Here is a 55,058-nt window from a genome sequence, read left to right on the forward strand (position 1 = left end):
CTTCCCGCCTGCGCCGGGCCGTCCTGAGGAGGGTGGCTTCGGTGGTCAGCCGGGCTTCCCGCCTGCGCCGGGCCGTCCTGAGGAGGGTGGCTTCGGTGGTCAGCCGGGCTTCCCGCCTGCGCCGGGCCGTCCTGAGGAGGGTGGCTTCGCTGGCCAGCCGGGCTTCCCGGGTGCGCCGGGCGGTCGTGGTGACGAGACGAGCTTCGGTGGCCAGCCCGGCTTCCCGGGTGGTCGCGGTGACGAGACCAGCTTCGGTGGCCAACCGGGGTTCCCGGGCGCGCCCGGCGGTCGGGCTGACGAGGGTGGCTTCGGCTCTCCCTACGGCAGCCCGCCGAGTCGCGACGGCTTCGGTCCCGGCGACAGCCAGGGTCCGCCGACCGCGTTCGGTCCGCCGATCGAGGTGCCGCCTGCCCCGCCCGGTCCGCCCGGCAGCTTCCGCTCCAGCGCGCGGGTCACCCCGCCCGGCGTGGACGCGCCCGAAGGTCCGCAGGGCATCCGCCCGCCGGGTGGCTTCGCCGGCGTGCCCGGCATGCCGCCACCACCGGGTGCGCCGCAGGCCGGTCCGCAGGGCCGGATCAGCGGTCCGCTGAACTCGGGCCGCCCGATCGGTGGCGCCGGCCGGCCCGGTGGCCCGCCGACCGCGACCTGGCCGGCGACACCGGGCGAGATGGACCAGGGCCGGTTCGACGCGTTCCGGCCCGACGCCGAGGCGCCCGCCGGACCGTCCACCACCGACGACAAGCCGGACCCGCCGCCGAAGGAGCGCAACGGCCGGGTGCTCGCCATGGTCCTGACCGCGGCGGTGCTGTTGCTGGTGATCCCGCTGGCGGTGGTCTACCTGTTCACCCGCTCCAGCGGTGACGGCTTCAACCCGGCGGTCGGCGAGTGCGTCCGGCAGTCCGGTGACACCGCGATCTCGGCGGCGTGCACCGAGCCCGACGCGTTCGAGGTGGTCTCCCGGGTCGACGACGCGGCCCAGTGCCCCGACAAGGGCCAGCCGATCGTCGAGGTCTCGGGCGGGCGCTCCGACAACGTGCTCTGCCTGAGCCCGAAGGCGGCCGCCCCGCCGGCCGGTGGCGACAGCCCGTCGGCCACGCCGACCAACTGACCTTGGCAGCCGGGCGCGACCGAGCGCCCGGCTGCGTCACTCGCCGAGCCGGTCCCGGTTCTCGGCCAGCCACGCGTCCAGCGCCGCGGGGTCGTTGAGGTCGACGCCCTCGGCGATGAGCTGGGCCACGGCGGCGGTAGCCGGGCTGCGCCGCTCGCCGGTCGTGTAGAGCCGGACGAACTCCGGCACGGTGTCCTCGACGGCCTGGTCGGTCGCGGCCACGGCCTCGGCCGGGAGCCCACGGACCCGCGACGCGTACGCCGCCCAGGCCCGCACCACCCGCGGCAGCAACGCGGCGTCGTCCATGTCGAGCACCGCGCGCCGGTGCACCCAGTCGAGCAGGAACAGCTCGACCACTATCGGGCTCCACCGCATCGGGTCGGCGTCGGGCAGGCTCGCCGCGTGGTCGAGGAGCAGGCTCAGGCAGAAGTGCAGCGACCCCAGGTCGCCCTCGGGCAGCTTGTCGAGCTCGAACCGCGCCGCCTCGGGTGCGGCCAGGAAGGTCCTGATCAGCGCCGAGCGTTCGTCGTCGCCGAGCGGCTCGGGCAGGTCCGGCACGGGGCTGAGCGCCGGCATCGGCAGCAGCGCCAGGCGGGCGCCGACGAGCGCCCGGTCGGTGGCCAGCGACCCCTCGCCGGGCAGGTCACCCATCTCGTCGGTGATCCGCAGGTGGCGAGCCACCTCGCCGCGGAGGGTGCGCGGGTCCTCCTCGCGGAACCAGGTCAGCCCGTCGGCCGCGCACATGCGGCGGACCTGGCCGAGGATCCGCTCGGCTGGGCCGCCGACGAACACGTCCTTGGTGATGCCGATGTTGTGGTCGACCAGCGCGACGACGGCATGCTCGGGGCCACCCTCCGCGTCGTCCTCGTAGGCGAAGGTGGCCAGGTAGGACGTCTGGTCCCCGTACACGTCGCCATAGGCGTAGGTGCCGGTCGGCCGGACCCGCCCGAGCTGGCCGGACCACGACGGCGCCTGCGCGCCGGGCTTGACCGCGGCGGCGCCGGGCGCGTCGGGGACGAGGGTGGCGAAAACGGACCGGATGGTGGTCGCGGCCGCGGCCCGGCGGCGGGAGGTGGCGGTGAGGAAGCCTTCCACGAAGGTACGCACGGCGCCGGCGCGATCTTCTTCAGCGATCGCGTAGACGCTGCCGAGCAACGCGGTGCCGAGCATCTCGGCGTCCAGCGCGCAGTCGAGCTTGTCGACGTCACGCGCGGCCTTCAGCACGGCCTCATAGGGGGTCTGTGGCGTCGCCATGAAACGACCCTACGCTGGTCGCCCGGCGCGGGCACGAGCCAACTATCCGGGCGGTCCGGCCGCGGCGTAGGCGTCCCGGGCGGTCGTGTAGTCGCGCAGAACCGCCCTGACCGGCGCGATCACCTGGTCGCGACCGACCTCGGCGACCGATTCCCGCATCCGTGCCTCGGCCCGGCGCCGGGCGCGACGGGCACCCCAACGGATGAACGGTTTCACCAGCAGGGCCAGCAGGATGCCGGCGGCCAGCCCGCCCAGCAGTCCGAGGGTGGGCAGCGGCACCTCGCCCACCATCGGGTAGTCGAACCGCGGCAGCCCGAGGGCGCGGACGATGTAGCCGGCCACCAGCCAGCCCAGCCCGGCCACGGCTACCAGCGTGAGCAGCCATTGCAGCAGGCCGACCGCCCGCCACCACGCCCGCTTGCGCTCGACGCCGAGCTCGGTGCCGGCGACCGCCTTGTCGAGCGCGTCGGGCAGGTCGCCGAGCCGCGACCGGGCGGCGTCGCCGACCGCGACCCGCCAGGGCTCGGGCAGCTCGCCGGCCGTCTTGTCGGTGACCGTGCGCAGCGCGATGCCGAGCGAGGCCCGCTGTGCGGCGCTCGGGTCGGGCAGCGAGGTCGTCGCCGGCACGGGCGCGTCACCGTCGGCCGGAGCGAGCCCGGTGTCCACCACGGTCGGCGTGTGCAGGTGCAGCCGGCGCAGCGGGTCGGGGCGTAGCTTGCGCCAGAACTTGACCAGTGGCCAGCCCGTAGCGGCGCCGGCCCGGTGCCGGTAGGCACGCTCGGTCGCGTCGGCCACCGCCGGCACGCCCGCGACCCCGGCCAGCGCGTCGGCGAGGGCGCGGGAGGTGGCCTTGTCGACGTCGCTCGGTGCGGGGCCGCCGACCAGGTCGTCGAGCCGGGCCAGGGCGCTGTCGACATCGCCGCTGAGTCGGCGCAGCGCCGCCTGGCGTTCGGCAACCGTGCGCTCCAGGAGCCGGCGCAGCTCGACCATGGCGGCGTCCTGGACCGCCGCGGTCGCCACCACCGGCACGCCGCCGAGGCCGTCTTCCTCCAGCAGCCGGCGCAGGTCACCGAGCACCTTGGGCAGGTCGGTCGTGGACAGCCGGTCGGCCTGGTTGAGCACCACGACCGTGACGTCCTTGTGGCGGTGGAACTCGCGCAGGTAGGCCTCGTGCACCACGCGGTCGCCGTATTTCTGCGGGTCGACCACCCAGACGATCAGGTCGACCAGGCCGAGCAGCCGGTCGACCTCGACCCGGTGGGCCGCCTCGACCGAGTCGAAGTCGGGCAGATCGAGCAGGACCAGGCCGCGCAGGGGTGCCTCGTCGTCGCCGTCGAGCGGGCTCTCCCGGGCGAACCGGTTGCGGGGCAGCACGCCGACCCAGTCGAGCAGCCCGCCGGCGGCGTCCGCGGCGCCCCAGACGCAGGCGAACGCCTGGCCGGTGGTCGGCCGGCGGACCCCGACCGGCGAGAGGTGCATGTGCGCCAGCGCGTTGAACAGGCTGGACTTGCCGCTGCCGGTGGCGCCGGCGAGGGCCACGAGGGTGTGGTCGCGGGACAGCGCGAGCCGGCCGCCGGCCCGCTCGACCAGCGTGTGCGCCGGCACGAGCCGTTCGGACGGCAGGTGGCCGTCGGCGGCGTCGAGAAAGCTCCGCACCGCGTCGAGCCGGCCGATCAGCACGTCGGGGTCGACGCGCCGATTGCCCCGCAGGGCCTCTCGGACCCGACCCATGAACTGGGTCACCGCAGCTCCCCACGTTCGCGCTGGGGCAGGGCCAGCTTGCTGCCGACCGTGAGCGCCGCCGCCGACCTGGCCCGTTCGACCTCGGCCGCGGCCGCGCGCAGCTCACCGCCGGGGTCGGCGTCGACGCCGACCGCCTCGATCCGGTCGAAGTAGCGGGCGGCCTCGTCGGCGAGCAGGTCGTCGACCCGGTCGAGCAGATCCTGTCGGGCCTTGGCGGCCAGCCGGCGGATCGCCTGGTCGCCGAAGATCGCTTCGAGCACCTTCTGCGCGGCGAGGGTGGTGCCGGCCGCGGTGCCGATCTCCAGGCCGGTCGGGATGAACGCGGTCGAGGCGAACACGGCGATCATGACGGCCAGGCCGGTGGCGTTGACCGCGTACGCCGCCGTGCGGGCCACGAACCGCTTGTCGCCGCCCTCCTGGCGGACGAGCTCGAGCACGCCGCGCTGCCAGTCGCGGACCAGCCGGTCGGCGCGGTCGGGGAGGTCAGGCGTCGGCCGGGCCAGCGACGGCTCGAGCAGCGCGGCCCCGGCGGGGTGCGCCTGCCAGCCGGTGTACGCGTTCTCCGCGGCGTCGCCGGCCACGCCCCGCAGCAGCGTCGTGAGCTGCGACTCGATCGCTGACTTGAGCTGGTTGCCGGGCTGCGGGCGGCCGGTGACGGCGGCGGTGATCCGGTCGCGCAGCCGGCCGATCCGCGCCTCCAGGCCCCGGAAGAAGTCGCCGGTGCCGACGAACTCGTGCCAGCGGGAGAGCACCTCGCCGCGCAGCAGCCGGCCGTCCTTGAGGCTGCGCTCGACGGTCTCCGCGCCGCCGCGGTAGGCCGCGCGGACCCGCTCCCGCAACGCCCGGGCCGCCGCGGCCTGCTCGTCGGCGGCGGCCGCGAGCCCGTCGGCGGCCGGGCTCAGCGCGGCGACGGCGCCGTCGAGGGTCTGCCGGACCACCGCGGCGCGGGCGTTGGCGTCGCTGGCCAGCCGGTCGAACCAGGCGCGGAGCTCGGCGGTGTCGCGGTCGGGCAGCAGGCCTTGGCCGTCCACGTCGGTCTCAGGCAACACGAACAGAGGTGCCTCGGCGAGGTCGTTGGCCTCGAGCATCTCGGCCAGATGGGCGGGCACGTCGTCGCCCGCCTCGTCCGGGACCCGGTCGAGCACCAGGGCGATCACCGTGCCGCGCAGGCGGGCGGTGCGCAGGAGCCCCCACGGCACGGCATCGGCGTAGCGAGCGGCGGTGGTGACGAACAGCCAGAGATCGGCGGCGGCCAGGAGCTGAGCAGCTAACTGCCGGTTCTGGTCGACCACCGAGTCGATGTCGGGCGCGTCGAGGAACGCCAGCCCGGGCGTGAGCGCGGGCGCGGCGACCAGTTGCAGGGTGTGCGGGTCGACGCTGGGCTTGGTCGTCCGGGTCAGGCCGGGCAGCAGGTCACCGGCGCGGAACCACTGGCTGTCGGCCGGGTTGCAGACCAGGACCGGTGCCCGGGTGGTCGGGCGGAGCACCCCGGGCGCGCTCACCCGGGCCTGCACCAGGCTGTTGACCAGCGTGGACTTGCCGGCGCCCGTGGAGCCGCCGACGACCACCAGCAGCGGTGCGTCGAGGCGGGCCAGGCGGGGCAGAAGGTAGTCGTCGAGCTGCGCGACCAGGGCCGCGCCGACCTCGCGCGCCTCGGCGGCCGAGGTGAGGGCCAAGGGGAAGTCGGCGGCGGAGATCGCTGCCCGTAGTCGGGCGAGCGCGGCCGGCAACCCCTCGGGGACCACCGGTGCCACCTGCGTCGTCACGGGTAAAGCGTGCCCGATCTATTCCGCCTGTACAACAGGAACGCGGCGGTTGAAGTTGCGCGTACCACACTCAACCCGATTTGACGACTGGCGTGATCGTGGCATCATTGAGCCCGGTCCACTCAACTTGAAGATAAGGAAGCAGCCATGGCACGTGCGGTCGGCATCGACCTCGGCACGACGAACTCGGTCGTCAGCGTCCTCGAAGGCGGTGAGCCCACCGTCATCGCGAACGCGGAGGGTGCGCGCACGACCCCCTCGATCGTCGCGTTCGCCCGCAACGGCGAGGTGCTCGTCGGTGAGGTCGCCAAGCGCCAGGCGGTTACCAACCCAGACCGGACGATCCGTTCGGTCAAGCGGGAGATGGGCACCAACTGGTCGATTGACATCGACGGCAAGAAATACACCTCGCAGGAGATCTCGGCCCGCGTCCTGATGAAGCTCAAGCGGGACGCCGAGGCCTACCTGGGCGAGCAGATCACCGACGCGGTGATCACCGTCCCGGCGTACTTCAACGACGCGCAGCGCCAGGCCACCAAGGAGGCCGGCGAGATCGCGGGCTTCAACGTGCTCCGCATCGTCAACGAGCCGACCGCGGCCGCGCTGGCCTACGGCCTCGACAAGGGCTCCAAGGAGCAGACGATCCTGGTCTTCGACCTGGGTGGCGGCACGTTCGACGTCTCCGTGCTGGAGCTCGCCGACGGCGTCGTCGAGGTCAAGTCCACCTCGGGTGACAACCACCTCGGTGGCGACGACTGGGACGAGCGGGTCATCGAGCACCTGGTCAAGACGTTCCGCGGTCAGCACGGCATCGACCTCTCGCAGGACAAGATGGCGATGCAGCGGCTGCGTGAGGCCGCCGAGAAGGCCAAGATCGAGCTTTCCGCGGCGACCACCACCAACATCAACCTTCCCTACATCACCGCTGGTGAAGCCGGTCCGCTGCACCTGGACGTGAGCCTGTCCCGGTCCGAGTTCCAGCGCATGACGCAGGACCTGCTGGACCGCACCAAGAACCCGTTCGAGCAGGCGATCAAGGACGCCGGCGTCAAGGTCGCCGACGTCGACCACGTGATCCTGGTCGGCGGCTCGACCCGCATGCCCGCGGTGACCGACCTGGTCAAGCAGCTCACCGGCAAGGAGCCCAACAAGGGCGTCAACCCCGACGAGGTCGTCGCGGTCGGCGCGGCGCTGCAGGCCGGCGTGCTCAAGGGTGAGGTCAAGGACGTTCTGCTCCTCGACGTGACCCCGCTGAGCCTGGGCATCGAGACCAAGGGCGGCATCTTCACCAAGCTGATCGAGCGCAACACCACGATCCCGACGAAGCGCTCCGAGGTCTTCACGACGGCCGACGACAACCAGCCGTCCGTGCTGATCCAGGTCTTCCAGGGCGAGCGGGAGATCGCGGCCTACAACAAGAAGCTCGCGACGTTCGAGTTGACCGGCCTCCCGCCGGCGCCGCGCGGCGTGCCGCAGATCGAGGTCACCTTCGACATCGACGCCAACGGCATCGTCCACGTCAACGCCAAGGACCTGGGCACCGGCAAGGAGCAGTCGATGACGATCACCGGCGGCTCGGCGCTGCCGAAGGACGACATCGACCGCATGATGCGCGACGCCCAGGACCACGCGGACGACGACAAGCGTCGCCGCGAGGAGGCCGAGACCCGCAACGTGGCCGAGCAGCTTCAGTGGCAGACCGAGAAGTTCCTCGCGGAGAGCGGCGACAAGCTTCCGGCCGAGTCGCGTGACCAGCTCAACGAGGCGCTGGGCGACCTGCGCAGCGCGTTGGGCGGCACCGACCTGGAGAAGATCAAGTCGGCGCACGAGAAGCTGGCGCAGGTCTCGCAGCAGGCCGGCTCGCTGCTCTACGCGCAGCAGCAGCAGGGCGAGCAGCCCGGCCCCGACGGTGCTGGCCCCGGTGCCGGCTCCGAGGGCGCTGCCGGCCCGGGCACCGGTGCCCCGGGTGGCACCGGCAACGGTCCGGACGATGTCGTCGACGCCGAGATCGTCGAGGACGACAAGAAGTGACCCCGCGGCACGCGACGTCAGTGAGGATGTCGGCATGACGGAAAAGCCACGAGCCGCCGACCCGGCAGCCGCCGGGTCGGCGCCGGGTGGCACCGATCGCGACCAGGCCGATGGCAAGGGAGCGGAGCGGATCGTCATCCGGGACAAGCGACGGATCGATGCGACCGGAGGCAAGCTCAAACACGACAAGGGCGCGCCCGCGGAGCAGCCGGAGACGCAGAGCACCGAGGTGCCCGGCCCCTCCGGACCGGCCGAGCAGCAGCCGGTCGACACACCGGCGCCGGCCGCCGATGCCGGCACCGACGACAAGCCGGCGGAGCCGGCGGTGGAAGAGGCACCGACCGGCGGGCTGGGCGCTGAGCTCGAGTCACTCCGGGTCGACCTGGAGGAGCGCACGCGCGACCTCCAGCGGGTCTCGGCGGAATACGCCAACTACCGCAAGCGGGTCGACCGCGACCGGGGCCTGGCGGCCGAGCAGACCACCGGCCAGGTGATCAGCACGTTGCTGCCGGTGCTGGACGACCTCGACCGGGCCCGGGAACACGGCGACCTGGTCGGACCGTTCGGCAGTGTGGCCGAACAGCTCGTCACGGCTCTGGGCAAGTTCGGGCTGACCGCGTTCGGCGAGAAGGGCGACCCGTTCGACCCGACCCGCCACGACGCGGTGGCCCACCTGACGTCGGCCGAGGTGACGGAGCCGACGTGCATCGACGTGATGCGGCGCGGCTACCAGCTCGGCGACCGACTGCTGCGACCGGCGCTGGTCGCGGTGGCCGACCCGGAGTGACGGTCGACCTACGAACTCCTCGGAAGGAGGCGGACTGAGATGGGCTCCAAAGACTGGCTGGAGAAGGACTTCTACGCGGTCCTGGGCGTTCCGAAGTCCGCCTCCGCCGACGAGATCAAGCGCAGCTACCGCAAACTGGCGCGTGAGCTGCACCCCGACCACAACCCGGGCAACACCGAGGCCGAGGACCGGTTCAAGGCGGTCTCCGAGGCGTACGACGTGCTGTCCGACACCGGTCGGCGCAAGGAGTACGACGAGATGCGCTCGCTCTTCGGTGCGGGCGCGTTCCGTCGGGGTGCCCGCACCGGTGGCGGGTCCGGCCCGGGCGGGTTCGACCCTTCGGACCTGTTCGGCTTCGGCGGCGCCGGTGGCGGACCCACCACGGGCACGGGTCGCGACGGGCGCTTCGGCGGTGCCGGCTTCTCCGACCTGTTCGGCTCGATCTTCTCGGGCGGCGGGCGGAGCCAGCAGCAGCCGCGTGGCCCAGGCCGGGGCCGCGACGTGGAGGCCGAGGTCACGCTCGACTTCGGCGACGCGGTGCGCGGTGTCACTCTGCCCCTGACGTTGCGGGCGCCCGGCGTCTGCGACACCTGCCACGGCAACGGCGCCAAGCCCGGCACCCAGCCGCGCACGTGTCCGCAGTGCCAGGGGTCCGGGCTGATCACCCGCAACCAGGGCTCGTTCAGCTTCTCGGAGCCGTGCCGCGAGTGCCAGGGCGTAGGCACCATCGTCGACGAGAAGTGCCCGGAGTGCCGCGGCACCGGCGGGGTCACCAAGGCCCGCACCCTCAACGTGCGGTTCCCGGCCGGTGTCTCCGACGGGCAGCGCATCCGGCTGGCCGGCCGGGGTGAGGCGGGCGAGCGCGGCGGTCCGCCCGGCGACCTCTACGTGCTGGTCCGGGTCCGCGCCGACGACATGTTCGGCCGGTCCGGCAACGACCTCACGATCAACGCACCCATCACGTACGCGGAAGCGGTGTTCGGCACCGACCTGCGGGTCCCGACGATGGACGGCTACGTGACGCTGCGGGTGCCGCCGGGCACACCGAGCGGCCGGGTCCTACGAGCGCGCGGCAAGGGCGTCGCCAAGCGCGACGGACAGGCCGGCGACCTCCTCGTCACGATCGAGGTGGCCGTGCCGACGGCGTTGACCGACGAGGCCCGCGAGGCACTGGAGAAGTTCGCCGTGCTCTCGCCGGACGCGGGTCGCGACACGTTGTGGCGGAGGTGACCACCCCATGCAGCCCTACGAGGAAGAGGAAATCTCGGTCACGATCGAGACGACCTCCGACGCCAAGGTCCTGATCATCTCGGTGGCGGCCCGGATGGCGGGCATGCACCCGCAGACCCTGCGGCAGTACGACCGGCTCGGGCTGGTGCAGCCCGGCCGGGCCGCGGGTGGCGGGCGGCGCTACAGCACCCGCGACGTCGAGCTTCTCCGCGAGGTGCAGCGGCTCAGCCAGGACGAGGGCATCAACCTGGAGGGCATCCGCCGGATCATCGGCCTGGAGCAGACGGTCGGCGACCTGCGGGAGCGGATCGCCGACCTGGAGGCGGCGCTGACCGCGGCCTACCAGCGGATCGCCGAGCTGGAGTCCGTCGGCCCGTACCCGCGTGGCGATCTGGTGCCCACCGCGCGCACGTCGACCGCGCTCGTGGTTTGGCGGCCACGCCGACCGGCCGACCCGCCGACGCGATAAACCCCCGCGAAAGTCGACTAAGGACTAACCTCATCATATCGGACAAAGAAGGCCGGGATCCACGGGGGGTCCCGGCCTTCTTCGCCCGGGGGGTTCGAGGGATTGGACATTCAACACCGCCGGTTGGCGGCCAACGACGCCGTGCATCACTATGCGGTGGCCGGTGCGGGGCCGCCGCTGATCCTGCTGCACGGCTTTCCGCAGACCTGGCGGGCCTGGTCGCGGGTGGCCGAGCTGCTGGCGGGCGAGTTCCGGATCGTCATGCCCGACCTGCGGGGTCTCGGCGGCTCGCCCGGGCCGGCCAGCGGCTACGACAAGCACAGCCTGGCGGGAGACGTGCGGGCCATCGCGCGGGCCGAGTTCGGCACCACCCCGGCCACGGTCTGCGGCCACGACGTCGGTGGTTACGTCGGTTTCGCGTACGCGCTGAGCCACCGCGACGTGACCGCGGCCCTGGTGCTGGTCGAGGCGGCACCGCCCGGCACCTCGCAGCTCGACCACCAGATGACCAACCCGCGCAGCTGGCAGATCGCCTTCCACGCCAACGCCGACGTCGCGCATCTGCTGATCGGCGGGCGGGAGCGGGCGTACATCGACTTCGTCATCCGGTCCCGGATCTTCGACGCGGGCGCGATCGGCGCAGTCGACGTCGACCGCTACGCGGAGGCCTACAGCGCGCCGGGGGCCCTGCGCGCCGCGCTGGAGATGTATCGCTCGCTGGCCCTGGACCGCCAGCTCAATCTGGCCGCGCTGGCCGAGGACGGCCGGCTGACCATGCCGGTGACCGCGGTGGGCGGCGCGCCGGCCGCGACCGAGGCCGGCCTGCGTGAGATGGTCGCCGAGATAGCCACCGACGGGCGGGCCGAGGTCGTGCGGGACACCGGCTACTGGATCGCCGAGGAACAGCCGGCGGCGCTCGCGGAGATCATCCGCAACGCCGCGCGAACGCGGGTCTAGGACAGCCGGCGGCCCGAGCGGACCAGGCCGCCCTCGCACCAGTCGCGGTAGTCGAACAGCTCCGGCTTGGCCAGCAGCACCCGACTGTTGTGCGCCCACGTGCGCATCTGGTCGTCGCCCAGCGTCTCGGCCTGCTGCACGAGCTTGCGCAGCCGCCGCTTGGGGTGGGCGCGGAACTTCGTGCGGATGCCGTCGGCCGCGTAGATGTAGAGGCAGTGCAGCGCGAACCGGCGGGCCGGACACGACCGGTCCATCGCCAGCTCGAACAGCGTGGTGACGAGATGGTCGCCCGACACCAGCAGGTCCCAGTCGGGTGGCATGGACTGCAAGGGGACGGTGTCCGGTTGGTACGCCCAGGCTCGCAACTCCGCCGGTGTTGGATCGACCGGATTGGTGAAGCCGCTGAACGACGTCGACTGCACGCTCACGGACACCTCGCTCCGCATGGTCATGCGTCGATCTCGCCCAATGGTCGATCTTCCGCTGACAGACCCATCTGCGGCGTCACCGTAGCGCTTGGCGCGAACCGGCGGAAGGGGTCAAAGGTTAAGACCCGGGCACGATCGGCTGTGCGCGCTGAGTTACTGGCTAGTAGCGTCCGGTGTGTGTCGAGTTAGTGCTCCTTGCGCCTCGGTGGCTTGGGCGGGCACCGACGCGACGACCGTGGGCCGGGGTCGCAGCAGCGCCTTGAACCACTCGAAGTCCGGCAGCCGCGCGATGATCGGGCCGACCACGACCGTTATCAATACGTACGCCGTGGCGAGCGCGCCGAGCTCCGGGTTGATGCCCGGCGTGGCCACCGCCAGCCCGGCGATGACGATCGAGAACTCGCCGCGCGGCGTCAGCGCCAAGCCTGCCCGCCAACGACCGCGCACCGCGATGCCGGCGCGCCGCGCCGCGAGGTACCCGGTGAGGGTCTTGGTCGCGATGGTGACGACGGCGAGCCCGATCGCGGGCAACAGCACGGGCGGCAGGTGCGCCGGGTCGGTGGTGAGCCCGAAGAACACGAAGAACACCGCCGCGAAGATGTCGCGCAGCGGCGAGAGCAGCCGGGTGGCGTGGTGGGCGACCGGGCCGGAGACCGCGATGCCGACGAGGAACGCCCCCACCGCGGCGGACACCTTCAACTGTGCGGCCACGCCGGCGACCAGCAGGGTGAGGCCGAAGACGCCGAGCAGCAGCGCCTCGGGGTCGCGTGCGGAGATGGCCTTGGAGATCCAGCCGCCGAACCGGATGGCGACCACCAGCACGACCGTCACGGCGAGCACCGCGATGCCGAGCGCGATGCCGCCGCCGAGGAGCCCCGTGCCGGCCAGCAGCGCGGTCAGCAACGGCAGGTAGAGCGCCATCGCCAGGTCTTCCATCACCAGCACGGAGAGCACCACTGGCGTCTCCCGGTTGCCGAGCCGGCCGAGGTCGGCCAGCACCTTGGCCACCACGCCCGAGGAGGTCACCCAGGTGACTCCGGCGAGCACGACCGCGGCGACCCAGCCCCAGCCGAGGATCAGCGCGAAGGCCGCGCCGGGCAGCGCGTTGAGGACCGCGTCCAGCAGGCCGACCGGTGCCGCGGTGCGGAGGTTGCCGACGAGCTCGTCGGCGGAGTACTCGAGGCCGAGCAGCACGAGCAGGAGGATCACGCCGATCTCGGCGCCGACCGAGAAGAACTCCTCGCTCGCGTTCAGGGGCAGCAGCCCGCCGTGGCCGAAGGCCAGGCCGGCGAGAAGGTAGAGCGGGATCGGTGAGATGCCGAAACGGCGGCTGAGCCGCCCGAGCAGGCCGAGGAGGAACATCAGCGCCCCGACCTCGATCAGGAGGACCGTCGTGCTCTCGTGCATCGTCGGCTCAGCCGTCCGGATCGTTGTCGGCGAGGATGCGGGTCAGCGCGTCGAGGCTCTTGCGGGTGCCGACCGCGACCACCACGTCGCCGCTCTCGAACCGGAAGTCCGGGCCGGGCGACGGGATGACCTGGGCGGCGCGCAGGGTCGCGACGATCGAGGCGCTGGTGCGGGTGCGCGCGCGGGTGTCGCCCAGCGGCCGGCCGACGAACGGCGAGCTCGCGGGCAGGGCGATCTGCTCGGTGAGCAGCCCGGCGGCCTGGTCGCGCAGGCCGGCCAGCTGGCCGAGCATGAGCGACGCGCCGAGCAGGTCGGCGAGCGCCTCGGCCTCGTCGTCGGTGAGCGGGATCGCGGCCAGCCGCGCGTCGGGATCGTCTCGGTCGTAGACGATGAGAGCTCGGCGTCCGTCGCGATGCGACACGACGCCAAGTCGCCGGCCCGCCTCGGTGACGAAGTCGTGCCGCACGCCGATCCCGGGTAACGACGTCTGTTCCACCCGTACTCGCACGATGGCAACCTATCCAAAGATCGGGAACCATGCCCGTCCCACGGGACTCGTATCCGCACGGGGAGGTGTCATGCGCGGACGGATCATGACGGCGGCGGCGACCGTACTCGTGCTGCTCGCGGGGTGTTCGATCGGTGATATCCGGCGCAAGCCGCCACCGCCCCCGACCGCGGCGCCCCCACCGGCGACGGAAGCGGCTTTCGAGACGCGGCGTGGGTCTATTCCGGTGCCCCCGGGCTACCGGCTACGCAGCGTCGAGTTCGTCGACCAGGCACTGGGCTATGCGTTGTTCGCCCGGTGCGGCTCGACGACCAACCCGCCCGGCCCGGAGGACAACTGCTCCGCGGCCCTGGTGCGCACCGAGGACGGCGGCCGGACCTGGCACCAGGTCTACCTTCCGCGTCCGGAGGGCCGGGACCATCAGTTGTACGCGGACCGTGCGCGGCTGGTGCTCTACGTGGAGCCGGACGGCTACTACGTCTCGTTCGACCGCGGCGCGACCTACGAGTACGCGGCCGGCGACGACGACGTCGTCCGCCCGATCTTCGGTGAGTACCAGGCCTGCTGCGACTCCGATGCGAAGCAACTCGTCGTGTGGTTCGGCGCCGATGGGAAGCCTTCTCCGACCAAGGCGCAGCCGAAGTTGCCCAACGTCCGTGCCGTCGCGTCCGCCGTGCACGCTCTGTTCGCGGTCGGGATCGACGACAACGGCCGGCCGATCTCGGCGGTGTCCAACGACCAGGGCGCGACCTGGCGCCAGGTGCCGGTCGCGGGCGCCAGCGAGCGCCTCGTCTCGGCCCGGATCGCGGTCGACCGGAGCGGCACGTACGCCTGGTTGATCGGGCAGACCGATCTGGTCTCGTGGCCGTCGCTCTGGTACTTCGACGACACCGGCTGGCGTCCGATGGGCGCGACCGGGCACCCGGATGACTTCACCTCGGGTGTCGTCCTCGAAGACGCAAGTCTCGCCGTCACCGCCGGGGGCCGCGTCGGCCTGGTGTCAGGCGGCGCCTTCCAGCATGTGGACTGGCCGATCGGCAGCTGTTATCTGCGCATGCTGCCGGAGGGCACGCTGTTCTGCGCGCGGGACGCGGTCAACTGGCTCGGCGTCGACGACCACGGCGAACGGAAGTGGATCAGGGTGCTCGTGGGCAACGAGTGACACAGATCACAGCACTGGAGTTGAGCGGAATAGACTCAACTCTGGTTGTGTCGTGTCTAGTGGACACCAGCTACCAGGGGAGCCCATGAACAGCGAACGTCTGACGACCAAGAGTCGTGAGGTCATCACCAGCGCGGCCGCCAGCGCGGCCCAGCGCGGCAACGCCACCGTCGAGCCGTGGCACCTCCTGCTCAGCCTGCTCGACACCGGCGGCTCGACCGCCGGCGGCCTGCTGCGCGCGGTCGGCGCCAACGCCGCCGACATCCGTCGCGCCGCCGCCCGCGCCATCGAGAGCCTGCCCACCGCGCAGGGCCCGAGCGTCGCCGAGCCCAGCCTGTCCCGCGAGTTCGTCAATGCCATCGGCGCGGCCGAGCAGATCGCCCGCCCGCTCGGCGACGAGTTCGTTTCCACCGAGCACCTGCTCGCCGGCCTCGCCCGGGTCGGCGGTGCCGTCGCCGACACGCTCAAGGCGCAGGGCGCGACCGAGGCCAACCTGGTCGCCGCCTTCCCGGCCATCCGCGGCGGCGACCGGCGCGTCACCAACGCCGACCCCGAGCAGACCTACCAGGCGCTGGAGAAGTACGGCGTCGACCTCACCGCGCGCGCCAAGGACGGCAAGACCGACCCGGTGATCGGCCGCGACTCCGAGATCCGCCGGGTCATGCAGGTGCTGTCCCGCAAGACCAAGAACAACCCGGTGCTGATCGGCGAGCCCGGCGTCGGCAAGACCGCGATCGTCGAGGGCCTGGCCCAGCGGATCGTCGCCGGCGACGTGCCCGAGTCGCTCCGCGACAAGAAGCTGGTCTCGCTCGACCTCGCCGCGATGGTCGCCGGCGCGTCCTACCGGGGCCAGTTCGAGGAGCGGCTCAAGTCCGTACTCGAAGAGATCAAGAACTCCGACGGCCAGGTCATCACGTTCCTCGACGAGCTGCACACCGTCGTCGGTGCCGGCAAGGGCGAGGGCTCGATGGACGCCGGCAACATGCTCAAGCCGATGCTCGCCCGCGGTGAGCTGCGGATGGTCGGTGCCACGACGCTCGACGAATACCGCCAGCACATCGAGAAGGACCCCGCGCTCGAGCGGCGGTTCCAGCCCGTGGTGGTCGGCGAGCCGTCGGTCGAGGACACCATCGGCATCCTGCGTGGGCTCAAGGAGCGCTACGAGGTGCACCATGGCGTGCGGATCACCGACGCCGCCCTGGTCAGCGCCGCCGCCCTGGCCGACCGCTACATCACCGACAGGTTCCTGCCCGACAAGGCGATCGACCTGGTCGACGAGGCCGGCTCGCGGCTGCGCATGGAGATCGACTCGCGGCCGGTCGAGGTCGACGAGGTCGAGCGGGCCGTGCGCCGGCTCGAGATCGAGGAGATGGCCCTGGCGAAGGAGTCCGACGTGGCCTCCGCCGAGCGGCTCGCGCGGCTGCGTAAGGAACTGGCCGACAAGCGCGAGCAGCTGACCGCCCTCTCCGACCGGTGGCGCCTGGAGAAGGAGCACATCACCAAGATCTCCACCACCAAGGAGGAGCTGGAGCGGCTGCGCGGCGACGAGAGCCACGCCGAGCGCGACGGCGACTTCGCCCGTGCCTCCGAGCTGCGCTACGGCCGGATCCCCGCGCTGGAGGCGGAGCTCGCCGCCGCCGAGGCCGAGCTGGTGTCGTTGCAGACCAGCGGCGCGATGCTCAAGGAAGAGGTCGGTGCCGACGACATCGCCACCGTCGTGGCGTCATGGACGGGCATCCCCGCAGGCCGGCTGCTGGAGGGCGAGACCCTCAAGCTGCTCCGGATGGAGGAGTCGCTCTCGTCCCGGGTGGTCGGCCAGCCCGAGGCGGTCGCCGCGGTCGCCGACGCGGTCCGCCGTGCCCGGGCCGGCATCGCCGATCCTGACCGGCCGACCGGCAGCTTCCTGTTCCTCGGCCCGACCGGTGTAGGCAAGACCGAGCTGGCCAAGGCGCTCGCCGGATTCCTGTTCGACGACGAGCGCGCGATGGTACGCATCGACATGAGCGAGTACGGCGAGAAGCACAGCGTCGCCCGGCTCGTCGGTGCGCCGCCCGGCTACGTCGGCTACGAGGAGGGCGGGCAGCTGACCGAGGCGGTGCGCCGGCGGCCGTACTCGGTGATCCTGCTCGACGAGGTCGAGAAGGCCCACCCGGACGTCTTCGACGTGCTGCTCCAGGTGCTGGACGACGGCCGGCTGACCGACGGCCAGGGCCGCACCGTCGACTTCCGCAACGCGATCCTGATCCTCACGTCCAACCTGGGCTCGACGCTGATCGCCGACCCGACCCTGGGTGAGGAGCAGCGCCGCGAGGCCGTGCTCGCGGTGGTCCGCGCGCACTTCAAGCCGGAGTTCCTCAACCGGCTCGACGACATCGTGGTGTTCTCCGCGCTGTCCGGGCCGCAGTTGCGGGCGATCGTCGACATCCAGCTCGAGTTCCTACAGCGGCGGCTGGCCGACCGGCGGCTCACGCTCGACGTCACCGAGGCGGGCCGCGCCTGGCTGGCCGAGCACGGCTACGACCCGATCTACGGCGCCCGCCCGTTGCGCCGGCTGGTGCAGTCGGCCATCGGCGACAGCCTGGCCAAGGCGCTGCTGGCCGGCGAGATCCGCGACGGTGACACCGTCTCGGTCGATCTCGCCGACAGCAAGGACGGGCTGACGGTGATGGCTCTGGTCAACTGATCGATGGATGTCTCGGGGCGACAGACTGGCGCGCTACTAGTACCTTGATCTTCACTCATTGTGATGTATCGAGGAAGGAGTGCCGTGTCGGAGCTCGCCCCCGGTCCGGACCGTGCCCGGCCGCCGGGCACTGTCCGGATTTCCAGCTATCTGCTTTACGCCGTCGCCGCCATCGAGGTCGTCAGCCTCCTGGTGACCCTCGCGACGCTCAGCAGCCTGCGCCAGGCGCTGACCGACGCGTACGCGGGCACGGAGCTCGCCGAGTCCGGTGACACCGTCGCCCTCGTCGTGGCCGTCGGCGGCTCCATCGTGGCCCTGCTCGTCGCGATCGGCCTGGTCGTCCTCGGCTTCCTCAACATGCGAGGCAAGAACGCGGCCAGGATCGTCACCTGGGTCGTCGGTGGCCTGTTCCTGCTCTGCTGCGGCGCCGGCCAGGCGCTCAACGCCGCGGGCAGCTCGATGGGTGCGGACACCAGCGGCGCCAACGTGCCCGACCAGGCGGACGTGCAGGCGAAGATCGACGCTGCCATGCCCGGCTGGTACAACCCGGTCAACACCGTGCTCGCCATCGTTCCGATCCTGTTGGTGCTGGTCGCGCTGATCCTGCTGGCGCTGCCCGCCTCGAACCAGTGGTTCAAGCCGCGCGCCGCGGCGTGGGAGCCGCCGACACCTGGATATCCGGTGATGCCGGGCTCGAGCTACCCGACCCCGCAGTTCCCGCAGCAGGCCGGCGAGCCTCCGCTGCCGCCCGCGCCGCCGGTGCAGGGTGGCGAGCCGCCGGAGACGCCGGCACCGCCGCGCTGACGCCACAGCCAGCACACTCGGGGCCTTCCGAGTAGGTTCGTCTACAACGGATCTACCGGAGGGCCCCGTGTCGTACCCAGCGCAAGTGCTCCCGCAGCAGCCCGTCACCGATCCCCGTCGGCCGCCGGGCACCGTGCGCGCCGCGTCCGGCGTCCTGGTGGCGATGGCCGTCGGCGGCCTGGTCTACGGCGGCATCGGCCTCGTGCTGATGCCCGGCATCGTCGAGCGGTTCCAGGACAACGCGTCCGGCGTCGGACTTTCGTCCGACGACGTCGACGGCGGCACGGCACTGCTGCGCGGTGTGCCGATCGCGGCGGCCTTCGTCGGCGTCGTCTCGGCGGTGGTGCTGGCCGGGCTCGTGGTCGGCCTGCTACGCGGCGTCCGCGGGGTCCGGGTCGCGACCCTCGTGGTGTGTGGCCTCGGCCTGCTCGGCGGCATCCTCGGGGCCGTGTTCGGCTTCCTGCAGCGGATGGACTCGTTCGCCGACGACGCGGTGCTGTGGGCCATCAACGACGCCCACCCGAGTTGGTGGCCGTGGACCAGCGCGGTCCTTTCGCTCGTTCAGGTGTTGGGCTACTTTGTGGTCACGTTGCTGCTGATCTCCCCACCGGCCAACGAGTACTTCCGGCGCGCGTCGTCGCTACCCCCGAGCCCCACCGGCGTGCCGCCGATCTCACCCCCGCCCCCGGTCAACCCGACGGACTGGCAACGCCCGGATCCGCCGGCGACCACCCCCGCCGCCATGTGAAGGACCCCCAGTGCCGACCGCACTCGTCACCGGCGCCACCGCGGGCATCGGTGCCGCGTTCGCCCGCCGCCTCGCCGCCGACGGCTACGACCTGGTGCTCGTCGCCCGCGATGCCGACCGGCTCGCCACCATCGCCGCGGAGACGGGCGGCACGGCCGAGGTGTTGCCGGCCGACCTGTCCACCGAGGCCGGTGTGACCGCGGTCGCGGAGCGGTTGGCGGGCCACGTCGACCTGCTGGTCAACAACGCCGGCTCGACCCTCAACCGGTCGTTCCTGAAGTCGACGGCCGCCGACGAGACGGCGTTGCTCCGCCTCAACATCGACGCCGTCATGCGGCTCACCCACGCGGCTCTGCCGCCGATGACGAGCCGCGGCAACGGGTCTGTGATCAACGTCTCGTCGGCCTCGTCGTTCGCGCCCGTGATGCCGGGCTCGACCTATCCGGCGAGCAAGGCCTGGGTCACCCATTTCAGTGAGTCGATCGGCCATGCGGTGGCCGGGCTCGGGGTCCGCGTGATGGCGTTGTGCCCCGGATACACGCGCACCGAGTTCCACGATCGCGCGGGCATCGACATGTCGAAAACCCCCTCCTGGTTGTGGTTGAAAGCTGACGATGTGGTCGCCGACGCGCTTCGCGACCTCGAGCGCGGGCGGCTGGTCAGCGTGCCCGACTGGAAGTACAAAGTGGCCGTGTTCGGCATGCGGCACGCGCCGCGCCGTGTCTTCGCCCGAGTGGCTCGGGACACCCGTGGCCGCATCGGCCGCGACAACCTGTGACGGTCGACTCGGTCGGGTAGCCGCCTGCAACCGTTCGCTATCGGGCGAAATTTCCCGATCACTGGTGGGGCGCCCAGCAGGTTCACAGAATCGACCAGTACGCTTCTCCCCCATGGGGGACCACGACGACCTGCGTAAATTCATCACTGAGCTAGCTGTGGTGCACGGCAAGGTGGTGCTTTCCTCGGGACGCGAAGCCGACTGGTATGTCGACCTTCGTCGCGTGGCCCTTCACTATGCGTCCGCACCGTTGGTCGGACGTGTGATGCTCGACCTGACTTCCGACTGGGACTTCGACGCGGTGGGTGGACTCACCCTCGGCGCCGACCCGGTGGCGACCGCCATGCTCCACGCGGCGGCGTCGACCGGGCGACCGCTCGACGCGTTCGTGGTCCGCAAGACGGCCAAGGCGCACGGTCTCCAGCGCCGGATCGAGGGTCCTGATGTTGCCGGACGACGGGTGCTGGTCGTGGAAGACGCCTCCACGACCGGGGGAAGCCCGTTGACCGCCGTCGAGGCGCTCCGGGAAGCCGGGGCTGAGGTGGTAGGCGTAGCGGTTATCGTCGATCGGGGAGCCAGCGACGCCATTCGGGCGGCGGGACTCCCTTACAAGGCGGCCTACTCGATGGCTGACCTCGGCCTAGTGGCGTAAAAGTTTGCCGATTCGGACCTGCTCATATGCAGGCGGGTCGATGCTGTAAGTGGAAGGATGGAATACGTGGGAACTGCGTTGGCTGAAATGACCATGCCTCAGATCTCGCCGCTTGCCGGCGAGCCGATCGAACGTGCGGATGCCGAGCGCCTCGCTGGGGTGCTCAAGGCTCTTGCCGACCCGGCCCGACTGCGGCTGCTTAGCCTCATCCAGTCGGCACCGGAAGGCGAGGCCTGCGTCTGCGACCTGACCGCACCTCTCGGGCTTTCGCAGCCGACCGTGAGCCACCACCTGCGGATCCTGACCGAGGCTGGCCTGCTCGAGCGGGAGAAGCGCGGCGTGTGGGCCTACTACCGGCTCGTGCCGTCGGCTATCGCGACGATCGCCGATCTGCTCACCCCGCCCCGCAAGCGGGCCACCAAGAAGGCCGCGCGCTGAAGCGGTGACATCAACTGGCCCGGCGTCGCCTCCCAGACTCGACGCCGGGTCCGACGATGAGCGTGACCTCCGCGACGAGCTCGCTGAGGTAGGCGCCGCGGTGGTTCGTGCCGGCCTGGTGGTCGGCTCTGGTGGCAACCTGTCAGCCCGTCGCCCGGGCGCCGACACCTGCTGGGTGACCGGCGCCGGCACCTGGCTGGACCGGTTGTCCCGCCCGTCGTTCGCCCGCGTGCGGATCAGCGACGGCGTAACCCTGCGCTCCGGCGGCGCTGAGCCGTCCGGCGTCACCGGATCCTCCGGCTCCGGTGACGCCGGGTCCACTGGCGCGCGCGGAGTCTTCGATGACCCGCGGGCCGCCGGCAGTAGTTCGGTGCCCGCGATGCGCCACTCGGCTGACGTAGCGCCGAGCTCCGAGGTCGCGCTGCACCTCGCCACCTATCGCGAGCGTCCTGACGTGACCGCGATCATTCATCTGCATCCGCAGACGGCCCTGCTGCTCGACGCCCTGGGCGAACGCATCCGGCTGCTGACCACCGACCACGCCTTCTACGTGCGTCGGGTCGGCACCGTGCCGTTCCATCCGCCCGGCACCACCGCGCTGGCCGAGGCCGCCGCTCGCGCGGCGAGTGACGGCACCAACTGCTTCGTGTTGAGCCGCCACGGCTGCTCGGTCCTGGCCGACAGCATCGAGCTCGCGCTCAAGCGCGCCTACAACCTCGAGGAAGCGGCGCAGCTCACCTACCGCGCCCTGGCCCTGGGCCGCCTCGCCGACCTGACCGACCAGCCGCCGCCGGCGGGCGCCTGACCGCCGCCGGCGGGCGCCTGAGCCTCAGTTGGCCCGGTGCGAGCCGCGGTGTGAGCGGTGGTCGCCGTCGTCCGTCACGGAGTCGGCGATGCCGGCGATCGGCGAGACGCCGATGACCGCCATCTCCTTGGCCCGCTTGGCGGCGCGCCGGTCGCGGATGACTTCGATGATGATCGGAAGCACCGAGATGAGCACGATCAGCGCGACGAACGGCAGGATGTAGCGGTCGATGTGGGTGCCGATGGCGTCGTAGATCTTGCCCGCCAGCAGGTAGCCGACCAGGATGATGCCGTCGGTCCAGAGGACCGCGCCGACCACGTTCCACACGAAGAACTGCCGGGCGGGCATGCCGAGCACGCCGGCCACGGGGTTCAGGAACGTGCGGACGATCGGGATGAAGCGGGCCAGCACGACCGCCTTGGCCGGGCCGAACTTCTGGAAGTAGTGCTCGGCCTTCTCGACGTACTCGCGCTTGAACAGCTTCGAGTCGGGCTTCTCGAACATCCGCGTGCCGTAGCGGGCGCCGAGGTAGTGGCCCAGTTGAGCACCGATGATCGCGCACAGCGGCGCCCCGATGAGCAGGCCTGCCAGGGAGAGCTTCGTGCCGTCGCCGAAGATCGCGTCGGCCACCGGGGTGGCTGCCACACCGGCGAGGAACAGCAGCGAGTCACCCGGGAAGAAGAAGCCGACCAGCAGGCCCGTCTCGGCGAACAGGATCGCCCAGACCCCGTACAGGCCGAAGGTGTGCACCAGGTCCTTCGGGTCCAACGGGTTGAAGGCGAGGTTGTCGGCTAGGGCGCGGGTCGTCTCCACGGGCACAAAGGCTACCGGGCTGCGCAAGCCCTGGTGGGTAGGGCAGCAGAACCGGCCCGGTTCAGGCGGCCCGTGCCCGGGCCAGGAAGACCGTGATCACGCCCACGACGACCAGCGACACGCCGAGCGCCGCGAGCGCGCCGGCCGGTGCGCCCGTGATGGGCAACGAGCCGTCGGCGGGGGGAGCGGTCGTGCGATTGACCGTGATCGCGGCCCGGTCGTTGGTCGCGTCCGGGTCGTCGACGTCGACGAGCCGAACCGAGCCGTCGGCCGGCTCGGCCCGGTCGAAGCGCAGCTCGAAGCCGAACTCGACGCTGCTGTCGGGCCGGAGGAGCGAGCCCGGGTGACAGCGGTACACGGCGGCACCGGGCAGTCCGGGAACGTCCGGATCGGCCAGCGGGGCGCACTCGGGCGACACCGCGAGCGCGGTCGTGCCCGGCGGGATCGTCACCTCGACCACGGCGACGTCGCCGCCGGGGCGCTCGGCCGCGGCCGGCCCGTCGTCGCGCACGCCGACCGTGACCGACCGCTGCTCACCGGCCGCGCCGCGCACCGCCGCGCCGATCGCGGCCAGGTCGGCGTCGTTGCGGCCGGTCACCGTGACCGAGAGGGTGCTGCGGTTGTTGCTGGGCTCAGTGTCGGCCTGGTCCGCCGGCCGCAGCCCGAGCTCGCCGGTCAGAACCAGCTCCCCGTCGGTGCCCGGCTCCCCGCCGGAGTAGCCGTGCCCGGCCAGGAACGACTCGTAGTCGGCCGCCTCGGCCGCGGTGAGCCAGGTCGCCTCCGTGCGCTTCGTGCCGGGGGCGGCCGTGTCGGCTCCGAGCACGAACGGCCAGACCGCGCTGTAGCTGGCCCCCGGCGTGAACGTGCCTTCGAACCAGCAGTTGCGGAGCCGGTCCTCGACGTAGAGGCAGTTGTTGAACTTGCGGGCGGCGCGGATGGCGTACGTCTCGGTGAAGTAGACGCTGGGTCGCTCGACCGCGGTCGTGCCGGCCACGTCGACCGTCAGCGGCAGCGTGAACGACTGGCCCGGCGAGCGGGTCAGCTCGGTCGACGGGCCGGCCACGAGGTCGACGCCGGTGCCGACCCGCACCCACGAGGAGCTGGACACGAGCGGCAGCCCGGCTGCCTGCACCCCGAGCTGGAGCGGCCCGTCGCCGACACCTGCATCGTCGACGGCGCGGACCACCACGTCGAACTGGCCCGTGAGCGGCGCGCTGCCCAGTCGGATCTGGTCGCGGGTGCAGGCCAGGATCGTCGGGTCGGTGAGCGAGCAGGACGCGCCGGCCGGCGCGACCACCTCGACCAGGCCGGCCAGCGCGCTGAAGTCGTAGGTGACCACCACGTCGTCGAGCACCGCCGGCTCGGACGAGATCAGGGTGGCGCTGGCGAGGACTCCCGGATGTCCTTCGGCGACGGTCACGTCGCGCATGCTGATCGCGAGGGCCTCGGGTGCCGCGAACGCGGGTGGCGGCGCGGTCAGGAGGGCGGCACAGACGGCGCCGCCGACGGCGGCAAGCTGGCGCATGCGCATCCGGCATCCTCCCCAGGGATCGACGCGGACTCTAGTCATCGGAGATCACGATCGCGAGAGGACTGTCGGTAGTCTGGCCGAACGGCTGAATATCGGTGATCTTCGCAGCGCTTTCGGTGTCCGCGCGCGTCGTCCTGGCAGAGCCACCCCGGAGGTACCAGTGACGCCGCAGACGTACGAGGAGTTCGCCGACGCCAAACTCGGCGCCATGCTCCGGTACGCCGTCATGCTCTGCGGCGATCCGCACCTCGCCCAGGACCTGGTGCAGGAGACGATGGTGCGGGTCCAGCTCAACTGGAAGAAGGTGGTGCGGGCGGACGTGCCCGACCGCTACGTCCGTCGCATGATCACCAACCAGTACCTCGACTGGCGGCGCGGCTCCTGGCTGCGCCGAGTGCTGCTGCGGGCCGAACCCGACGAGGCGGCGAAGGTCGTACCGGACGACCATGCTCAGCTCAGCGCGGACCGCGACCAGGTCTGGTCCTGGCTCGCCCGCTTGCCGAAGGCGCAACGCGCGGCCCTGGTGCTGCGTTACTACGAAGACCTGCCCGACGCCGAGATCGCCGAGGTGCTCGGCTGCGCCGTCGGCACGGTGCGATCGTCGATATCGCGGGCACTCGCGACGCTGAGGGCCGAAATGGTGGAGACCTGTCCATGATCGAAGAGCAACTGCGCGATTCGTTCGAGCGGCACGAGAGGCTCGCACCGCCGTCGGCTCCGCTGCGCGAGGCCATCGATCGTGCCGTGGTGCACCGCCGGCGGCGCCGGTTCGGCCGGCGGCTCGCCGGTGCCGCGCTGGCGGTCACCACCGCCCTGGCGGCGCCGTTCGTGCTGCGGGACACCGCCGAAACCCCGAACTTCGGTGAGCCGTTCCTGCCCGGCAGCGTGGCCGCGGTGGACCGGCCGCTCACGGTGGCGGTGCTCGGCGTCGACGACGACGGTGGCCGCAGCTACCGCGCCGACACCGTGCTGCTGGTGCACGTGCCGGCCGGTGGCCACACCGCCTACCTGGTCTCGCTGCCGCGCGACCTGCTGGTCGAGATTCCGGACAAGGGCCGCGCGCGGCTCGGCGAGACCTTCTACTTCGGCAGCCAACGGCGCGGCCAGGAACCGGACCTCGCGGCGGGGGCGGCGCTGACCGCCCGCACGATCACGTCGACCACGGGCCTGTCCGTCGACGCGACGGTGACCGTGCGCTATTCAGGGCTGCGGGCGGTGACCGACGCCCTGGGTGGCGTCGAGATCTGCATCGAACGGCAGGTGACCTCCTGGCACAGCGACCGGGTCTACCCGGCCGGCTGCCAACGGCTCGACGGTCGCGACATGCTCGACCTACTCCGCCAACGTAGGTTGCCGCACGGCGTCTACGACCGCGACGCCAACGGCCGGGCGTTCGTGCGCGGGCTGATCGGCAGCGAGGTGCGCGACCCGGTGCAGCTGGCGCGGGTGGTGCACGCGGCGGCGGATGGCATCGCGGTGGCCGGCGTGGGCATCACCACACCGCAGTTGCTGCGGGTCGCCACGGGCATCGACACGGTGAGCTCGATCGACATCGGCTCGAAGTTCCGGAACGTCACGATCGACCGCGTCGAGTACGAGCGGCTCGACCCCGACCTCAGCACGCCGGTGTTCGAGGCGATCAAGCAGAACCGGCTGACCGGCTGGGTCCAGGCGAACCCGCAGGTGGTGCGCTAGCGGCGATAGTCGTCGTCGGTGCCGACCACCTGGGCCTGCTCGACGGCGTCGGCCTCGGGGACCTCGGGCCCGGTGCGGACCCGGTCGTCGCGCGGGTCGTCGGGCCGCGCCGGGGTCGCCTGCTCCCTGGCGTCCGCTTCGGGTGCCTCCGGGTCGCGCTCGTCGATCGGATTGGTTTCCTGGGTCATCGGCGCCGCCCCCTTCCCCCTCACCGTACGCCAGGCTTGTGGATCACGGCGGCAGTCGTACCGCCTGACCTGCCTGTCAGGGCTTTCTGCTGTTGCGGGATAATCCCAATGGAGGACAGCGCGGTCCGGCATCCGTGACCGGATTAGACAAGGAGCGGCAGACATGCCCATCGCTTCGCCCGAGGTGTACGCCGAAATGCTCGATCGCGCCAAGGCTGGCGCGTTCGCCTACCCCGCCATCAACGTGACCTCGTCGCAGTCGCTCAACGCGGCCCTGCGCGGGTTCGCCGAGGCGGAGAGCGACGGCATCATCCAGGTCTCGACGGGTGGTGCCGAATACCTCTCCGGTCCGACCGTCAAGAACATGGTGACCGGCGCGGTCGCGCTCGCCACCTACGCACACGAGGTCGCCAAGAACTACCCGGTGAACATCGCGCTGCACACCGACCACTGCCCCAAGGACAAGCTCGACAAGTACGTGCGTCCGCTGCTGGCCATCTCCAAGGAGCGGGTCGGCCGGGGCGAGGCCCCGCTGTTCCAGTCGCACATGTGGGACGGCTCCGCGGTGCCGCTCGACGAGAACCTCGACATCGCCGCCGAGCTCCTGGCGGAGGCGGCAGCCGCGCACGTGGTCCTGGAGATCGAGGTGGGCGTCGTCGGCGGTGAGGAAGACGGCGTCGAGAACGCGATCAACCACAAGCTCTACACCACCGTCGAAGACGGTCTGGCCATGGTCGACAAGCTCGGCCTCGGCGAGAAGGGCCGCTACATGGCGGCGCTGACCTTCGGCAACGTGCACGGCGTCTACAAGCCGGGCAACGTCAAGCTCCGCCCGGAGATCCTCAAGGAGATCCAGGACGCGGTCGGCGCCCGCACCGGCAAGGAAAAGCCGCTCTCGCTGGTCTTCCACGGTGGTTCCGGCTCGCTGCTCTCCGAGATCCGCGAGGCGCTCGACTACGGCGTCGTCAAGATGAACATCGACACCGACACGCAGTACGCGTTCACGCGCCCGGTCGTCGAGCACATGTTCAAGAACTACGACGGCGTGCTCAAGATCGACGGCGAGGTCGGCAACAAGAAGCAGTACGACCCGCGCGCCTGGGGCAAGTCGGCCGAGCAGGGCATGGCCGAGCGCGTCTCGCAGGCGTGCGAGGACCTCCGCTCGACCGGCACGACCCTCTCGAAGTAACTCTTCGCGAAGCCCGGTCCCTCGTTGGGGGCCGGGCTCCGCTTTGCGGTCTGGTGCCCGATTTCTGTACTATCGACCGATGTCTGTGGCATTGGCCATCGAGGGGTACGCGCCGCAGTGGCACCACACGGCCCGCACCCTCGCCGCCGTCCACCGGGCGCGGTTCACCAGGCTGATCGGCCGTCCCCTGGTCGGCGCCTGGGTGATGTGGGACAGCGACCGGCAGTCCCGCTTCGCCGAGGGCCCGGTGATCCTGGGGTTCGGCGACACCAACGTCGAGATCACCCACCGCAAGTTCGACGAGTGCGGCATCACCTGGGACCAGGTCGACATGTCGGCGCCGCTGGACTGGCCGGGCCTGACCCTCGATTGGCGCGCCGCCGCCCACCCCGCGCTGGCCGCCGTGACCGGACGGCTGCTGCGCGAGGTCAACGTGATCGAACGGATCCTGCCGTCGCAGTGGCGTCCCCGGCTCCTCGACGCCATCGAGCTCCGCTTCGAGGGTGCCCGGCTGGCCGTCTACAACGCGATGGACGAGAACGGCCTGTCGAGCCGTCCCGAGGTCACGTGGCCGATCGGGTTCTGGCGCCGGGTGCCCATCGCGTGACCGTTAGAGTTCCCGCGTGACCATCGCCTCCCTGCTCAGCAGTGACGACCTCGCCCAGATCGCCGAAGACGCCACGGACCGCGGTGAGCCGGCTGCCGGCGCCGCCGAGTTGGTGGCCGTCGTCGACGAGGGTCGGCTGGCCGACCCGACGGACGTCACGATCGCCCTCGGCATGGCGTCGGACCTCCTGTTCGAGGCCGAGGACATCGCCGGCAGCCTCGTGCTCATCGAGCGGGCGATCGCGGCGCACGACGAGCCGAGCCCGTCCCTCGACTTCGCGCATCTGTTCCGGGCCCAGCTGCTGTTCCTGCTCGAGCGCCCGGAGGAGGCGATGGCCGAGCTGACACCCCTGCGGCCGCTGTTGACGGAGGACCCCGACGCGGCCACGGCGTTCACCGAAGCGCTGCTGGCCGGCGATCGGGCCGAGACGGCGCACGAATGGCTGACCTCCGCCGTGCACGAGGCGCGCGCGAACCTGCCGCGGGAAGAGCCCCTCGACGAGGCCGGTGAGCTGGCGACCCAGATCGTCCACCACCTGGTCACCGAGCGGCACAACGTGCGGCACGAGTTGGACCTGCCCCATGACGAGCTGGACGAGATGGCCGAGGAACTGGCGGAGGCGGAGGAGGAAGAGCAGCGAGCCCAACTCGTCGCCGCGCTGAGCGGGCCGGTCCTCTTCTTCCCGGGCGCCGAGTTCGCCCGGTTGGTGGAGCGGCTTCCCGAGGTGGCTCGCAGCTGCGGGCCGACCTGGGACGACCATCGCGCCGACCTCGAACGGATCTTCGTCTTCTGCGCGGAGTCCGGGGTGGCAGGCGAGACACGGCTCGTGCGCGGCACCGCGGACGAGCTCGCGCAGTGGCTGGAGAACCGCGACGGTGAGGCCCTCGAGGACGAGGTCTTCGACGAGTACGCCGAGCAGATCGACGAGCCCGGCCGGGTCGTACCGTGGCCGCCGGCCCGCAACGACGCCTGCTGGTGCGGCTCGGGGGCCAAGTACAAGAAGTGCTGCCTGCCCCGCTCGCGCCAGGACTAGCTCTCCGTCAGGACCCGGACCGCTTCGCGTACGTCGTCGGTGACATGGATGGTCGTGGAGAGGTCGCCGAAGCGGGACAGCGCCATCAGCGGGCGCAGCAACGACTCGATCGGCAGCGTCTTCGTCCAGTATTCCGTGTCGAGGAAGACGTACGCCCCGCTCGCCCCGTCGGTGCCGTAGAAGGTCTTGGTCGCGGCCTGGAAGACCTCCTGCACGGTGCCGGCGCGGCCCGGTGCGAACACGATGCCGCCCCGGGCCAGGCGCAGGATCATGTCCTCGCGGATCGCGTTCGAGAAGTACTTCGCGATCCGGCCGGCGAACAGGTTGGCCGGCTCGTGCCCGTACAGCCAGGTGGGAATGGCCAGGCCGCCCTGCCGGGGCCAGTCGTCGCCGGCGGGCGCGAACCGCTCGCGGACCTTCAGCGCCACCGCGGTGAACGGCTCGTGGTCGAGGAAGTCGGGCGCGGCCGCCAGCTCGTCGATCGCGCTGGTCAGGTCGTCGGCCGGGCGGGTCGACAGGTAGGAGCCGAGGTTCGCGGCCTCCATCACGCCCGGACCGCCGCCGGTCACGATCAGCTGGCCGGCCCGGGTGAGCTCCCAACCGAGGGTGGCGGCGAGCCGGTACGCGGCCGAGCCGCGCGGCACCGCGTGGCCACCCATCACGCCGACCACCGTGTCGGCACCGTGCTCGGCGATCCAGGTGCGGGTCACGTCGGCCAGGCCGTTGTCGATCGCGTGGTCGTGCAGCCGCTGCGCGAGTGCCTCGCGGACCTCCGGCGTGGCGCCGCCGGCCGCGCGGAAGTGCTCGTAGACCACCGTGTCGTACATGCCGGCGAAGCCGCCGTTGTCGAATCCGGCCGACAGGTCGGCGGGGGTGTAGAGCCGCGCCGGTTGGCTCGGGTAGGGCAGCTTCGGGAAGCCGGGTATCACGTGCGCGCCGCGCAGCACCAGCGCCGCCTCGACCTCCGGCGCCTCGAACCGGCAACCGACGAACAGCGCGTCGGTCAGGTCGACCTCGGCGAGCTCCGGGACCGGGTCGACGTCGAGGCGCAGGCCCTGGACCGTCAGGCCGGCAAGGCTGCCCCGGCGGAGGTGATGGTCGAGCTCGGATCGCGACTCGATCTCGTCAGGCGTCGAGTCGGGCAGGGCGACGATGTCGGAGGGCGGTGGAGTCGGCACGCACCACAACGTACGCGAGAGCCCGGCACCGCCGGGCTCTCGCACCGGGATCCTGGGGAGGCTCCGGACTTCTATTTGTAGTCCTGACCGCGGGTGCACAGCTTCAGCCGCACGCGTGACGAAAGCCTCAGCCGTTCAGCCACCGGCGCCCCTGCGTCGCACGGTTGAATGTGCTGATGCAGAACCTGATGCCCGAGCCGCCGGCGACCCGGATCCCGGTCGACGAGGCGGCGGCCGCCGCCCTGGAAGCGGCCGCGAAGGACGGCAGCGACGCCGCCTACGAGCAGGCCGCTGCCGCACACCCGACCTCGAGTGCGGCCTGGGCGGAGCTGGCCCAGCGGGCACTCGACGAGGGCCACGCGGTCACCGCGTACGCCTACGCCCGCACCGGCTACCACCGGGGCCTCGACGCACTGCGCCGCAACGGCTGGAAGGGCCACGGCCCGGTGCCGTGGTCGCACGAGGGCAACCGCGGGTTCCTGCACAGCCTCTATGTGCTCTCCCGTGCCGCTGACGTGATCGGCGAGGCCGACGAGGCCGCGCGGTGCGCGCAGTTCGTCCGCGACTGCGACCCCGCCGCGGCCGACGCCCTCAGCGGCTGACGCCCTTCGGCTCGGCGGCTGACGCCCTTCGGCTCGGCGGCTGACGCCCTTCGGCTCGGCGGCTTACGCCCTTCGGCTCTGCTTTTTCAGAGGCCTTCGGCCACGGCCGCCGCGATCCGCAGCCACGCGTCGCGGGTCTCGCGGCTCAGGCCGGCGTACCGGAGTGGCTCGCCGGTGTCGATCAGCCGCTCGTAGGGCGCCAGCAGGACGGCTCGGGTGCGCGCCGCGAAATGGCTCTCGATCGGCGGCAGGTCGATCTCGCGCCGGGACGGCGGCATCGACACCACGGTGACCGCCTGCCGGACGAGCCGGTGCCGACCGGTCTGCTCGAGGTGGTCGAGCATCCGGGCGGCGGTCTCGGCGGAGTCGTTGCGGGCCGACATGGTCACCACGAGCTGGTCGGTCGCGTCGATCGCGGCCTGCCAGTTCTGCGCGCGTACGTTGTTGCCGGTGTCCACGAAGATCAATTTGTAGAAGCGGCTGACCACGTCGCGGATGTGCGCGAAGGCGGCCGCCGTGAGCATCTCACCGGCGGTCGCCGACTCGTCCGAGGCGAGCACGTCGAACATGCCCTCGCCCTGCGCCCGCACGTACTGCGAGAGGTCGCCGACCCGACCTTGCGCCCCGCGGAACTGAGCCAGGTCGCGCAGCAGGTCGCGCACCGTGCGGTTGTGGAAGTCCTGCTGGGCGCGCATGCCCAGGGTGCCCTGGGTCTCGTTGTTGTCCCAGGCCAGCACGTACCCGCCGCGCTTCTGCCCGAAGGTCATCGCCAGCAGCAGGATCGCGACCGTCTTGCCCGCGCCGCCCTTGGGGTTGACCACGGTGACCTGCCGCAACCCGCCGAAGTTGCGCCGGATCGTCTCGATGCCCTGGCGGCGCTCCCGCTCGTGGCTGCCGGGCGGCAGCTTGACGAGGCCCATCGAGGTGCGGTTGACCACCGCGCGGACGCCGGAGGTGGCGATCGGGTCGGGCGCCCGCAGCGCCCGGCGACGGGCGAAGTCGTCGGCGGTCGGCACGCCACCGTCGGGCGCCCACTCGGCGCGCGGGGTGGCGGTCGCGGGTGGTGCCGACGGCATCGGCATCCGGTAGACGCCCTGTTGCGGCACCTCGACGACACCGGGAGCGATCTCGCCGGGTGCGGTCGGCGCCTCGTCGACCAGGTCCGCCACGTGCGGCGGGACGGGCGTGAGGTGGCGTGGAAACTCGTCGCCGTCGTGCGGCGCCGGCGGTGCGCCGGCATCTTCGGGCGCCGCGTCGGCGTGCTGCGGCGGAGCTGGCTGCGACTGCGGCGCGCCGGCGTGGTGTGAGCGCTCCTGCGCCGAGTTGCCGTGGTGTGGATGGTCCTGCGGCGCCGGGTCTGTCTGCGGCGGGCTCGCGTGGTGTGGCGCGGCGGCGCCGTGGTGGTGGGGCGGTGCCACGGCGGGGGACACGATCGGCAGGCGCTGTGGGGGCTGGGCCCACGGGGTGCCGGCCACCTGGCCGTCGCCGTTGCGCTGAACGGGCACGGCCGCGCCCTGTGGTGCCCTGACGGGCTGCTCGGGCGGCTGCGGAGGGGGCGGATTAGGCCCGGCGCTCGGGTATTCCACCGGGTGGGGTGTCGCCGGCGGCTGCGGGCGGTAGATCGGCCCGGGCGGGTGCGGCGCTGACGGAGCTGCGCCGTGGCTGGTCGGGTGCGGTGCGGGTTGGACCGCGCCGTGGCCGGTCGGGGGCGGCACCGGCGGAGCCATGGGAGACCCGGCGGGGCGCGGCAGCGGGGCCGCCAGGCCGGGCCGGTTGATCGGTGGCGGGGCGGGCGGTGCCGGCACCCGGATCGGTGGCGGTGGCGGCGGCACGGGCGGCCCACCGTGCACCGGAGCGGCCTCGGCCGGATCCTGGTCGGCCGAGCCGGCCTCCGACTCGTCCGGCGGCCACGGCTGCTCGGCGCCCGGCCATTTGGCCGCGCCGTTGCCACTGGGCCGGTAGACCCGGTCCGAATCGTCAACCACGCCGGTCACCTCCACAACAGCGGTCACACCAGCACCAAGGGTAAGGGGCGATCGCTGGTCTGGGGACCGCTGGGAGATCAGCGGATGTAAACGGCCCAGGCTCCGGGTTCGATCCACCAGGATCGTTTGCGGGTCAGCTTGGCGGCCACGCCGTCGTCGACGAACGGGACCTCTTCGTCGCGGGGCAGCACGGCGACGGCCCGGCCACGGGCGCGGCGCACCTCGACGCGCACCTTGGCCTTGCCGAACAGCGACCGGGCGACCACCGGCACGGCGACCGCGACCTCGATCTGTCCGGAGGTCGGGTCAGGGCCGGCCAGCAGCGGCAGACCGTCGAGCTCGGCGTAGCCGCCCGCGTTGCCTACCGCGCAGGCCAGCACCGGCTCCTCGCCGTCGGTGAGCACGGCGTCGTCGACCTCGACCCGGCCGCGCCAGGTGGGTCGGTCCTCGCCGCCGATCAGGGCGCCGTCGAGGGTCACCGAGCCGGCATCGGTGCGCAGCAGGTCGAGCCGGCGAACCGTGCTGCCGAGCGCGACCGCGGCGACCTCGGCCGGGTCGCGCGGCAGGCCGAGCCGGGTGACGAGGTCTCGGGAGGCCGGACCCATCGGCAGCACGGCCAGCGGCGGCAGGTCGGGCACGGTCCGGTTTCCGGCGAGGTCCGCGGGCCGGCGGCTCGGCGGGGGCGCGTACCGGCGGACCAGCCGCCGCACGACGTGGCGCAACTGGCCGTCGGTCGCGGCCGCGACCACGAGCCGGGTCTTGCTGTCGCCGTCGGGCCAGGTCAGGCCGTCTTCACGGGCGGGACCGTCGAAGCGCGCCAGCGCGGCGTCGACGTCCTGGTCGGAGTGGGCGGTGATCGTCTCGACCCGGGCACCGGCGGCGGCGAGCGCGTCCAGACACGCCCGGACCGGCGCCCGCAAAGTGTCCGTCGCGCAGGCGTCGCCGCCGCAACACGCCTCACCCGCGCCCTCGGCAAGCGTCAGCAGCACCACGTCGTACACGGTCGGTCTCCTCGCGCCCCAAGCAGGCATCTGTTCGTTTGTTGTTAGCCTGACACTTCGGGCTCGCCAAGCGGTCGCCACCCTGGCACCCGAGCCCCGTGGAGGCGGTCGAAAAAGATGCCAGCGATAGTGCTTCTCGGCGCGCAGTGGGGCGACGAGGGCAAAGGCAAGGTTACCGACCTGCTTGGCGGGCAGGTCGACTACGTGGTCCGTTACTCGGGCGGCAACAACGCCGGGCACACGGTGATCACCCCGGACGGGCAGAAGTACGCCTTGCACCTGATGCCGTCGGGTGCGCTCTCACCCAACGCCGTGATCGTCATCGGCAACGGCGTGGTGATCGACCCCAAGGTGCTGCTCGCCGAGATCGACGGGCTGGCGGAGCGCGGCGTCGACGTGTCACGCCTGCGGATCTCCGGTGACGCGCATCTGATCATGCCGCATCACCGGGCACTGGACCGCGTGGTCGAGCGATACCTGGGTTCGGGGCGGATCGGCACGACCGGGCGGGGGATCGGCCCGGCGTACGGCGACAAGGTCGCGCGGATGGGCATCCGCGTGCAGGACCTGCTCGACCCGGGCATCCTGCGCAAGAAGGTCGAGCTGGCCCTGCGGGAGAAGAACCAGACCCTGTTCAAGGTCTACAACCGCAAGGCGATCGACACGGACGCGGTGGTCGAGGAATACCTGGCGTACGCCGAGCGCCTGCGCCCGTACATCGCCGAGACTCGCGAGATCCTCTGGGGCGCGCTCGACCGCGGCGAGATCGTGCTGATGGAGGGCGCCCAGGCCACCATGCTCGACATGGACCACGGCACCTACCCGTTCGTGACGTCGTCCAACCCGACGGCCGGCGGTGCCTGCGTCGGCGCGGGGATTCCGCCCACCAAGGTCACCCAGGTGATCGGCGTCGCCAAGGCGTACACCACCCGAGTTGGCTCTGGTCCGTTCCCGACCGAGCTCTTCGACGAGAACGGCGCGCACCTGCGGAAGATCGGCGCCGAGTACGGCACGACGACCGGTCGCGAGCGGCGGTGTGGCTGGTTCGACGCGGTGGTCGCCCGCTACGCGGTGCGGCTCAACGGCATCACCGATTTGGTGATCACCAAGCTGGACGTGCTGACCGGCCTGGAGAAGGTGCCGATCTGCGTCGGGTACGAGATCAACGGCACGGTCCACTCGGACATGCCGATGTCGCAGACGGACTTCCACCACGCGGTGCCGGTCTACGAGGAGCACGACGGCTGGTGGGAGGACATCTCCAAGGCCCGCACGTTCGCCGAGCTGCCCGCCGCGGCCCGGTCCTACGTGGAGCGGATCGAGGAGCTGTGCGGCACCCGCGTGTCGGTCATCGGAGTGGGTCCGGGTCGTGAGGAGAACGTCGTACGCCACGAGCTTCTCCGAGTGTCTTAGGATCCGACATCGTGCGCATTCTTCTCATTGGTAACGGTGGGCGCGAGCATGCCCTCGCCATCGGTCTCGCGGCGTCGCCGGGTGTCACGCTGATCGCGGCACCCGGCAACCCGGGCATCGCCCAGGTCGCCGAGCTGCGTCCGGTCGACCAGCTGAACCCCGACGCGGTCGCCGCGCTGGCCGTCGAGGTCGGCGCCGACCTGGTCGTCGTCGGTCCCGAGGCGCCGCTGGTCGCCGGGGTCGCCGACGCGGTGCGGGCCAAGGGCATCGCCTGCTTCGGCCCGACGGCGGCGGCCGCCGAGATCGAGGGCTCGAAGACCTTCGCCAACGAGGTCATGGCCGCCGCCGGGGTGCCGACCGCCGAGTCGGTGTCGACCAGCGACCTCTCGGTCGTGGCTTCGGCACTCGATCGGTTCGGCGCGCCGTACGTGGTGAAGAACGACGGGCTCGCGGCAGGCAAGGGCGTCCTGGTCACCGACGATCGGGACGCCGCGCTGGCGCACGCGGAAGACTGCGGTCGGGTGGTGATCGAGGAGTACCTCGCCGGGCCCGAGGTCTCGCTGTTCGTGGTCTGCGACGGCGAGACGGCTGTGCCGCTGGTGCCGGCGCAGGACTTCAAGCGGATCGGCGAGGGAGACACGGGGCTCAACACCGGTGGGATGGGCGCGTACGCCCCGCTGCCGTGGGCGCCCGCCTCGCTCGTGCCGGACGTGCTCTCTTCGGTCGTCCACCCGACGTTGGCCGAGATGCGGCGGCGCGGGCGGCCGTTCGCCGGGCTGCTCTACGTCGGGCTGGCGCTGACCAGCGGCGGGCCGAAGGTGATCGAGTTCAACGCGCGGTTCGGTGACCCCGAGTCGCAGGTCGTGCTCGCGCTGCTCGAGTCTCCGCTGGCCGAGTTGCTGCGGGCGGCCGCGACCGGGACGCTCGCTTCGCTTCCGCCGTTGCGGTGGCGACCGGGTGCCGCCGTGACGGTCGTGATCGCTTCGGCCGGCTATCCGGAGTCCGCCCGCACCGGTGACGTGATCTTTGGGGCTGAGGGTTCCGGGTTCGTGCACGCGGGCACGGCGCTCTCTTCCTCGGGTGAGCTGGTCTCGGCGGGCGGTCGGGTGCTGTCGGCGACGGCGACGGGGCCGGATCTGGCGGCTGCGCGCTCGGCGGCTTATGCGCTGGTCGACCAGGTGACGCTGGCCGACGCCGTGGTCCGGCGGGACATCGCGCTGGCGGCGGTCGAAGGGCGCATCGAGGTGCCGCGGTAGGGCTTGTGTCCGATCTTGCGGTAGTCGGATCGGGTGGCGTCGGGAACGCGACGGTGACGCGGCACGAAAGCGGGATTCGTTCGGCTCGATCGGTTCTTACCGTGTTAAGCCATGAGGACCTTCCGCACCCCACTCGTGCTGCTCACCGCCGTTGCGGCAACGCTGTTGACGGGATGCGGTGACAAGCCCGGCAACAATCTCGGATCCGGTACGCCCACCGGTGCGTCGTACGTGATCGGCGAGGACACGCCCACCGACGCCGACCTGACCCCGAGCCCTTCGGCGTCGGCTTCGGAGCCGGCCGGTGGCGAAAACGGTGGCTCCAACGGCGGCGAGCAACGCAACGATCCGTGGATCCAGTACTTCCGGATCAAGCAGAAGCCGCATTGCCCGTCGGGTCAGTGGCCCAACGGCCGCGAGGTCATCGTCGAGTGGAAGGTGACCGGCACCGACAAGGTCACCATCTCGGTCGACGGCCCGGGGATCTACGACACCTTCGACGCGTCGGGCTCGCAGTCGTTCTCGTTCTCCTGCGGCGACTGGGGTCCGGGTGAGACGGCCAAGCACACGTACCTGCTGATGACCGTCGGCGGAGGCCCCGTGGCGAAGAAGACGATCACGGCGACGGCTACGGTCAGCGGCGGGAGCACCGGCTCCCCGTCGCCCGCGGCCGAGCAGGCGGCGCCCGACGCACCCTGAGGTTCGGATGCCGGAAGGTCACACGATCCATCGGTTGGCGGCCCGGCATCGCGCGATGTTCGCCGGGCACAAGATCGAGCTCACCAGCCCGCAGGGGCGGTTCGCTTCCGGGGCCGCGCTGCTGTCCGGGACGTTGCTGACCTCGACCGAGGCTTACGGGAAGCATCTGCTGCACGTGTACGACTCCGGGGACAGCGTGCACGTGCATCTCGGGCTCTACGGCACGGTGACCGACGGGGCCGGATCGCCTCCGTGGCCGCCGGTCGGGCAGGTGCGGATGCGGATGGTCGGCGGTGGTCACTGGCTCGACCTGCGTGGGCCGACGGACTGCTCGGTGTTGTCGCCCCCGGAGGTCGCGGCGTTGCGGTCGCGCCTGGGGGCGGACCCGTTGCGTCCCGACGCTGATCCGTCTCTTGCCCTCGCACGCATCGGGCGTAGCTCCGCGGCCATCGCGGGGCTGCTGCTCGACCAGTCGCTCTTCGCTGGGGTCGGTTTGGTGTACGCGAGTGAGGTGCTGTTCCGGGCCGGCATCGGGCCGACCCGGCCGGGGCGGTCGTTGTCGCCTTCCGTGTTGGCGTCGCTCTGGACGGACCTGTGCTCGCTGATGGCCGAGGGTGTGGTGAAGGGGCGGATCGACACCGTGCACAGCGCGCACCTGCCGGAGGCGATGGGCCGGGCGCCGCGGGTGGATCGGCACGGTGGTGAGGTCTACGTCTACCGCCGGACCGGCCAACCCTGCCTCGTCTGCGGCACGGCGATCGCGCGGGCCGGGCTGGCGGGCCGCAACTCGTACTGGTGCCCGTCCTGTCAGGCGTGAGGGTCGCGTAGGCCTACGCAGTCGAGTGCCCAGAAGGGTTCCGCGTAGACGAGGGTGCCGGTCATCGATTCCTCGTACGCGCTGAGTTTGACGACCTGGAAGGCCGCGTCCGGGATGCGCAGGCTCGGCTTGCGGAAGCCCAGCGGGCCGCCGGGCTCGAAGCCCCTCGTGCGGTAGTAGGCGGGGTCGCCCTCGAGGAACAGCAGTGGCGCGCCGGCGCGGTCGGCCTCCTCGATCGCTCTCCGCACCAGTTGGGTGCCCAGTCCTTGGCGCTGGTGTTGCGGCAACACGCCCAGCGGTGACAGCACCAGCACGTCGACCAGCTTGCGGGGCGCGTCCAGCCACGAGGCGGTGAGCAGCACGTGGCCGGCCGGCTCGTCGTCGACGGTGGCCACGTACCCGCGTGGCGGTTGCTTCGCGTTGTGTTGCCGCAATGCGGTGACCAGGCGTGGGACGAGGTCGTCGCCGAACGCGCCGGCATGGATCCGCTGGACGGCGTCGGCGTCTTCCGGTGTCTCTTCGCGGATGGAGGTGGTCATCGCCTCATTTTGTCGACCGCGTTGCCGGCGGCGCACAGGATTATCGCCAGGGCGGCGGCACCGAGGGCGCTCCACATGACACCGGCGAGCGTGTGCGGGGCGAGCTCGGCGGCGACGACCAGGGCGGCGCAGGCCAGCCAGACGGGGGCCGAGGCCCACCTGGTCGCGGTGGCGACGCGGTCGTTGACCAGCACGAAGACGAGCGCGTAGAGGGCGCCGGTGGCGGCGAACACCGGGGCGTAGCGGCCCAGGTGGGTGTAGTCGGCGCCGCCGGCCAGCCCGAACGCGAAGCCCCCGGCCACCGCGGACGCCGCGATCAGGATGGCGCCGCTGGCACCGACCAGCAGGAGCGCGGTGCGCAGCGCCCGCCGGTTGCCCTGGGCGAAGCGGGGCAGGGCCAGCACGGTGACCACCTGCGGCGCCCAGAGCGCACCCTTGGTCAACACCGTGCCGACGGAGTACGCGCCGGAGGCGTCGGCGGTCAACAGGTGGCGGGCGAGCAGGAGGTCGGCGTACGAGGCGACCAGCATGGCCAGCGTCGCCGAACAGGCGGTGAGCACCTCGCGGGCGCGGATGGCGTCGGCGACGTGCGGCTGGTCGCTCCTGCTGAGGACGGCCAGGGCCGGCGGGATCAACCAGGCTCCGACGGCACCCGCGACGAGTGCGGTGGTGAGGCCCGCGCCGGCGACGAGGCCGCCGATCAGGCCCGCGTACCGGCCGAGCGCGAGGATCGCCATGCCGGCCGCGAGCCGGAGGAACCGCTGGTCGCCTTGGAGCTCACCGAGCCAGCGGCCGGCGAGCACGGTCGGCACCGTGGCCAGCGCGGCCAGCAACGTGTAGCTGGCCGGCAGGTCGAACAGCCGCACCAGTACGGGCGCGAGCACGAGGAGCGTGCCGGCGCAGACGAGCGCGGTCAGCAGGCTGACCCGGGCGGTCTGACCGGCGCCGTTGCGGGCGCGGTGCACGGCGATCGCGATCTGGAGACCGAGCCCGGGCACGGACGCGATGGCGGTCAGGCCGAGCATGGTGGCCAGCGCGCTGAGGTCGGCGCTGCTCAGCTGCCGGGCGCCGATGACAGGCACGAGGTAGCCGAGCGCGTTGGTCAGGGCACCAGCGATGGCGACGGCGGCGCCGGCGGTCGCGATGCGCCGTCCGGTGGCGGTCGTCGGGGTCGTTGGTGGGCGGGTCAGTGCGGACATGACGCCGTGCAGCCTATGGCCTGACGACCGCCGTAGGCCGTTGTTACCGAATCGTGACACGTCGATGTCTGGGTTACTGAGCGTGGCATTGTTGGGATGATCTGTCGTCCTTTGTGGGCTTTTGCCTTCTGGCTGCTCGGCTCTCGTCCGGACCTCGTCGTTACTCCTGGGTAACTCGTGGGTTGTGACCTTCCTCGCGCAGGAGCACGATCGGGTCCGTTCTCGGTTACCCGTGAGTAACGCGGAGGAGGAACCATGGCCCTCGAATCTGCGCGTGGACGGACCCGCTGGCGGCGGTTCGCTGTGCTGACCGTGCCCGCCCTGGCGGCCGCGGGCTTCATCGTCTTCGGGATGGCGCAGGGTGCGATCGCGGCGTCGTTCGCGGTCTCGGGCCAGACCTTCAAGGTCTCGGCGGACAAACTGGTGGGCGACGGCTTCGTCCAGTACGGCAGCGTGGCCAAGGACGGCGACGGAGCCGAACATCCGGTAGCGGTCTCGGGAATCCGCCGCGCGACCCTGACCAACCTGTGCCAGTCGGTGAAGGTCCCGGGCGCGCCGGTGGTCCTGACCATCAACGCGGGCGGCAACGGCAAGCCCGCGACAGCCAACAACCTGCTGCTGGACATCACCGACCTACGCGGCGACGCGACGTTCACCAACATCGAGATCGGCCGCGATGCCGGCTCGCTGAACAAGGCCGCGGCCAGGGGAGAGCCGGGCACGTTCGGCCAACAGTCGGACCGGATCGTCATCGACGACCTCAAGCAGGTGGCCTGGTCGACGACGGCGGGCACGTTCACCCTGACGGGCCTGCACCTGAAGGTCAACGTCGGTGACGACGCCAAGGAATGCTTCTAGTGTCGCTGGCCGGCTTCCGGAAATGGCGCCAATCCCGCCCGTTCTGGGGTGGGCTGTTCCTGGTCTTGAGCGCCGTCGAGATCTTCCTGAGCACCCAGCTGAGCCTGGGCGGGCTGAGCTTCCAGCTGGGTCCGACCGGCTTCCTGTCGTGGCTGATCCCGACGATCCTGCTGGCGTGCGGGGTGCTTTCGTGGACTACGCCGGCGCAGCGGTTGTTCTACGCGGTGGTCGGTGCGGTGACGGCGGTCTTCTCACTGATCGGCGTGAACCTGGGCGGCTTCTTCGTGGGCCTGGTCCTGGGAATCGTCGGGGCAGGTCTGGTCTTCGCCTGGTTGCCGGGCACGCCGGCCATGCCGGCCGCGGCGGCGGAGGAGGAGGACGCGCTCCCCGACCCGGCGCCCTCTGATCCGAACGCGTCGCCAGGTGCGGCGGGTTATGCGGTCATCGCGTTCCTGCTGGTGTTGGGAATCAGTTCGCTGGTCGCGCTGCGAGGCGCGACGCCGGCCTACGCGGCGCCGTGCCCGAAATCGGCACCTGGTCAGGGCACAGCCACGCCGTCCCCCACCGCCGAGCTGCCTGCGCCGGAGAAGCCGAAAGGAGGGCTGCTCGGCGACATCATCGACGGAATCACCGACATCTTCGACGGCGATGACGAGAAGAAGCCGGATCCGGGCGCGGCCCCAACCCCTAGCGCGACGCCCAATCCCACGCCCGCGGCCGACGCGGGCAAGCCCAAGCCCGGCGACTGCGCCGAGTCGTCCCGGAAAGCGGACGCGGTTCCGCTGCTGGGCCCAGACGCGAGCGTGCCCCTGGTGAACAGCAAGCCGTCAGTGCTGACCGGCACGAAGCTGACGATGTGGGGCTTGCGCCTGGACGGCATCTACGTCCTGCACACCGCGGCCGGTGATGTCAGGTCGCTGAAGTTCAGCATGAACCGGTCGCTGGTCCGGACCTTCGCACTGCGCGTGCCGCAGAAAGCCGGCACCCCACTGCTGATCAAGAGCAACACCTTGACGGTGCGAGGCAACGTCGCGTTCTACACGTCGCGCTTCGTGGGCCAAATCGCCGGCATCAAGCTGACGCTGACCCCGGACTCACCCCTGCCCCCGGACGGCATACCCCTGACACTCCCAAGGATCGACTTCGACGACCCACACATCGACCTGATGTACGTGTCGTGCGACGAACTGCTCGCACCCACGCTGGACGAGTCGTTCATCGCCCCGTCAGCCTGAGCCGGCGTCAGCGCGACCCGCTCGTGAGCTCGCGCGGCTTGGGCACGTTGGTGCGCACAGCCGCGCCTCCGGGGTGCCCGCCTCGCGTTAGCCCGTGGGCGCCCGTGCCGGCTGAGTCCACGGGAGCGGCCGCACCGCGGCCGCCCCCGTAGACCCGCTGTCAGAGGCGGGCCAGGGCGGCCTTGAGCGGGTCGAGGCCGATCGAGCCTAGGTCGAGGGCCTGGCGGTGGAACTCTTTGAGGTTGAAGTCGGCGCCCTTGCGGGCCTTGGCGTCGTCGCGGGCCTGCAGCCAGATGCGCTCGCCGACCTTGTAGGACGGCGCCTGGCCTGGCCACCCCAGGTAACGGTTGAGCTCGAAGCGCAGCACGTCGTCCTGCACGCGGCAGTGCGCGCGCATGAACTCCCAGCCGAGCTCCGGCGTCCAGCGCTCGCCCGGATGGAAGCCGAACGGGTTGTCGCGCGGGATCTCCAACTCGAGGTGCATGCCGATGTCGACGATGACGCGGGCGGCGCGGAAGGCCTGGGCGTCGAGCATGCCCAGGCGGTCGCCCGGGTCGGCCAGGTAGCCGAGGTCGTCCATCAGGCGCTCGGCGTAGAGCGCCCAGCCCTCGCCGTGGCCCGACACCCATAGCAGCAGCCGCTGGTAGCGGTTGAGCAGCTCAGTGCGTACCGCGGTCTGCGCGACCTGGAGGTGGTGGCCCGGGACGCCCTCGTGGTAGACGGTCGTGACCTCTTTCCACGTGGAGAAGGCGGTCTGGCCGCCCGGCACCGCCCACCACATGCGGCCGGGGCGACTGAAGTCTTCGCTCGGGCCTGTGTAGTAAATGCCGCCGTCGCTGGTAGGCGCCAGCATGCACTCGATGCGGCGGACCTGCTCCGGGATGTCGAAGTGGGTGCCGTGCAGCTCGGCGATCGCCTTGTCGGCCAGGCTCTGCATCCAGTCGCGGAAGGCCTCTTTGCCCTCGATGCGGCGGGCCGGGTCGGCGTCGAGCGCGCGGACCCCGTCGTCGATCGTCGCGCCGGAACCGGCGATCTGGGCGGCCACCTTGCGCATCTCGCCCTCTAGGCGGGCCAGCTCCTCGAAGCCCCACGCGTACGTCTCGTCGAGGTCGACCTTGGCGCCGAGGAAGTATTGCGACGCGAGCTGGTAGCGCTCACGACCCGCGGCCTGCTTGTCGCGACCGAGCGGGGCCAGCTCGTCGCGCAGGAACACGCCGAACGCCTGGGTCGCGGCCGTCGAGGCGGCGGCGCCCTGGGCAAGAGTGGAGCGCAGCGCGCCGTCGGCGTCGAGCCGGTCGGCGAGGGCGTGGAAGAAGTTGTCGCGCGCCGGGTCGGTCCAGATGTCGCACTGCTTGGCCACCTCGATCATCTGGTGGCGGGAGCTGACATGGCCCTGTGCGGCGGCCTCACGCAGCGTGACCTGGAGCTGCTCGACCGCGCGCGGGAAGGCGTTGAGCCGCGCCGCGATGTTGCCGACCGCTTCGGCGCCCTCGGTGGGCATGAGGTCGAACGCACCGCGCAGCCCGTGCAGGGCGCTGGAGATGACGTTGACCTCGCTGGTGACCTCGCCGGCGTCGTAGCGCGCCAGCTCCAGGCCGAGCCGCTCCTGCATCGCCTCTTTGGCGACCCGCTCCGACTCGCTGCCGGGCTCGATGGTCGTCAGGTCGCTGAGCGTGCGCCTGGTTAGGTCGGCCCCGGCCGCGAAGCCGTCGGGTGACAGGTCTTCGAACTTGTCGTCGAAGCCCTTGATGCCGACAAACGTCGCGCCGGCCGGGTTCAGCGGCGCCCACTCGTCGACGTAGCGGTTGGCGAGGTCATCGATTCGTCCCACGAGGTCGACAGTACGGCACGGGTCAGACGATTTTTGGTCTGCGGGAGGCGGGTAGGGGCGGGTCGAGGGAGGGGTCCGAAAAGCGCGCGATTCTTGTCGTACCCATAAGGCAGAGTGTCATGGGTGACGACCGCAACCACTCCTGACAGGGCCGACGCGCGCAGTTGGCTGCCGGGTTTCGTGCTCCTCGGCGTGATCTGGGGCTCGAGCTTCCTGTTCATCAAGGTGGGAGTGGCCGAGCTACATCCGCTTTACGTGACGCTCGGCCGAGTGCTCGCGGGCGTTCTGACCCTGCTCGTCGTGATCGCCGTTACCCGCGACCGGCTACCCCGCGACCTGCGTCTATGGGGGCATCTGACGGTCACCGGCGTGGTGGGCACGGCAATGCCATTCACCCTTTTCGGCTACGGGGAGGAGCGCGTCTCGTCGTCCCTCGCCGGCATCTGGAACGCCACGACCGCTCTTCTGGTGCTGCCGCTGGCGGTCTACCTGTTCCGCACCGAGCGGATGACCATGAACCGGGCGGTCGGGCTCCTGATCGGGTTCGTCGGCGTGCTGGTCGTGCTCGGCGTCTGGGAGGGTCTGGGCGGCGCGCAGTTCACGGGCCAGCTGATGTGCATCGCCGCCGCGGCCTGCTACGCGATAGCGATCCCCTACACGAAGCGGTTCATCAGCGACAGCGGCGAGTCCGGCCTGGCGCTGGCGGCCGGGCAACTGATCACAGCGACGGTCGCGCTCGCCGTCGTGGCCCCGCTGACGGCCGGCGCACCGACCCCGCTGGGCGACCTGTCGGGCAAGGCGATCGCCAGCATCCTGGCGCTGGGGGCGATCGGCACGGGCCTGGCCTTCGTACTCAACATGCGCAACATCAAACTCGTCGGCGCGACCACCGCGTCGATGGTCACCTACCTGATCCCCATCTTCGCCGTCGTGCTCGGCGTGCTCGCCCTCGACGAACACATCACCTGGCACCAGCCAGTAGGCGCCCTGATCGTGCTGGTCGGCGTCGCGGTTGCCCAGGGCTTGATCGCAACCCGCAAGCGCCCCCAACCGGCGGCGGTGGCCCCAGAAGCCGAGCTAGCCGTCGACCGAGCCTAGAACCCGCCTCCCAATCGCCGCGGCCGGCAACTCTCGCTCAGCCGCCGCCCGGTTGGCAGGCGACGAGCCGGCCCGCGGCTTGGGTCTGGAGACGCGACTGCGGCCTGGAGCTACGGCGAGCGAGTGGTGCCCGCGCCTTGAGCGCTCGTGGGTCGCGGCCGAGGCAGCCCGCCAGCGGGTTGGGTCTGCGACGGCCAAACTCAACCGCGACCTGGAGCTACGCCGTGCGAGTCCTGCCCGCGGCTTCAGCTCTCGTGGCCCGCGGCCCAGGCGACGAGTTGCTCGGCCGGCCAGGTGTTGACTACGCGGTCGGCCGGGACGCCGCACAGGGCCGCGCGTTCGCAGCCGAAGCGTTGCCAGTCCAGCTGGCCCGGTGCGTGGGCGTCGGTGCTGATCGTGAACACGCAGCCGGCTTCGAGGGCCTGGCGCATCAGGCGTTTCGGCGGGTCCTGTCGTTCGGGGCGCGAGTTGATCTCGACGGCTTTGCCGTGCTCCGCGCATGCCGCGAACACGGCCGCCGCGTCGAAGTCCGACGGTGGGCGCAGCCGTTTGCGGTGGCCTCGGTCGCCTGGGCCTTCCGCGCCAGCCGGTCGGTTGGCGACCATTCGGCCCGTGCAGTGGCCGAGTACGTCCAGGTGCGGGTTCTCGACGGCCCGCAGCATCCGGCGGGTCATGCGCGCGCTCTCGTCGCGGAGGCCGCTGTGCACCGAGCCGACGACCACGTCGAGGCGGGCGAGCAGTTCGTCCTCCTGGTCCAGCGAACCGTCGGCCAGGATGTCGACCTCGATGCCCGTGAGGATGCGGAAGCCTTCCGGCAGCGCCTCGTTGACCGCCGCCACGTAGTCGAGCTGTCGCTTCAGCCGATCCGCGGTCAGGCCCCGCGCCACCTTGAGCGAGGGGGAGTGGTCGGTCAGCACCACGTACCCGTGACCTAGCTCGACCGCGGCGAGGGCCATCTCCTCGATCGGCGAGCCGCCGTCGGACCAGTCGGAGTGGGTGTGGCAGTCACCGCGCAGCGCCGACCGCAACGCCGCGGCCGCCTCGTCGAGGTCGACGCCCTCCGTCGCGTTGAGTCGGCGCAGGTAGACCGGCTCCTCGCCGGCCAGCGACTCGGTGACACACCGGGCGGTCACGTCGCCCACGCCGGACAGCTCCGTGAGGGTCCCAGCCGCAGAACGCTGGGCGATCTCGCCCGCCGGCAGCCCACTCAGCGTCTTGGCCGCCGAGCGGAACGCGCGTACGCGGTAGGTCGCCTCGTTGGCTCGTTCGAGCAGGAACGCGATGCGCCGGAGATCGGCGACAGGGTCACGCGCGGTCGTCACGCTCCGAACCTACTGGGCAAAGCGCTCCGACACCGACCCCGGTTAGCGTTGGCGTCATGCGAACGATCGACTGGGTGGACGGGGCCATCGAGCTCATCGACCAGACCAAGCTGCCCGGCCAGCTGGAGGTCCGGCGGATCGGCACCGTCGAGGAGTTGGTCGACGCGATCCGCTCGCTCGCGGTCCGCGGCGCGCCGGCGCTGGGCGTGGCCGGCGGCTACGGCGTGGCGCTCGCGGCCAAGCAACACGGCGGCGACTCCGAGGCGCTGGCAGCGGCCGTGCGCCTGGTGACGTACGCGCGGCCGACCGCGGTCAACCTCGCCCGCGGGGCACAACGAGCGGCGACCCGTCTGCCACAGGGCTTCGACGCGGTCCTCGAAGAAGCCGATGCGCTGCGCGACGAGGAGATCGCCGCGTCGGCCGCCATGGCCACCCGCGGTGCGGACCTGTTGACCGAGCTCTGCGGCGCGGAGCCGAAAGTGCTGACCCACTGCAACACCGGCGCGCTCGCGGCGGTGGTCGGTGGCACGGCGCTGGGCGTCGTGGCCGAGCTGCACCGCCGGCGGTCGCTAGGTCCCGTGATCGCCAGCGAGACCCGGCCGCTGCTGCAAGGAGCGAGGTTGACCGCCTGGGAGCTCGACCAGCTCGGCGTCGACTTCCGGGTCGCGGTCGACAGTGCCGGCCCGTTCCTGATGGCGCGCGGCGAGGTGGACGTGGTGGTCCTGGGCGCCGACCGGATCTGCGGCAACGGCGACACCGTCAACAAGGTCGGCACGTACGCGCACGCGCTGGGCGCCCGGCGGGCCGGGATCCCGTTCGTCGTGGTGGCGCCGGAGTCGACCGTCGACATGGACACCCCGACCGGTGCCGACGTGGAGATCGAGGACCGCGACGGTGCGGAAGTGATCAGCGGCGTGCCGGCGGTGAACCCTGCGTTCGACGTGACGCCGCACGACCTGGTGACCGCGATCGTCACAGATCGTCGAGTAATCCGCCTGGACCGCGGGGAGCGGGTCTGACCACGCTGACCGTCGACCGGTCCGCGGCGACGGCCCGCACCCAACCGCCCGCCCGGCCGAGTCGCAGGAGAGCGTCCGGACGGGCGGGGATGTCCAGCGGTGCGGCCAACGGCGGGGGCCAGCCGGCCCGCATCGCGTGACCCGGCGCCAACCAGGGCAACACCGCGGAGATCGGGTCGGGGGCGGCCAACGCGGCCCGCGCCTCCTGCAACGCGGCGATGATGCCGTCCAGGGTCGGGGCGACCGCGGGCGCGTTGCCGCCACACATCGCCGCCACGAGCTCCGGCCTGGTTGCCGCAACACGCGTGCCGTCGCGGAACGACCCCGCGGCCAGGGCGCCGGCGAGCGGGTCGGCCGCGCTGGCGGCGAGGGCGGTGGCCAGCAGATGGGGTACGTGGCTGATGGTGGCCACGGCCCGGTCGTGCTCCTCGGCCGTGGTCGGCACCACCCGCGCACCGAGCCCGATGACGAGCTCGGCCAGATCCAACCAGTCGCCGAGCGAGGTCTGGCCGGGCTCGAAGCACAGCACCCAGGCACAGTCGTGGAAGAGGTCGGCGTCGGCCGCACCGAACCCGGAGCTCTCTTTGCCCGCCATCGGATGCCCGCCCACGAAGCCAGACAGCCGCTGGTGACGGGCCTGGAGCCGCTGCTCGACCAGCATCCGCACCGGCGTCTTGACCGAGGTGACGTCGGTGACCAACCCGGTGTAGCCGGTGGCGGCGATCTCGTCGAACACCCGGGGCAACGCCGGCAACGGCACCGCGACGAGCACCAGGCCCGCATCCGTGACGGTGTCCCGGATCGTGCCGGCGATCTGCCAGCGGGCGTTCTGCGGTGCACGCGCGGCGGCGGTGCGGGCGGTCGCCCGGGTGGCCGGGTCGGCGTCGTAGCCGAGCACGCGGTGCCCGCGAGCGGCCAGCGCGCGCAGCGCCGACCCGCCGATGAGACCCAACCCGATCACCGCGATGTCCACGCGAGCGACTTTCGCACACCTCGACCCGTTGCGGCGCATGATGCCCGTGGGGCGACGCCGTCCGCGTTTCGTAGTCCGGATTAGCCTAATCGCCCAGATACGGTGTCGACGTGACATTTAGGGGCAAACTCGCCGGTCTCATCGCGTCTGTCGCGGCCACCGCGGCTTTGTTGTCGCCTGGTTCGCCGGCGCTGGCCGCTGTTGTCAACGTGACGCCGGATCCGTTGCCGACGTTCAACGGCACGGTGCTGGCCACCGCGTACGCCGGGGACACGCTCTACGTGGGTGGCGACTTCACCAGCGTGACGGCCGGCGGTCGGACGGTCACACGGAACCGGCTGGCAGCGGTCAACGCCCGCACGGGCGCGCTGCTGGGTTGGGCCCCCGGCGCGGACAGCACGGTCCGTGCGATCGCCGTGTCGGGTCGCGCGGTGTTCGTCGGCGGCGCTTTCACGGCGATCAGTGGAACGCGCCGGGACGGCCTGGCGCGCCTCGACGCCGGCAACGGCTCGGTGCACAACTCCTTCAAGCAGTCGTTGACCGGCATGCCGTACTCACTCGCCGTCGCCAACGGCCGTCTCTACGCCGGCGGGACGATGACCAGCCTCAACGGCCAGGCGATCCACCGCCTCGCCGCGTTCGACCCCAGCACCGGCGCGGTGGTCGCGGGTTGGCGGCCCAAGGCCGACGACACCGTCGAGACGGTCGTGCCGGTCGGCCGGCGGATCTACGTCGGTGGTCAGTTCGACTCGATCAGCGGTGCGTCGGGCACCCGCCACCTCGCCGCGTTGACCACCTCCGGGGCGGTCGACGCCGGCTTCACCTCGCGGGCCAGCGAGGTCGTGCACGCGGTGGCGGTCGGTGCGTCCGGCATCTACGCCGCGATGGGCGGTCCGGGCGGGCGGCTCGGTGCGTTTACCACCTCGGGCGCGGGCCGCTGGACCTTGACGATGGACGGGGACGCCCAGGCGGTCGCCGTGCTCGACCGGGTGGTCTACATCGGCGGCCACTACGACAACGTGTGCAAGTCGGCCCGTACCGGTGACAAGGGTTCCTGCATCGACGGCAACACCCGGCGCATCAAGCTGGCCGCCGCGAACGAGTCCGGCGGCGCGTTGCTGCCCTGGACCGCCGACGGCAACGGGTCGAGCGGGGTGCACACGATGGCCGCCAGCGGCAGCCTGCACAAGGTCGTCGCGGGTGGCGCGTTCACCACGATCCGCGGCGCCTCCCGGGCTCGGCTGGCGCAGTTCGGCTGAGGGTACGGAGGCGCTCGGTAGGGTGGGTACGGGTTCGAGAGGGGGTCCCGATGACGCAACAGGCGATGCCGCCCGCGGGCGCTCCGCGTACACCGCCATCGGGCCTGTTCCCCTCGGCGCGGACCCGGCCCACCTACCGCGAACCGCATCCCGTGCGGGGTGGCGCCGTCGCGGCCGGGGCCGGTGCGGGCGCCGTCTGGTTGCTGGCCTTCGGCGTGGTCGACTCGACCGTCAACGGCTACGTCTACTGGACGCTGCTGGCCGGCGGGATCGGCTGGCTGGTGGCGTTGGTGCTGGCCAAGGTCGGTGACCGTGGTGTCGCGGTGGGCCTCGCGGCCGTCACCGCCCTCGGCTGGAGCATCGCGGCGGTGGTCCTCGGCGTCACCTGGCTGAGCCGCGGCGACTGGCCACTGTGGTGACCAGCCGTGTTCGAGTCGCGACCGCTGGTGGCCGGGAAGCCGCGCTGCGTAGGGGATCGCGTGCACTGTGCGACCGGCCTTGACTAACCGCTCGAGCATCGGAGACGCTGCCGCCATGGCTTGGAAAGTGCAGCGGCTGGACCCTGAGCGCAGCCGCCGCCGAATGCAGCTGCTGGCTGAGCTCGCGGGAGCGAAGTCGGTCCGCGAGCGCAGCCAACCTCGACGTGCTCAGGGTGACCGGCTGCGCGAGTTGATCGCGACGCGCCGGCGGCTGGCCAGCTGACCAGTACCTCCTTCGGGGCGTTGGCCGGGCTGCCGCCCGCCCGACCGACTACCGTCACGTCGTAATGGAATGCCGGTGCACGGCGGCGGCCGCGCGCCACCGGGGTAAATGGGGGCATACGCCGTGTCGTACTTCGCTGGAGCCGCGGTCCGCGGTTCGGCCGGCTGGAGCGCCGCCGAGGTCAACCTGAACGGCGTCGCGGACATCGAAGAGGTCGCCGACCGCCTTCGCGACGTCGACCTCGACGCCGACATCTCGCTGCTCTTCGTCGAGTCCGACGACACCTATCTGGTCGTCATGCGCCTCGACGAGGGTGAGGACCTGCGGATCTTCGGCTCCGACTCGGCCTTCGCCGAGGAGTCGCGGTTGGGATCGCTGCTGGTCGGGGACCTCAAGGCACCGGCGATCGAGATCGACGAGGTCGTCGAGCAGAGCGCCGACCCCGACAAGCCGGCGGCGGACCCGGATGCCGACCCCGTCGGCGAGGCCGACCTGCTGGCCGACCTGGGCGTCTCGGCCCGTCGGCTGCTTGAGCTGTGCACCCGCGAGGGGTTGCTGCCCGCCGACGTCACCGCCGAGGTCTGCCAGACGGTCGGGTGCGGCGACGAGCTCGAGGAGCTTCGGGAGGCGTGACGGCGCCACGGCGCGGCCGCCACGAGGAGTGGATGCGGCGGGCGTTGGCGGTCGCGGCCGACGCGGCGGTCACCGATGCGGCGGACGTCCCGGTCGGAGCGGTGTTGCTCGACGCGAACGGCAACGAGCTCGCGGTCGGTCACAACGAGCGGGAGTTGACCGGCGATCCGACGGCGCACGCGGAGATAGTTGCCATGCGGCGGGCGGCGGCGGCCCTCGGCAGATGGCGCTTGGACGGGTGCACGCTGGTCGTGACGCTCGAGCCGTGCACGATGTGCGCGGGCGCCCTGGTGCTGGCCCGGGTGTCCACGGTGGTGTTCGGAGCGTGGGAGCCGAAGACCGGCGCGGTCGGCTCGCTCTGGGACGTGGTCCGGGACCGGCGGTTGACACACCGACCCGAGGTGTACGGCGGTGTGCTCGCGACCGAGGCCGCCGACCTGCTACGCGGCTTCTTCCGAACCGGCTGACGCCGGCTTCAGCAACGGTGCCGCAACGGTGCGGGCGGCCGGCGTCCAGGGGGTCGGCCGCATCGTCGCCGGATCGAGGCGCACGATCGAGCGGTGCCCTTCGGCGTGCAGTTTCGTGCCGTCCACCGACGTGATCCGGAAGCCGTAGACCCCGCTGGACGTCCCGAACGCGTCGAGCCAGAAGTGGATCAGGACGTCGCCCGTACCGCGGATGGGCGCCTTGTATTGGATCGCGAACTCGGCGACCGCGTGGAACACGTCCGGTGCGGTCGGCCGGCCGTCGACGATGCCGAAACCGCGTTCTTCCCAGTACGCCGTCAGCGCGCGCTCGAGGAGGAGCGAGTACCGCGAGTTGTGGACGATTCCCATCGAATCGAGGTCGTCGTAGTGGATGCGGACCCGCTCCGCGTGGCCGTACTCGGTGATGGTCGTCATGCGAGGTCCTCTGGTAGCAGGGCGGGATCGGTGGCGAGGGTGCGCAGGCGGTCGAGGGCCGCCCGGCGCGCGTATCGGTAGGCGATCTCGGGGGAGAGCAGGCGGGACTGCATGACCGCGGTCAACGCGAAGGACTCGAGCTCGTACGCCAGTTGCCGCGTGTCGGTGTCGGCGCGCAGGTCACCCTCGCGGACGGCGAGCCGCGCGAGGTTGTCGACGAAGTCCGACCAGAGGGTGAACGTGGTCGCGAGGCGGTCGCGCACCACGCCGGGCCGCACGCTGAACTCGAACTGCACCTTGGCGAAGAAGCAGCCACCCGGGAGCAGCTCGCTCTCGTAGAACGCGATCCGCCGATCGTGCAGGGCCCAGAGCCGCCGAACCCCGCGGGGCGCGGTCAACGCCGGACGGGTCACCTGGTCGAGAAACTGCTGCTCGGCCCGTTCGACGGTGGCGAGCTGGAGATCTTCTTTCGACCGCCAGTGCGCGAACAGGCCCGACTTGCTCACGCCGAGGTCGGTCGCGAGCTGGCCGAGGGAGAGCCCGTCCAGCCCGTCCTCGGTTGCCCGGGCGACCGCGCGGTCGAGCACGGCCGCACGGGTGCGGTCGCCGCGGGCGATCCGGCCGTCGATGGTCACTCGGTCACCGTACCGGGGTAACCGACCGACCGGTCGTTCATTTAGTAGTGGCGCACGTCACGCGATCGCGGTGTCCAGCGCGATCTCGACCATCTGCCCGAAGGTCTGCTCGCGCTCCTGCGAGGTGGTCTTCTCCCCGCGCTTGATGTGGTCGGAGACCGTGAGCAGGGTCAACGCGCGGGCCTTGAACCGAGCGGCGATCGTGTACAGCGCCGCGGACTCCATTTCGACCGCCAGCACGCCATAGTCGGCGAGGGCGTCGTAGAGGTCCGGACGGTCGGTGTAGAACGCGTCGGCGGCCAGGATCGGACCGACCGTCATCGGGATGCCGCGCTGCTCGGCCTTGTCAACGGCGGTGCGCAACAGGCCGAAGTCGGCGACCGGGGCATAGTCGATCAGGCCGTCGAACCGCGCCCGGTTCATGTTGGAGTCGGTCGACGCCCCGCTGGCGGCGATGACGTCCCGGAGCTGGAGCTCCTCGGCGAGGGCGCCGCAGGAGCCCACCCGGATCAGCGTCTTGACGCCGTAGTCGTTGATCAGCTCGTGCGCGTAGATCGACGCGGACGGCATGCCCATGCCGGAGCCCTGCACCGAGACCTCGACGCCCTGCCAGCGGCCGGTGTAGCCGAGCATGCCGCGCACCTGGGTGTAGCACTTGGCGTCGTCGAGGTAGGTCTCGGCGATCCACTTCGCCCGGAGCGGGTCGCCGGGCATGAGGACGTGTTCCGCGATGTCGCCGGGCTCCGCCCCGATGTGAATACTCATGCGGGCGATCCTGCCACCTCGGGTTTGCGCTGGCAGGAGGGGAGGGCGGTGCCCCCGAGCCAGGCGCTGCGAGGGTCAGGTAATCTTCTCGGCGGTGGTGTGTCCGAGTGGCCTAAGGAGCACGCCTCGAAAGCGTGTGAGGGTTTACGCCCTCCGCGGGTTCAAATCCCGCCGCCACCGCCGTTGACGCCGGGTCCCTCGTGGGCCCGGCGTCGTTCTTTGGTCAGCTCGCGAGTGGCGCGGACAGTTCGATCATGTTGCCCCACGGGTCGCCGATCAGGGCCAGCCGGCTGTTGATCTCTTTGAGGTCGAAGGGGCGGCCGAAGATTGTGACACCACGGCGGTCGAGCTCGGCCAGCACCTCGTCGACGTCGTCGACCCGCAGGCAGAAGTGGTGGTAGCCCGGGCGTTCGAGGCTGTCGATCACGTTGGTGTAGTAGGTGCCCGGGTCGGGGTTGCCTCCGCCGAAGAGCTCGACACGGAAGGTGTCGTCGTTGGGCGGCGCGAGGTAGGCGAGCTGCAGGCCGGCCCACGACCATTCGGCGACGACGCGGAAGTCCAGCTTCTCCGTGTACCAACGTCTGGCCTCGGCGTAGTCCGGGACCCGGACGGCGGCGTGGTCGCCACGGGCGGAGGCGAACGGGCTGGACGGGTTCTTCGCGGGCGCGGGCTGGGCGGCCATGGCACTCCCTCCGACGGCTCCAATCGTCACGTTAACGGGGACGTGCGGACCGTTTCGCGGAAACCGGCTTTGCCGGCGTTGACAGATCCGGCAGGCAACCCGCGCAACCGCTGAATCGTCAGACCCACCGTTCAGCATTGACCCCGAGGACCCATTCGACTCACGGGGGTGTGGGAAATGCAGACGTTAGGTGGTCGACTCCGCGAGCTGCGGCTGGCGCAGGGTTTCAGCCTCGCCGACCTGGCGGCGTTGGTGCCGTGCGACAAGAGCCATCTGTCCAGAGTGGAGAACGGCCTGCGGCGGGCGACGCCGCGCCTGCTGGACCGGGTGGAGCAGGCGCTTGGCGTGCCCGGCCGGTTGGCGTCAGCAGTTGCCGACGCCGAGGGTGAACAGGCGCTGCACGTCGTCGGTGTAGCCGACGACGGCCTTCCGCACGGTCTGGCCGTCGTGCATGAAGAGATAGGCGCGGTCGCCGCTGGTGACCATCAGCCCGTCGAACTGATAGCTGCCCGCCGGCGCGTTCATGGTCGTCGCCTGCGGATACGCCGCCTTCGTGGCCTCGACCGACGTGCCGACACCGACGCCCTCGGGCGTGGCCAGCGGCGGGTTGACCCACATCAGCACGAGCTCACCGTTGGCGAAGACGGGGCTCGCCTCGTGCACGTCGGTGAGCACCGGGCCGCAGGCTTCCTGAGGTCTGGCCATCGCACCCTGCTGAGCGAGCTCGGTGTCGGTCTGGCCGAGCCGCACGTCGCGGACGCCGTCGAAGTCGACGACGTCGGAACTCGTCGCCGTAGTGGTCGCGCTGGCATAGGCGGGCGAACCGCCGCGCTGGGTGGAATAGCCCGCGAGGAGAGCGAAGAGCGCAAGCGCAACGACGACCAGGGGGATGAACCGTGGCTTCATGTGACCTCCCAAGCACACAACGTAGTCGTTATCCACAGGTTTATCCACAGCGTGTGGATAGAACGTGTGTACGAGGAGGTGCCAGCTGAGCTGGCCTTATGCGCTCGGGTGTGGCCTGACGGTCAGCCTGGGGGCCTCGAAGTCGCGGTTGTCTACAACCAGCTGGGCGCGGTCCCGGGGTCGCACCGCGTCGAGCGGAATGTCGACGAAGATCCGCAGATCCCAGTGCGGGTCGAGCTCCGGACGTTGCAGGAAGCAGCCGTCTGCGATCAGGACGGCGTCGGCCGTCGCGGTGCGGTCCGGCCCGTCGAGCGCGGTGAGTGCGGCGAGGTCCATCAGCGCGGGGCGATAGCTGAGGGTGCCGCCCGGGCCGAGCGGCACGAGCAGCTTGTCGCGGATCCCGTCGTTGTCCCAGGAGTCCAGGTAGTAGCTCTCCGGGGAGTCCTGTGGAAAACGGGTCCGCAGCGCGACGGCCCGCCTGAACTGGTCGATGCTGACCCGGATCACCTCGCGGGCGGTCCGTTCGCGAAGCGTCGCCGCGAGCTCGTCGGAGAGCGTCGTCTTGCCTGCGGCAGAGCAACCGTCGATCGCTACGCGCACGGGGTGGGGACGCTCGACCGCGAGTGCGGCGTCCGCCAACGCCACCAGCACCTCTTGCCGTCGACTCACGAGATCCGCCCGTCCGCCGAGCCTGGATACGAATGTAGGGCCGGCCCGCAATTGGACCGGCCCTAC

Annotated in this window: 55 protein-coding genes, 1 tRNA gene and 2 pseudogenes; 35 read left to right on the forward strand and 23 right to left on the reverse strand. The window is 71.4% G+C overall.

Annotation, left to right across the window (positions count from 1 at the left end; genetic code table 11):
• A pseudogene (locus AB0J88_RS00160) lies at window positions 1-1,108 on the forward strand (hypothetical protein); the annotation flags it as partial.
• Between the two features lie 36 nt (window positions 1,109-1,144).
• Here the strand turns inward: AB0J88_RS00160 and AB0J88_RS00165 are convergent.
• Genes AB0J88_RS00165 through AB0J88_RS00175 form a run of 3 tightly spaced genes read right to left on the reverse strand, consistent with a single transcriptional unit; the run spans window position 1,145 to window position 5,871 of the window.
• On the reverse strand, window positions 1,145-2,362 hold the full coding sequence (locus AB0J88_RS00165; protein WP_364354022.1) for a hypothetical protein: 1,218 nt from the start codon (window positions 2,360-2,362) through the stop codon (window positions 1,145-1,147).
• A gap of 42 nt (window positions 2,363-2,404) precedes the next feature.
• Window positions 2,405-4,093 carry a GTPase gene (locus tag AB0J88_RS00170; protein ID WP_364354587.1) on the reverse strand — a complete coding sequence of 563 codons (1,689 nt, stop codon included), beginning with the start codon at window positions 4,091-4,093 and terminating at the stop codon, window positions 2,405-2,407.
• A gap of 8 nt (window positions 4,094-4,101) precedes the next feature.
• Window positions 4,102-5,871: an ABC transporter gene (locus AB0J88_RS00175; protein ID WP_364354025.1), complete on the reverse strand. Its 1,770-nt coding sequence runs from the start codon at window positions 5,869-5,871 to the stop codon at window positions 4,102-4,104.
• A 147-nt stretch (window positions 5,872-6,018) separates the two neighbouring features.
• Between AB0J88_RS00175 and dnaK the strand changes: the two genes are divergently transcribed.
• The 5 genes from dnaK to AB0J88_RS00200 all read left to right on the forward strand — a co-directional run bounded on the left by dnaK (window position 6,019) and on the right by AB0J88_RS00200 (window position 11,345).
• Window positions 6,019-7,902, forward strand: coding sequence for a molecular chaperone DnaK (dnaK, locus tag AB0J88_RS00180; protein ID WP_364354028.1), 1,884 nt, complete (start codon window positions 6,019-6,021; stop codon window positions 7,900-7,902).
• Between the two features lie 34 nt (window positions 7,903-7,936).
• A complete protein-coding gene (gene grpE, locus AB0J88_RS00185) occupies window positions 7,937-8,689 on the forward strand; it encodes a nucleotide exchange factor GrpE (RefSeq protein WP_364354031.1) in 753 nt (250 codons plus the stop codon).
• Window positions 8,690-8,728: 39 nt separating this feature from the next.
• Window positions 8,729-9,919, forward strand: a complete 1,191-nt coding sequence (dnaJ, locus tag AB0J88_RS00190) for a molecular chaperone DnaJ (RefSeq protein ID WP_364354034.1) — start codon at window positions 8,729-8,731, stop codon at window positions 9,917-9,919.
• Window positions 9,920-9,926: 7 nt separating this feature from the next.
• Window positions 9,927-10,388 (forward strand): helix-turn-helix transcriptional regulator, encoded by a 462-nt coding sequence (locus AB0J88_RS00195; RefSeq protein WP_364354037.1) that lies wholly within the window; start codon window positions 9,927-9,929, stop codon window positions 10,386-10,388.
• A 102-nt stretch (window positions 10,389-10,490) separates the two neighbouring features.
• A complete protein-coding gene (locus AB0J88_RS00200; RefSeq protein WP_364354040.1) occupies window positions 10,491-11,345 on the forward strand; it encodes an alpha/beta hydrolase in 855 nt (284 codons plus the stop codon).
• Here AB0J88_RS00200 and AB0J88_RS00205 read toward each other — a convergent pair.
• The 3 genes from AB0J88_RS00205 to AB0J88_RS00215 form a co-directional block, all read right to left on the reverse strand.
• Complete coding sequence (locus tag AB0J88_RS00205) at window positions 11,342-11,773, reverse strand: hypothetical protein (protein ID WP_089254804.1); 432 nt, start codon at window positions 11,771-11,773, stop codon at window positions 11,342-11,344. The two genes, AB0J88_RS00200 and AB0J88_RS00205, sit on opposite strands and share 4 nt — an antisense overlap.
• Before the next feature lie 153 nt (window positions 11,774-11,926).
• Window positions 11,927-13,180 carry a cation:proton antiporter gene (locus AB0J88_RS00210; protein WP_364354043.1) on the reverse strand — a complete coding sequence of 418 codons (1,254 nt, stop codon included), beginning with the start codon at window positions 13,178-13,180 and terminating at the stop codon, window positions 11,927-11,929.
• A 7-nt stretch (window positions 13,181-13,187) separates the two neighbouring features.
• Window positions 13,188-13,688, reverse strand: coding sequence for a cation:proton antiporter regulatory subunit (locus AB0J88_RS00215; protein WP_089254761.1), 501 nt, complete (start codon window positions 13,686-13,688; stop codon window positions 13,188-13,190).
• Between the two features lie 70 nt (window positions 13,689-13,758).
• On the opposite strand from AB0J88_RS00215, the gene AB0J88_RS00220 reads away from it, so the two are divergent.
• The 8 genes from AB0J88_RS00220 to AB0J88_RS00255 all read left to right on the forward strand — a co-directional run bounded on the left by AB0J88_RS00220 (window position 13,759) and on the right by AB0J88_RS00255 (window position 21,758).
• Entirely contained in the window at window positions 13,759-14,850 is a 1,092-nt protein-coding gene (locus tag AB0J88_RS00220) for a hypothetical protein (RefSeq protein WP_364354046.1), read from the forward strand.
• An 85-nt stretch (window positions 14,851-14,935) separates the two neighbouring features.
• Window positions 14,936-17,533 (forward strand): ATP-dependent chaperone ClpB, encoded by a 2,598-nt coding sequence (gene clpB / locus AB0J88_RS00225; RefSeq protein WP_364354049.1) that lies wholly within the window; start codon window positions 14,936-14,938, stop codon window positions 17,531-17,533.
• 84 nt (window positions 17,534-17,617) lie between these two features.
• Window positions 17,618-18,337 (forward strand): hypothetical protein, encoded by a 720-nt coding sequence (locus AB0J88_RS00230; protein WP_364354052.1) that lies wholly within the window; start codon window positions 17,618-17,620, stop codon window positions 18,335-18,337.
• A gap of 85 nt (window positions 18,338-18,422) precedes the next feature.
• Window positions 18,423-19,085 (forward strand): hypothetical protein, encoded by a 663-nt coding sequence (locus AB0J88_RS00235; protein WP_364354055.1) that lies wholly within the window; start codon window positions 18,423-18,425, stop codon window positions 19,083-19,085.
• A 10-nt stretch (window positions 19,086-19,095) separates the two neighbouring features.
• The gene (locus AB0J88_RS00240) at window positions 19,096-19,863 is read left to right on the forward strand and encodes an SDR family oxidoreductase (RefSeq protein ID WP_364354058.1); all 768 of its coding nucleotides are present in this window, start codon (window positions 19,096-19,098) and stop codon (window positions 19,861-19,863) included.
• Window positions 19,864-19,975: 112 nt separating this feature from the next.
• Window positions 19,976-20,515 (forward strand): orotate phosphoribosyltransferase, encoded by a 540-nt coding sequence (pyrE, locus tag AB0J88_RS00245; RefSeq protein WP_364354061.1) that lies wholly within the window; start codon window positions 19,976-19,978, stop codon window positions 20,513-20,515.
• Between the two features lie 57 nt (window positions 20,516-20,572).
• Entirely contained in the window at window positions 20,573-20,953 is a 381-nt protein-coding gene (locus AB0J88_RS00250) for a metalloregulator ArsR/SmtB family transcription factor (protein ID WP_089254755.1), read from the forward strand.
• Window positions 20,954-20,957: 4 nt separating this feature from the next.
• The gene (locus AB0J88_RS00255; protein ID WP_364354064.1) at window positions 20,958-21,758 is read left to right on the forward strand and encodes a class II aldolase/adducin family protein; all 801 of its coding nucleotides are present in this window, start codon (window positions 20,958-20,960) and stop codon (window positions 21,756-21,758) included.
• A 24-nt stretch (window positions 21,759-21,782) separates the two neighbouring features.
• On the opposite strand, the gene AB0J88_RS00260 is transcribed toward AB0J88_RS00255, so the two are convergent.
• Window positions 21,783-22,571 (reverse strand): VTT domain-containing protein, encoded by a 789-nt coding sequence (locus AB0J88_RS00260; protein WP_364354067.1) that lies wholly within the window; start codon window positions 22,569-22,571, stop codon window positions 21,783-21,785.
• 61 nt (window positions 22,572-22,632) lie between these two features.
• Window positions 22,633-24,102 carry a hypothetical protein gene (locus AB0J88_RS00265; RefSeq protein WP_364354070.1) on the reverse strand — a complete coding sequence of 490 codons (1,470 nt, stop codon included), beginning with the start codon at window positions 24,100-24,102 and terminating at the stop codon, window positions 22,633-22,635.
• Window positions 24,103-24,262: 160 nt separating this feature from the next.
• Between AB0J88_RS00265 and AB0J88_RS00270 the strand changes: the two genes are divergently transcribed.
• Together AB0J88_RS00270 and AB0J88_RS00275 are read left to right on the forward strand one after the other, a co-directional pair.
• On the forward strand, window positions 24,263-24,760 hold the full coding sequence (locus AB0J88_RS00270; protein WP_364354073.1) for a SigE family RNA polymerase sigma factor: 498 nt from the start codon (window positions 24,263-24,265) through the stop codon (window positions 24,758-24,760).
• Window positions 24,757-25,797: an LCP family protein gene (locus AB0J88_RS00275; RefSeq protein ID WP_364354076.1), complete on the forward strand. Its 1,041-nt coding sequence runs from the start codon at window positions 24,757-24,759 to the stop codon at window positions 25,795-25,797. The genes AB0J88_RS00270 and AB0J88_RS00275 overlap by 4 nt, the downstream gene beginning before the upstream one ends.
• Here AB0J88_RS00275 and AB0J88_RS00280 read toward each other — a convergent pair.
• Window positions 25,794-25,985 (reverse strand): hypothetical protein, encoded by a 192-nt coding sequence (locus AB0J88_RS00280; RefSeq protein WP_364354079.1) that lies wholly within the window; start codon window positions 25,983-25,985, stop codon window positions 25,794-25,796. The genes AB0J88_RS00275 and AB0J88_RS00280 overlap by 4 nt on opposite strands.
• Before the next feature lie 163 nt (window positions 25,986-26,148).
• Here AB0J88_RS00280 and fbaA point away from each other — a divergent pair, with 163 nt between their 5' ends.
• From fbaA to AB0J88_RS00295, 3 genes are all read left to right on the forward strand, one after another.
• Window positions 26,149-27,174: a class II fructose-bisphosphate aldolase gene (gene fbaA, locus AB0J88_RS00285; RefSeq protein WP_364354082.1), complete on the forward strand. Its 1,026-nt coding sequence runs from the start codon at window positions 26,149-26,151 to the stop codon at window positions 27,172-27,174.
• Between the two features lie 79 nt (window positions 27,175-27,253).
• Window positions 27,254-27,781: a hypothetical protein gene (locus AB0J88_RS00290; protein WP_364354085.1), complete on the forward strand. Its 528-nt coding sequence runs from the start codon at window positions 27,254-27,256 to the stop codon at window positions 27,779-27,781.
• A gap of 16 nt (window positions 27,782-27,797) precedes the next feature.
• Window positions 27,798-28,814, forward strand: a complete 1,017-nt coding sequence (locus AB0J88_RS00295) for an SEC-C domain-containing protein (protein ID WP_364354088.1) — start codon at window positions 27,798-27,800, stop codon at window positions 28,812-28,814.
• Here AB0J88_RS00295 and AB0J88_RS00300 read toward each other — a convergent pair.
• Window positions 28,811-29,992, reverse strand: coding sequence for a hypothetical protein (locus AB0J88_RS00300; protein ID WP_364354091.1), 1,182 nt, complete (start codon window positions 29,990-29,992; stop codon window positions 28,811-28,813). The two genes, AB0J88_RS00295 and AB0J88_RS00300, sit on opposite strands and share 4 nt — an antisense overlap.
• Before the next feature lie 176 nt (window positions 29,993-30,168).
• On the opposite strand from AB0J88_RS00300, the gene AB0J88_RS00305 reads away from it, so the two are divergent.
• Window positions 30,169-30,594 carry a DUF3151 domain-containing protein gene (locus tag AB0J88_RS00305; protein ID WP_364354094.1) on the forward strand — a complete coding sequence of 142 codons (426 nt, stop codon included), beginning with the start codon at window positions 30,169-30,171 and terminating at the stop codon, window positions 30,592-30,594.
• 86 nt (window positions 30,595-30,680) lie between these two features.
• On the opposite strand, the gene AB0J88_RS00310 is transcribed toward AB0J88_RS00305, so the two are convergent.
• On the reverse strand, window positions 30,681-32,579 hold the full coding sequence (locus AB0J88_RS00310; RefSeq protein ID WP_364354097.1) for a chromosome partitioning protein: 1,899 nt from the start codon (window positions 32,577-32,579) through the stop codon (window positions 30,681-30,683).
• A 77-nt stretch (window positions 32,580-32,656) separates the two neighbouring features.
• Window positions 32,657-33,562, reverse strand: a complete 906-nt coding sequence (locus AB0J88_RS00315) for a diacylglycerol kinase family protein (RefSeq protein ID WP_364354591.1) — start codon at window positions 33,560-33,562, stop codon at window positions 32,657-32,659.
• Between the two features lie 135 nt (window positions 33,563-33,697).
• On the opposite strand from AB0J88_RS00315, the gene AB0J88_RS00320 reads away from it, so the two are divergent.
• From AB0J88_RS00320 to AB0J88_RS00335, 4 genes are all read left to right on the forward strand, one after another.
• Entirely contained in the window at window positions 33,698-34,993 is a 1,296-nt protein-coding gene (locus AB0J88_RS00320) for an adenylosuccinate synthase (RefSeq protein ID WP_364354100.1), read from the forward strand.
• A gap of 11 nt (window positions 34,994-35,004) precedes the next feature.
• On the forward strand, window positions 35,005-36,249 hold the full coding sequence (purD, locus tag AB0J88_RS00325) for a phosphoribosylamine--glycine ligase (RefSeq protein WP_364354103.1): 1,245 nt from the start codon (window positions 35,005-35,007) through the stop codon (window positions 36,247-36,249).
• 111 nt (window positions 36,250-36,360) lie between these two features.
• Window positions 36,361-36,948: a hypothetical protein gene (locus AB0J88_RS00330; protein ID WP_364354106.1), complete on the forward strand. Its 588-nt coding sequence runs from the start codon at window positions 36,361-36,363 to the stop codon at window positions 36,946-36,948.
• A gap of 7 nt (window positions 36,949-36,955) precedes the next feature.
• On the forward strand, window positions 36,956-37,765 hold the full coding sequence (locus AB0J88_RS00335; protein ID WP_364354109.1) for a zinc finger domain-containing protein: 810 nt from the start codon (window positions 36,956-36,958) through the stop codon (window positions 37,763-37,765).
• Here AB0J88_RS00335 and AB0J88_RS00340 read toward each other — a convergent pair.
• Both AB0J88_RS00340 and AB0J88_RS00345 read right to left on the reverse strand, forming a co-directional pair.
• Window positions 37,756-38,304 (reverse strand): N-acetyltransferase, encoded by a 549-nt coding sequence (locus tag AB0J88_RS00340; protein ID WP_364354112.1) that lies wholly within the window; start codon window positions 38,302-38,304, stop codon window positions 37,756-37,758. The two genes, AB0J88_RS00335 and AB0J88_RS00340, sit on opposite strands and share 10 nt — an antisense overlap.
• Entirely contained in the window at window positions 38,301-39,503 is a 1,203-nt protein-coding gene (locus AB0J88_RS00345; protein WP_364354115.1) for a polysaccharide biosynthesis protein, read from the reverse strand. The genes AB0J88_RS00340 and AB0J88_RS00345 overlap by 4 nt, the downstream gene beginning before the upstream one ends.
• A 255-nt stretch (window positions 39,504-39,758) precedes the next feature.
• Here AB0J88_RS00345 and AB0J88_RS00350 point away from each other — a divergent pair, with 255 nt between their 5' ends.
• Together AB0J88_RS00350 and AB0J88_RS00355 are read left to right on the forward strand one after the other, a co-directional pair.
• Window positions 39,759-40,361, forward strand: coding sequence for a DUF6230 family protein (locus AB0J88_RS00350; RefSeq protein ID WP_364354118.1), 603 nt, complete (start codon window positions 39,759-39,761; stop codon window positions 40,359-40,361).
• Window positions 40,352-41,596, forward strand: a complete 1,245-nt coding sequence (locus AB0J88_RS00355) for a DUF6114 domain-containing protein (protein WP_364354121.1) — start codon at window positions 40,352-40,354, stop codon at window positions 41,594-41,596. Before AB0J88_RS00350 ends, AB0J88_RS00355 begins: the two co-directional genes overlap by 10 nt.
• A 160-nt stretch (window positions 41,597-41,756) precedes the next feature.
• Here AB0J88_RS00355 and AB0J88_RS00360 read toward each other — a convergent pair whose 3' ends face one another.
• The gene (locus tag AB0J88_RS00360) at window positions 41,757-43,427 is read right to left on the reverse strand and encodes a DUF885 domain-containing protein (protein WP_364354124.1); all 1,671 of its coding nucleotides are present in this window, start codon (window positions 43,425-43,427) and stop codon (window positions 41,757-41,759) included.
• A gap of 123 nt (window positions 43,428-43,550) precedes the next feature.
• On the opposite strand from AB0J88_RS00360, the gene AB0J88_RS00365 reads away from it, so the two are divergent.
• Window positions 43,551-44,525: a DMT family transporter gene (locus tag AB0J88_RS00365; RefSeq protein ID WP_364354127.1), complete on the forward strand. Its 975-nt coding sequence runs from the start codon at window positions 43,551-43,553 to the stop codon at window positions 44,523-44,525.
• 245 nt (window positions 44,526-44,770) lie between these two features.
• Here the strand turns inward: AB0J88_RS00365 and AB0J88_RS00370 are convergent, their stop codons facing one another.
• A complete protein-coding gene (locus AB0J88_RS00370) occupies window positions 44,771-45,847 on the reverse strand; it encodes a PHP domain-containing protein (protein ID WP_364354130.1) in 1,077 nt (358 codons plus the stop codon).
• Between the two features lie 56 nt (window positions 45,848-45,903).
• Here AB0J88_RS00370 and mtnA point away from each other — a divergent pair, with 56 nt between their 5' ends.
• On the forward strand, window positions 45,904-46,866 hold the full coding sequence (gene mtnA, locus AB0J88_RS00375; RefSeq protein ID WP_364354133.1) for an S-methyl-5-thioribose-1-phosphate isomerase: 963 nt from the start codon (window positions 45,904-45,906) through the stop codon (window positions 46,864-46,866).
• Here the strand turns inward: mtnA and AB0J88_RS00380 are convergent.
• Complete coding sequence (locus tag AB0J88_RS00380; protein ID WP_364354136.1) at window positions 46,820-47,839, reverse strand: prephenate dehydrogenase/arogenate dehydrogenase family protein; 1,020 nt, start codon at window positions 47,837-47,839, stop codon at window positions 46,820-46,822. The genes mtnA and AB0J88_RS00380 overlap by 47 nt on opposite strands.
• A 110-nt stretch (window positions 47,840-47,949) precedes the next feature.
• On the opposite strand from AB0J88_RS00380, the gene AB0J88_RS00385 reads away from it, so the two are divergent.
• The 5 genes from AB0J88_RS00385 to AB0J88_RS00405 all read left to right on the forward strand — a co-directional run bounded on the left by AB0J88_RS00385 (window position 47,950) and on the right by AB0J88_RS00405 (window position 50,900).
• Window positions 47,950-49,098: a hypothetical protein gene (locus tag AB0J88_RS00385; RefSeq protein WP_364354139.1), complete on the forward strand. Its 1,149-nt coding sequence runs from the start codon at window positions 47,950-47,952 to the stop codon at window positions 49,096-49,098.
• A 50-nt stretch (window positions 49,099-49,148) separates the two neighbouring features.
• A complete protein-coding gene (locus AB0J88_RS00390; protein ID WP_364354142.1) occupies window positions 49,149-49,517 on the forward strand; it encodes a hypothetical protein in 369 nt (122 codons plus the stop codon).
• Between the two features lie 115 nt (window positions 49,518-49,632).
• Window positions 49,633-49,800: a hypothetical protein gene (locus tag AB0J88_RS00395; RefSeq protein ID WP_179266492.1), complete on the forward strand. Its 168-nt coding sequence runs from the start codon at window positions 49,633-49,635 to the stop codon at window positions 49,798-49,800.
• Window positions 49,801-49,923: 123 nt separating this feature from the next.
• Window positions 49,924-50,433, forward strand: coding sequence for a tRNA adenosine deaminase-associated protein (locus AB0J88_RS00400; protein WP_364354146.1), 510 nt, complete (start codon window positions 49,924-49,926; stop codon window positions 50,431-50,433).
• Window positions 50,430-50,900: a nucleoside deaminase gene (locus tag AB0J88_RS00405; protein WP_364354149.1), complete on the forward strand. Its 471-nt coding sequence runs from the start codon at window positions 50,430-50,432 to the stop codon at window positions 50,898-50,900. The genes AB0J88_RS00400 and AB0J88_RS00405 overlap by 4 nt, the downstream gene beginning before the upstream one ends.
• On the opposite strand, the gene AB0J88_RS00410 is transcribed toward AB0J88_RS00405, so the two are convergent.
• Genes AB0J88_RS00410 through deoD form a run of 3 tightly spaced genes read right to left on the reverse strand, consistent with a single transcriptional unit; the run spans window position 50,874 to window position 52,735 of the window.
• Window positions 50,874-51,335 carry a thioesterase family protein gene (locus AB0J88_RS00410; RefSeq protein WP_364354152.1) on the reverse strand — a complete coding sequence of 154 codons (462 nt, stop codon included), beginning with the start codon at window positions 51,333-51,335 and terminating at the stop codon, window positions 50,874-50,876. The genes AB0J88_RS00405 and AB0J88_RS00410 overlap by 27 nt on opposite strands.
• Window positions 51,332-51,970, reverse strand: a complete 639-nt coding sequence (locus AB0J88_RS00415) for a TetR/AcrR family transcriptional regulator (protein WP_364354155.1) — start codon at window positions 51,968-51,970, stop codon at window positions 51,332-51,334. Before AB0J88_RS00415 ends, AB0J88_RS00410 begins: the two co-directional genes overlap by 4 nt.
• A 57-nt stretch (window positions 51,971-52,027) precedes the next feature.
• The gene (deoD, locus tag AB0J88_RS00420; protein ID WP_364354158.1) at window positions 52,028-52,735 is read right to left on the reverse strand and encodes a purine-nucleoside phosphorylase; all 708 of its coding nucleotides are present in this window, start codon (window positions 52,733-52,735) and stop codon (window positions 52,028-52,030) included.
• Window positions 52,736-52,828: 93 nt separating this feature from the next.
• On the opposite strand from deoD, the gene AB0J88_RS00425 reads away from it, so the two are divergent.
• Window positions 52,829-52,915 (forward strand) — tRNA-Ser (locus AB0J88_RS00425).
• Between the two features lie 43 nt (window positions 52,916-52,958).
• Here the strand turns inward: AB0J88_RS00425 and AB0J88_RS00430 are convergent.
• A complete protein-coding gene (locus AB0J88_RS00430; protein ID WP_364354161.1) occupies window positions 52,959-53,417 on the reverse strand; it encodes a VOC family protein in 459 nt (152 codons plus the stop codon).
• Window positions 53,418-53,594: 177 nt separating this feature from the next.
• Between AB0J88_RS00430 and AB0J88_RS00435 the strand changes: the two are divergent.
• Window positions 53,595-53,768, forward strand: a pseudogene (locus AB0J88_RS00435) (helix-turn-helix transcriptional regulator); the annotation flags it as partial.
• A gap of 12 nt (window positions 53,769-53,780) precedes the next feature.
• Here AB0J88_RS00435 and AB0J88_RS00440 read toward each other — a convergent pair.
• Together AB0J88_RS00440 and AB0J88_RS00445 are read right to left on the reverse strand one after the other, a co-directional pair.
• Window positions 53,781-54,323, reverse strand: a complete 543-nt coding sequence (locus AB0J88_RS00440) for a hypothetical protein (RefSeq protein ID WP_364354164.1) — start codon at window positions 54,321-54,323, stop codon at window positions 53,781-53,783.
• 96 nt (window positions 54,324-54,419) lie between these two features.
• Window positions 54,420-54,992, reverse strand: a complete 573-nt coding sequence (locus tag AB0J88_RS00445; RefSeq protein ID WP_364354167.1) for a uridylate kinase — start codon at window positions 54,990-54,992, stop codon at window positions 54,420-54,422.
• Window positions 54,993-55,058: the final 66 nt, after the last annotated feature.

The organism is Asanoa sp. NPDC049475, assembly GCF_040676915.1.
Taxonomy (GTDB): domain Bacteria; phylum Actinomycetota; class Actinomycetes; order Mycobacteriales; family Micromonosporaceae; genus Asanoa.

Excerpts from the sequence above, each read along its gene's own strand:
- AB0J88_RS00165 (WP_364354022.1), bottom strand. The coding sequence starts at position 2,362 with ATGGCGACGCCACAGACCCCCTATGAGGCCGTGCTGAAGGCCGCGCGT.
- AB0J88_RS00170 (WP_364354587.1), bottom strand. The coding sequence starts at position 4,093 with ATGGGTCGGGTCCGAGAGGCCCTGCGGGGCAATCGGCGCGTCGACCCC.
- dnaK (WP_364354028.1), top strand. The coding sequence starts at position 6,019 with ATGGCACGTGCGGTCGGCATCGACCTCGGCACGACGAACTCGGTCGTC.
- grpE (WP_364354031.1), top strand. The coding sequence starts at position 7,937 with ATGACGGAAAAGCCACGAGCCGCCGACCCGGCAGCCGCCGGGTCGGCG.
- dnaJ (WP_364354034.1), top strand. The coding sequence starts at position 8,729 with ATGGGCTCCAAAGACTGGCTGGAGAAGGACTTCTACGCGGTCCTGGGC.
- AB0J88_RS00195 (WP_364354037.1), top strand. The coding sequence starts at position 9,927 with ATGCAGCCCTACGAGGAAGAGGAAATCTCGGTCACGATCGAGACGACC.
- AB0J88_RS00210 (WP_364354043.1), bottom strand. The coding sequence starts at position 13,180 with ATGCACGAGAGCACGACGGTCCTCCTGATCGAGGTCGGGGCGCTGATG.
- AB0J88_RS00220 (WP_364354046.1), top strand. The coding sequence starts at position 13,759 with ATGCGCGGACGGATCATGACGGCGGCGGCGACCGTACTCGTGCTGCTC.
- clpB (WP_364354049.1), top strand. The coding sequence starts at position 14,936 with ATGAACAGCGAACGTCTGACGACCAAGAGTCGTGAGGTCATCACCAGC.
- pyrE (WP_364354061.1), top strand. The coding sequence starts at position 19,976 with ATGGGGGACCACGACGACCTGCGTAAATTCATCACTGAGCTAGCTGTG.
- AB0J88_RS00250 (WP_089254755.1), top strand. The coding sequence starts at position 20,573 with ATGGAATACGTGGGAACTGCGTTGGCTGAAATGACCATGCCTCAGATC.
- AB0J88_RS00265 (WP_364354070.1), bottom strand. The coding sequence starts at position 24,102 with ATGCGCATGCGCCAGCTTGCCGCCGTCGGCGGCGCCGTCTGTGCCGCC.
- AB0J88_RS00275 (WP_364354076.1), top strand. The coding sequence starts at position 24,757 with ATGATCGAAGAGCAACTGCGCGATTCGTTCGAGCGGCACGAGAGGCTC.
- AB0J88_RS00280 (WP_364354079.1), bottom strand. The coding sequence starts at position 25,985 with ATGACCCAGGAAACCAATCCGATCGACGAGCGCGACCCGGAGGCACCC.
- fbaA (WP_364354082.1), top strand. The coding sequence starts at position 26,149 with ATGCCCATCGCTTCGCCCGAGGTGTACGCCGAAATGCTCGATCGCGCC.
- AB0J88_RS00290 (WP_364354085.1), top strand. The coding sequence starts at position 27,254 with ATGTCTGTGGCATTGGCCATCGAGGGGTACGCGCCGCAGTGGCACCAC.
- AB0J88_RS00305 (WP_364354094.1), top strand. The coding sequence starts at position 30,169 with ATGCAGAACCTGATGCCCGAGCCGCCGGCGACCCGGATCCCGGTCGAC.
- AB0J88_RS00320 (WP_364354100.1), top strand. The coding sequence starts at position 33,698 with ATGCCAGCGATAGTGCTTCTCGGCGCGCAGTGGGGCGACGAGGGCAAA.
- AB0J88_RS00330 (WP_364354106.1), top strand. The coding sequence starts at position 36,361 with ATGAGGACCTTCCGCACCCCACTCGTGCTGCTCACCGCCGTTGCGGCA.
- AB0J88_RS00335 (WP_364354109.1), top strand. The coding sequence starts at position 36,956 with ATGCCGGAAGGTCACACGATCCATCGGTTGGCGGCCCGGCATCGCGCG.
- AB0J88_RS00340 (WP_364354112.1), bottom strand. The coding sequence starts at position 38,304 with ATGACCACCTCCATCCGCGAAGAGACACCGGAAGACGCCGACGCCGTC.
- AB0J88_RS00345 (WP_364354115.1), bottom strand. The coding sequence starts at position 39,503 with ATGTCCGCACTGACCCGCCCACCAACGACCCCGACGACCGCCACCGGA.
- AB0J88_RS00350 (WP_364354118.1), top strand. The coding sequence starts at position 39,759 with ATGGCCCTCGAATCTGCGCGTGGACGGACCCGCTGGCGGCGGTTCGCT.
- AB0J88_RS00355 (WP_364354121.1), top strand. The coding sequence starts at position 40,352 with ATGCTTCTAGTGTCGCTGGCCGGCTTCCGGAAATGGCGCCAATCCCGC.
- mtnA (WP_364354133.1), top strand. The coding sequence starts at position 45,904 with ATGCGAACGATCGACTGGGTGGACGGGGCCATCGAGCTCATCGACCAG.
- AB0J88_RS00390 (WP_364354142.1), top strand. The coding sequence starts at position 49,149 with ATGACGCAACAGGCGATGCCGCCCGCGGGCGCTCCGCGTACACCGCCA.
- AB0J88_RS00395 (WP_179266492.1), top strand. The coding sequence starts at position 49,633 with ATGGCTTGGAAAGTGCAGCGGCTGGACCCTGAGCGCAGCCGCCGCCGA.
- AB0J88_RS00410 (WP_364354152.1), bottom strand. The coding sequence starts at position 51,335 with ATGACGACCATCACCGAGTACGGCCACGCGGAGCGGGTCCGCATCCAC.
- deoD (WP_364354158.1), bottom strand. The coding sequence starts at position 52,735 with ATGAGTATTCACATCGGGGCGGAGCCCGGCGACATCGCGGAACACGTC.
- AB0J88_RS00430 (WP_364354161.1), bottom strand. The coding sequence starts at position 53,417 with ATGGCCGCCCAGCCCGCGCCCGCGAAGAACCCGTCCAGCCCGTTCGCC.
- AB0J88_RS00440 (WP_364354164.1), bottom strand. The coding sequence starts at position 54,323 with ATGAAGCCACGGTTCATCCCCCTGGTCGTCGTTGCGCTTGCGCTCTTC.